Source organism: Shewanella frigidimarina (assembly GCF_003797125.1).
In the GTDB taxonomy this organism is placed as follows: Bacteria; Pseudomonadota; Gammaproteobacteria; order Enterobacterales; family Shewanellaceae; genus Shewanella; species Shewanella frigidimarina.
Genome location: NZ_RKKE01000001.1, coordinates 692,056 through 749,726, shown reverse-complemented (window position 1 = coordinate 749,726; position 57,671 = coordinate 692,056). Strand labels below are relative to the sequence as shown.

The window sequence follows — 57,671 nt, the reverse complement described above, 5'->3', positions numbered from 1 at the left end:
GACTCTTTAGGTCTCCAGCAGCAAGCGCTTCCATGCCTTGGTTGAGTGAGGCTAACCCTTTCTTAAAACGAATGAGCGTCATAAAAGACCATGCGGTAACCATAATCGCTAATATTAATAGCACCACTCCCACAAGGAATAATAACGTTTGTTGTTTTTGTTTCGCTTGTTTAATCGATAATTGATGAAGATTAAACATTTCTTCGGTCATTTCTTCAATAACCATGCTGTATTTTGCTTTAAATAATCGTTCTGCTGTGAGGGTTGATGACACATCTACTTGTTTACTGTGGAAGCTATTTTGAGTATTAATAAGTGCTCTAATATTGGTATTCAGTCTATTCAGGTTTCCAATAATGAGTTTTTGTTGTGTACCCCATTGAATGTCTTCTGAAAGGTTTTTAGCCAGCTCAGCTTGGCGTATATTTAACTCAGATAACCCCTGGTCATCTGTATACTCTTGGTAAAGCCACAGTTGACTACGTAAACTATCAATGCTGATTTGTAACTTCATTGAGTAATTGAGTTGGCGGTATATTTGTTGTTGATAATAGTGAACTTGTATCAATGACAAGCCGACAATCAATGTAAGCAGTGAACACAGTATAGCGGTGAGTTTTAGGCGCTTAGATAACATCATAAATTACCACCCAGCCTCTAAACTGATGAACTTTTCAAACAATTTCCGATCAAGAATCTGCCTGAAATCAACACGATTTTCTTCAGAGACTAATTTATTATCAATTGCCCATTGGCTTTGAGTTTGGATGTTAGAAAAGAGTGCATTACTGAGTGATAAACGAAAACTATAGTCATTCCAAGAATAACTAAGTTGGGATGGATCGATGTCCAACACTCGGCTAATTTTCGTCTGAGCAAGATCTGGGTGTGTATGAATATAATCTGTTGCGTCATTAATTGATTTGAGTAGCGCTAACTTTTCTGTAATTGATAGCCTTGTCTCTTTAAGTTCGATTAAGTTGAACGATAAGTGATATAGGCCGCGACTGCTGATGACGTTGGTATGTGCGTGAACTTTTTGCGTTAACAAATAACTTAAGGGTTCCCAAGCTGAAATAATATCAACCTCATTATTTAATAACGCCGGAATAAGCTGCTCAGCAGGTAAGTATATTCGCTCGATTGGTTGGTGAGTTTTGTTATACATAATCAATAAACTATCTAAGAAAAACTCGCTGGCACTGCCTTTTACAATCCCTATACGTGCGTGGGCTAGATTATCCAGTTGTTGATACTTTTGTGGTGTTAAGCTAAGTAGTTTGAGATCATTATCTGATTCGACAAAACTGGCTAGTACGGAAAAGTTTGTCTGTTTAAAGCTATTAAACATGACCACCGTTTCTGATGCAGTGGCGAGGTCAACTTGTTTATTCTTAAGGGCGTCAAAGCATTTCACTCCGCTGTCGAATCTCACTAGCTCAACATTAAGCCCATTCGCTCTAAAGTAACCTTGTTGTTGTGCAATAAAAAAAGGTGCTGAAAGTGGTGTGCCAGATACCGCAATTTTAATGGGGTCTTTTAGGGCTGAAGCGGTAAGTGATTTGCTTGTGCCAAGGTCACAACTGGCAATGCCGATTAGCATGAAAGCCAAGATAAACATGTTCAACACTTTGATCATAAAGATACTTCAATAAGGAGTTAATAAGGTTAAGTGTAGCGAATGTATTTTTTTTTGATGTGAAATTTTAGCGAGTAAAAGAATTTTTTAATAATATCAATCAATAGCGTTAGTACTAAGGTATGAGTGATGACGTTAATTTATGTATAATGAGCAATAGAAAAATCAAGCTTATATTTTTTTTGTTATTTAATTTCAATATCTTATATTTTATTTGATCAGTCCGTGTCACTTTCGAATATCCAATATGCGTGGATATATCTCTGTTAATATATTTTCTGCTTGTTGAAACCTTAATTGGTTAATCGATTGTGTTAATAATTCAATATGTTGTGGCGCAATGAGGTTAAGTGTTTTAGCTATTTGAGCAAATGTATTAATGGCATTCATATTATAGTGATTAACTTCTTCCATTAGCGTGTCATATATCATAATAAATTCGTTATTCACTGCTAATATCGGCATGTCTTTTTGGCTATTTGATGCTTGTAAGTCATTCTCTAACAAGGGAATTAGCATTATCGCCAGATTTTTATTCGTAGTTAATGCATCTAATAATACTTCATGAAAATGATTAAATTCTGCAAGTGAGCTATGTGCTAGCTTGGCTTCATGACTTTGTGCACAGAGGACTAATTCGGTAAAACCTAAGGTAGCAGCTGAACTTTTTAGTGTATGAAGCATTAACGCAAAATCAATTGGGATGAATGGTGAAGCCATGGTTTGTTGGATGTATAGGGTCAAGTCATTAATAAATAACTGAACAGCGTTAAAATAGAGAGACTTATTGCCACTAAAATGAGTAAGAGCTTGTTGATAATCAAGCTGATGCTGTATACAAAATAGTGTTATGCGTCGTTCACTAATATTCATGTTATTTCAAATGCATCGTGTGAGTGCGCCTGCTAGCTCTGAACTGATAACACCGCTAAGTTGCTTATTCTTTACCTTAACATTTGCTATCCGTTAATTACCTAATAATTGTTGACCACTACAAATAACTATTGCAGCGTCAAATACGCTGCAACGTACAAGATGATTGCTTCTTTTACAATGCTATCACTCATTATAGAGGTCACTCCCCCTTTTAATATATGAGTACTGTTTGGCCGACTCTGTCGGCAGATACATTGCGATGTGAGTAAGATACTTACTGCTCTACTCGTTTAGCTTGAAAGTGGATCCGTACTCATTTTGTACTTATTTTACTTCAGCGCATTCATCTATTTACATGATTAAGCATATTTTGTATCGACTAAGTTAGCATAATGTATTTATATTAGGTGTAGTGTCTATTCAATCAAAGTAAAAGGTGACGTTGGTAGCTCTTGTCATCGATACACACGAATAAAAAGTAAGCTACTATAAAATGGATGTTAGTTACATATGACTTTAAAGCTAAATTGATGCTATGTAACTAAAAAATAAAGGAGTTATTTTAATATGCTGTTATCCGGTTACACTAATACTATTTATAACATCCTGATTATTGATGATAATGTTCAAAATATTTTAGTGTTAGAAGATATTTTATCTCCTCTCGGCAATGTCTATTTTTCAGAGTCTGGCTCTAATGCGCTTGCGTTGGTGGATAAAATTAAGCCCGATGTTATTTTACTTGATATTGAAATGCCTGACATGGATGGTTGGGAAGTATGCCGTGCACTTAAAGCCAATCCATTATTTAGTGATGTTCCGATTATTTTTATTACTGGCCACACCGAGCCTGAATTTGAAAGGCTTGCACTAGAAAGTGGTGGAGTCGATTTTATTACTAAGCCTTTTAACGGGCCTATTTGTTGTTTACGAGTACATACACAACTCAAGCTTAGGCAACAAAATCGGTTAATTATTAAAGCTAAAGAAGAGCTACAACAATTAGTTAATCAGGTTCCTATGCTGGTTACTTATTGGGATGATCAAGGCCAAAATTTATTTAGTAATGATAATTCTGGTTTGTGGTTTGATACCTTAGTCGGTGATATTAATGGCATGCACATTTCGACTATTTTTCCCAAACAACTCAGTGATGCTATTTTAAACCATCACCGCCACATTACCTCAGATGCATCAAAGTACATTGTCACAGTCCCTCAAAGTGTTGGTTTGAGTTTTTATGAAGTCTTTCAGTCCAAAATGAAATCAAGTGCCGGAGTCGATGGTTATTTAGTAACTGTTATTGACGTATCTGAAGTAAAGCATGCTAAGCAGGCGTTGTACTCTGAAAAAGAACGTCTACGAGTGACACTTAATTCTATTGGTGACGCTGTTATTGCGACCGATACAAAAGGGCTTATTACTTTTATGAATCCTATTGCGGAGCGCATGACGGGTTGGCGATTAAAAGATGCGTTACATCAGAAGATTGAAAATGTAATGCATTTGAAGGATTCTGATACTAAGCAGCCATTATTGAATCCGTTATATTTAGCGTTACGAGAGCAACGAATCGTAGCTATGGCACTAAACAGTCAATTAACATCGCGTGGGGGGCATGTATTTGCTGTGGAAGATTCAGCTGCCCCGATCCGTAATGAGAATGGTGAAGTGATAGGCGCCATCATGGTGTTTCATGATGTGAGTGAAGCGATGGCGATGGCGATGAAAATGAGCCATTTAGCCAACCATGATCAATTAACTGATTTGCCAAACAGGATATTACTCCAGGACAGACTGAGCGTAGCGTGCTCGACGGCAAGATCTTATGGCACCAAAGCCGCAGCATTATTAATTGATATAGACCATTTTAAGTATCTTAATGATTCTTTAGGCCATCAATATGGTGATGAACTTATTTGTTTGATGGCGAGACGAATCCGCACATTAATACCTGCCTCATATACATTGGCGAGATTAGGTGGTGACGAATTTGTGATTTTAATGAGCGATACTCGCTCTGTTGAGGCCTCTTCGCAATTAGCATCCTCTTTAGTTGAAGCGATGCATGAGCCTTTTATTCTGGATAATCAAAAATTTAATGTGTCAGTTAGTATTGGCGTTAGTGTATTCCCAAATGATGCTGTAGATGCAGAAGAGTTAATGAGGCATGCCGATGTTGCAATGTACCGTGCTAAGCAGGAAGGTCGAAATCGCTTTTGCTTTTTCTCGCATGATTTAGAAAGTTCTATTATGGAGCGCCATCATTTAGAGACTCATTTGAGAAAAGCATTAATTAATGATGAACTTTTTGTGCATTATCAGCCTAAATTTGATTTACAGACTAACGCTATCGTTGGTGCAGAAGCGCTAGCTAGACTCAACAGTGATGAGGGAGAACCCATTTCCCCTATAGAATTTATTCCATTAGCGGAAGAGTCTGGTTTGATTCTTATATTAGGCAAGCAAGTGCTTAATAAGGCCTGTGCAGAGGCTAAACGCTGTTTGGATTTGGGCCATACTATTCCTATTTCGGTTAATGTGGCCGCGGCACAATTTGCCGATCCTAATTTAGCAGATGTAATCAAGCAAGCGCTATTGAGTCATAATCTACCGGCACATTTACTTGAATTGGAAATTACCGAAACAGCGTTAATGCTTGATGCAGCGGAAATGCAAAACAAGTTGAGTGAGTTAATATCATTAGGGATTAAGGTCTCTATTGACGATTTTGGTACCGGTTATTCTAGCTTGGCTTATTTGAAAAAATTTAACGTTGATATCATGAAGATTGATATGTCGTTTGTGAAAGACATGCTTAACAATAAGCACGATTATGAGATTGTTAAGACGATTATTTCATTGGGCAAATCGATGGGGTTAGTGCTAATTGCTGAAGGCGTTGAAACGGAAGAGCAGCGCCAGGCATTAATTGAATTGGAATGTTTTATGGGCCAAGGTTATTTGTTTAGTCGCCCACTCAGCACCGTTGATTTTGAAGCCTTTATATCACAAAATAATGTGCTAGAAGTGTAACTTACATTAATGAATAAACGGTGATTGGTTTAGTTTGAGCCGCTTTTGAGTTAATAGAAATGAAAAAGCCCCATTGCATCCTTTGCGTTGGGGCTTTTGTTTGCATTGTCTGTGGTTATATTTATGCCACTGGGGTATCCAACACTCCAATGCTATCAACCTGTACCAATTGATGCTCCAGAGTGTTGTCAAGCTCGTGATTATTATTGTTTTGAGCTTGTCAGCCAGAGGCCGGAATAAAAATGACGTTATTAGATTATAGAGTCTGGGGACCCAATAACGCCTGAACTGTTGTGTTAGCAGTCGTCCTTAACGGCTAACGGTAGAGCGATAAAGCGGCAAGGATGCAAGATGTTTTGCGCTTGTTTTTATTAGAATGTTTGTTGCTGTGCGTTATCAACTTGCTGGGGGACGAGTTGTTAACACAGTCAAACATCCTTGCCAAAACGTTTTTGATACTTAGCTCCACTAATGGTGACAGTAGCGCCGTTAATGGCGAAAGCTAAAATACCTAATAAAAATGACGTTATTGGATTAATAGAGTCTGGGGACCCAATAACGCCTGAACTGTTGTGTTAGCAGTCGGCCTTAACGGCTAACGGTAGAGCGATAAAGCGGCAAGGATGCAAGATATTTTGCGCTTATTTTTATTAGAATGTCTGTTGCTGTGTTATCAACTTGCTGGGGGACGAGTTGTTAATACGATCAAACATCCTTGCCAAAAAAGGTTTATGTTACTAACTTGCCATTGCTTGTAATTGTTGACTTAACTGGGCAATCTTTTGTTGTAAATAGGCTATTTCAGATACGATCGCGCCTTTGTTTTCTGTTTGGCGACTATCATTACTTCTGACCCATTGATAAACAGTTTTAGCCGACACACCATATTGTTTTGCTACGTCGGATAATAATCGATTATGGTTTTTGACTTCATTAATCACTTGTCTCTGTAAGTCGACTGGATATTGTCTCGCATTTGACATATTCATCAAATAATTTCCTTCTGATTTATCTATGTTTACCTGAGCGAGTTTCAACTTCATCCCACTGACTGCAACCGAGATGTGCTAAGAAAAAAATGTTTTGACGGCATTGTGCAATGACATTATTTACCATGACATTTATCGATATAATGCTACGTTTTACGGTTATTTTATTCATCACTATCTCCTATAGTTACAATGGGTTGCTTAAAAAATAAACTACTACTTAGTGGGTATATATTCTTATATGGAAAGCTTGTGCCAACTTTGGTAAATATTTTTAGTTGTTATTTATCAGTTGTTTATATGTTTTATGTGGTTTTGTTATTTTTAAGGTTTCAGCCAAATTGGTGCAATTGCACTAATTTGGTGAGCGTGCTCTGCCGACAACCCATTACGATTGTCATTGTCGTTGCGCAGTATGGATGACAAATATGGCAAAAAAAGGTCACCTTAATGACAAGATGAATACAAGGTTATCGTTGAGTGAGTTGTTGCCAGTTGATGATTGGAGAAACGTTAACAAAGTGGGGCTGAGAATATGGCCGTAAAGATTATCAGAGAGCTAAGCACTCGGTGAATGAGTTTATGTGTGAAAAAAGCCTTATGCGTATAGAAGCGTCGTCGACGTCCGTAAAATTGCGCTAGGCTGCGCAATTTACGGATGACATGATACGTAAGAGTTAAATCAATGAACTAGTTCATTAAAAATAGTGTGGCTAGGCCTAAAAATGCAAATAAGCCAACGACATCGGTTACTGTGGTTAACACCATGCCACCTGCGAGCGCTGGGTCTATATTTAATTTTTTTAACATTATTGGGATGGTGGCGCCAGCAAAGCCTGCTACCGTCATATTAATCAGCATGGCACTACCAATTAGCCCTCCTAATGCGATGTCATCTTTCCAAAGCCATACCGCAAAAAATACCAAAACAGACCACATTATGCCGTTCAATAATCCGATGCCTAGTTCCTTGCCGATTAACCAACGCGAGTTACTTTGGCCAATATGCCCAAGTGCAATACCACGGATCACTAGTGCTAAAGTTTGATTGCCTGCAACTCCACCCATACTTGGTACTATGGTCATTAAAATCGCGATGGTGGCAAATTGCTCCAAGGTGCCTTCAAACATATTACTCACAGACGAGGCTAGTAATGCAGCAAATAAATTGATGGTCAGCCATAGAGAGCGTCTTAGAGTACTTTTGAGCACTGGGCCAAAGGTATCTTCATCATCATCCATACCAGCCATTCCCATCATTGAATGTTCGGCATCTTCGCGGATCACATCAATAACATCATCGATAGTAATTCGGCCAAGTAATTTTGCTTGGCTGTCGACGACTGGGGCAGATATCCAATCCATTCGTTCAAATTTTTGAGCCACATCTTTGTCAGACATCTCTACAGGAATACTTTCTAATTCTGTGTCCATAATACTGCGGATGGTTACGCTTGGATCGCATGTGAGTAAATCGGCTAATCTTACCCCGCCTAAAACATGATCTTGGTGGTCAACGACATATAACGTATCCGTTGTATCGGGTAAATGTCCTCGTTGTCGTAAATAGCGTAATACCACTTCGATATTGACATCTGGTCGTAGGGTGACGGTATCGGTATTCATGATACTGCCGGCAGTATCATCCGGGTAACGCAATGCTTGCTCTACTCTATCTCTGTCTTGGCTTCGCATTGATTTGAGTACTTTCTTGTAAACATCATCGGGTAAACTACGAAGAATATAGGCGAGATCATCTGTATCCATGCCTATTGTGGCCTGGGCAAGCTTCTCTGGGGTCATGCTGCTAATTAGGGAGTCTTTAAGTTCTTCGCCTAACTCATCAAGAATTTCACCAGCATATTGTTGATCAATAAGTTGCCATAACACCTGACGATTTTTGGGCGGTGATGATTCGAGAATAAGGGCGACATCGTTAGGTGACATGGTATGTAGCATGTTACGGGCGTGAACAAACAGGCCGCTGTCTAGCGCTTGAACCAGTTGATTGAGACGTTGTTCTGTTATCTCATTGTCTAGGTACTCTTTACCCATATATCTACTTCCTATTCGTCATACTTATATTAATCAGTATGTAATTATTCTGGGTTTCTCAGGTTGTACAGTTCAAGGCGTATAAATGCAGAAATAGCTGTCTTTACGTAAGACGATGAAATGCAGAAAGATAATACTTAAATACTTCTGCGGTGAAATTCTACAGCAGCCAATGCTGCTTTACATACTATAGACGTACCACTTCACGGAAGCAGAATGACACTGGATCCGTTGCTAGAAGCGGCTCTGTCTTTATCATGTTAAACGCTAAACTCGCGCAGAATGGAATGATACTAATGAGATTGGCATCAACTGCATGAGGTAAACCTAAGGGCTAATATTTTTGAGGGACTGATGTCTATTGGTGATCATCAATGTCGTGACAGTTTGGTTAGTATGGCCTAGCCATATAGAGACCGCATGCAATAAGGATAACGGTTATTTAAAACATGAGTAACTGCAGCTATTCACAAATTACAGGCTATTTATAAATTTAATTTGATTAAAAATTAACAAGATTCATCAAATTTAGCATTAATGAGATCACACACTGCGTTTAATGCCACTTCAGCATCAGGGCCTTGAGCAGTAACAGTAATCATTTTACCAATACCACTTTCAAGCATTAATAACCCCAGCACACTTGCAGCGCTGGCATTTTTTTCACCTTGAGTTAAGGTGATGTTAGCATCAAAATCCGCAGCTAATACTGCGAGTTTTGTTGCTGCACGGGCATGTAATCCCAATTTATTTGAAATGGTCACTTGGCGTTCAAGTTTGATCATTGACGCGATCCTATGCTCACTTAGTTATTAGTATCACTGATATTTAACTCTCTGTGGCGAGCATTAACCGTGTGTTTACTACCTTGTCTAAACCGTTTAGCTAATTGATCTGCAATATATACCGAACGGTGCTGACCACCAGTACAACCAATCGCGATGGTAAGGTAACTGCGATTGTTACGTTCTAGATGTGGCATCCAAGTTTCAAATAGATTTTCAATTTGCCAAATAAACTTATTCACTAATGGCTGACGCCCTAAAAACTCTTGTACGGGTTCGTCTAAACCCGTAAATGGACGCAGCTCAATTTCCCAGTGCGGGTTAGGTAAAAAGCGTACATCAAACATAAAGTCAGCTTCTGTCGGCATTCCGTGTTTAAAACCAAAAGATTCAAAGTTAATCACTAACTCTTTATCAACACTGCCTAATAATATTTGCCTAACTTGGTCGCTTAATTCGTAGATATTTAGTGCAGAAGTGTCGATGTAGTGATCAACAATTTTTGCGATCGGCTCGAGTAAACGGCCTTCTAATTTGATCGCTTCTTGCAGTGAAATATGATTTTTAGATAATGGGTGCAATCGACGTGTTTCGCTGTAACGTTTAAGCAATACTTTGTCATTGGAATTTAAAAAGAAGCTGATAATTTCAGTGTCATTCTCAAGTAGTGCCAATTGGTCTTGAAGCACTTTACCTTGTTCTGCAATGTTACGAACATCAACACTAATCGCAACCAAATCATTGCTGCCCTTAAGCTGGGCTAATAATGTGCCAATAAGTGGTAAAGGCAAATTATCAACACAATAATATCCTAGGTCTTCTAATACTCTCAGGGCAACGGATTTTCCTGAGCCTGAACGTCCCGATACTATGACAAGTTTCATGCAGTAATAACCTGATAAAGTTCTGTTGCGTCGTGAGTTTTGCGAAGCTGTTTCAATATTTGCTTATCGCTTAACTTTTGGGCCATGCTTGATAACGTGCCTAAATGTTGTTGGCACTGGTCGGCAGGTACTAACAAAGCAAATAAAAGATCCACGGGCTGCTTATCTATTGCATCAAAGGCAATGGCTTCTTCACATTTAATAAATATCGCGATAGGGTGATCGATGGTCGTTAATCGACCATGAGGTATCGCAATGCCATTTCCTATACCTGTGCTACCCATTTTCTCTCTCGCTAACAGGCTTTCAAAAACCTCTTGCGAAGACAGGGTTGGGTACTGGGCAGCGACTAAATTGCTGATGAGTTCCAGTACTTTTTTCTTACTGCCCGGTGTGGCACAGGTAGTGCATTCCGGCTGCAGAATGGTACAAAGTTCCATCGTTAGTGTTTTGTATTCTTCTCTTTGTGTTTAATTACCTGACGGTCGAGTTTATCGATCAGGGCGTCTATTGCAGCATACATATCAGTATTTTCTGACATTGCAAAAATCTCTGCGCCATTAACGTTGATTTTAGCTTCTGCTTTTTGTTGTAATTTTTCTACATTGAGCACAACGTGTACATTATGGATCTGATCGAAGTGCCGTTCAAGCTTTGAAAATTTACCTTGGACGTATTCACGTAAAGATTCTGTGATTTCGACATGATGTCCAGTCAGACTTATTTGCATAAAAAATCCTCCATTGCCTAGTAGGTTATAAACTCTTACGTTGGTTTGAGGGCGGGATCAGCATTGCTTCACGGTATTTTGCAATCGTACGACGCGCAACGTTTATGCCCTGTTCTGCCAGAAGCTGAGCCATTTTACTGTCGCTCAGTGGTTTTTTCTGGTTTTCTGCGGCAACCAGCTTTTTGATAAAAGCACGAATGGCTGTAGATGAGCATTCCCCGCCATCGTCAGTACTGACATGGCTAGAGAAGAAGTATTTTAGTTCAAACAACCCTCGTGGGGTGTGCATATATTTTTGTGTGGTGACTCGTGAAATGGTCGATTCGTGCATCTCTACTGCTTCCGCAATATCATTGAGCACCATAGGCTTCATGGCTTCTTCGCCATATTCAAAAAAGCCTTGCTGAAATTGTACAATGCAATTTGCCACTTTAAGTAAAGTATCGTTGCGACTTTCAATACTTTTAATAAACCATTTAGCCTCTTGCAGATGGCCTCGAATAAATTGACTATCCGACGGGTTTTTACTGCCTCTAGCCATGGCAGCGTATTGCTGATTAACACCAATTTTAGGCATGTTGTCTGGGTTTAACTCTACAACCCAGCGGCCATTTTTCTTTAATACAGTGACATCGGGAATAACGTATTCATCATCCATTGGGGTAATTAATAAACCAGGACGAGGATTGAGTGTCTGAATTAGAGTGATTGCGTCACGTAATTCATTTTCTTTTAGTTTTGTTTTACGCATCAATAATCTGAAATCACGGCCAGCAATTAAATCTAAATAGCCTTTAATTAACAAACGAGCATTATCGATATGTGGTGTGTCGTTAGAGAATTGTGCTAATTGAATAAATAGACATTCACTTAAATCACGTGCAGCAACACCAACAGGGTCAAAGTGTTGAACGCGTTTTAATACCGCTTCAACTTCATCAAGTTCCACATTTTCATCACCCATGGCTTCAAGAATATCTTCGGTACTTTGGGTTAAATAACCGCGTTCATCTATGGCATCAATAATGGCGGTGGCAATGGCGAGATCAGTGTCTGAAAATGGGGTAAGATTTTTTTGCCATTCTAAATGTTCGTACAAACCTTCGGTCGTTTCACCTTGAAAGGGCATGTCGTCATCGCGCATGCTCGCACTGCCTGAACCTGACATTGGTGAGGCTGTGTACACTTCGTCCCATGTGGTATCCATGGCTAAATCATCCATGGTTTCTTTGGTCATGGATTCTGCAATGTCGACAGTGGAAGTGTCTTTTTCGACATTAACAATGCTGTTGTCACTAAAGTCGGTATCCGCTTGGTCGCGATTTTCCTTTAAGGAGTCTTTTGCTTCAGAAAACTCATCTTCTATTTCAAGCAATGGATTTGAATCTAATGCTTGTTGGATTTCCTGCTGTAGCTCCAATGACGATAATTGCAGTAAGCGAATGGCTTGCTGCAATTGTGGGGTCATGGTTAAGTGTTGACCCATTTTAAGTTGGAGTGACGCTTTCATTTACCGCTTATCCCTAGATGATTTTCAATAAAAATGACAATCTCGAAACTGTAATGGATTGCCATATACATCAATGACATTTAACGTTGTTTAGGTATCGTTCAATGAAATGAGTTAGCTAGACTAAAGGCCAGTAAAGTAACTATAGCTTGAATTGTTCACCTAAGTACACAGCACGAACTTGTTGATTACTTAATATCTCATCAGGTGTGCCTTCGGCGATTAAATTACCCTGGCTAACGATATAGGCCCGCTCACAAACGTCTAGCGTTTCACGTACGTTATGGTCGGTAATTAATACCCCTAAACCGCGATTTTTAAGTTGTTGGATGATTTTTTTAATGTCGATGACCGAAATAGGATCAACACCAGCAAAAGGCTCATCAAGCAAAATAAATTTTGGATTAGCAGCTAAAGCGCGCGCAATTTCAACTCGACGACGTTCGCCACCCGATAACGACATGCCTTGGCTGTCGCGTATGTGAGTAATGTGGAATTCTTCGAGTAGATGCTCAAGTTGCTCAATACGTTGGTCTGTACTGAGCTCTTTGCGAGTTTGCAGTACGGCCATTATGTTGTCGTAAACGGTAAGCTTGCGGAAAATACTGGCTTCTTGTGGTAAGTAACCTATACCTTTGCGGGCGCGCAAATGCATTGGATCGGCAGTAAGGTCGTCATCGTCAATTAATATCCGACCTTTATCGCTTTTTACTAAGCCGACAACCATATAAAAGGTGGTTGTTTTACCTGCACCATTAGGGCCTAAAAGACCGACAATTTGGCCGGTTTTAACCGTTAAGCTCACATCTTTAACAACCTGACGAGCTTTATAGCTTTTTGCTAGATTTTCAGCGGTTAAGGTAATTTGGGTCATGGTTTGATCTGCTTGTTAACAGGGATTTCAGGGAGCTTTTGCTTTGGCGCCGACTCGTCTTGGAAATTCTCTGGTTGAATGATGGTGATTACCCGATCTTGTCCTGTACCAGTACTTTCGGCAATCAGCTCTTGAGCACTGATGTTGTACTTGATTTTATTACCGGTAACCTGGCTACCAGACTGATCCAATTTGGCGTTGCCAGTCAATGTGAGTGTAGTGGTGGCAAGGTCATAGCTAATTTCGTTAGCACTTGCGGTACCAATTTTACCGTCATCTAATTCTTGTGAAAATGTAGCAGGGGTGCCAGTAGCAATTAATCTCTTGCTGGTGCTGTTTTCAGGGGTAAACGCCCGTAACTGATCTGCATTGATATTAATCGTGCCTTGGACAATTGTCACCGGACCATTAAAAACAATTTGATTGTTCTTAATGTCGGCAGACTGACTGGCGGAAGCGATTTTCAATTCTTGTTTCAGATCACCTTGTTTCGCTGTGGCTGGCAAACTCAATATGCAAAGTATGCTACTTAGTAACACAACATTGGCGCGAGTGTGGAGACGATTAATGTGGCTCATATGTTCCTTCTACCTGGCTAAGTAGCGATAATTTTTGCGAATTCAAGTCGGCATGCAAGCCTAAACCTTGAATAATAAACCCTTTACCTTTGATGTACACCATCTCTTGTGAGGTGCCTATCATAGTGGTTAAATCCACCGTAATGGCTTGGGTACTCAGTGACTGTAGAGGTTCTTCTATATCAATGGCATCAATAATAACATTATTTTCTAATGTGACTTTGCTGGTATTTTTATTCAATTGCCCACGGTCTGCACTTAATTGCCATTGTGCTTTACCATTTTCAGGGAAAATGAGGTAGATAGGTTTGGTAAAGTGAGTGATGTCGCTTGAAGCGTAATGCTCCATGTGCTCCGCGCTGACTCGACTTTCGACAAAACCTAGTTGATTGAATTCTGTCGTGCGTAGGTTATCTGCAACAAAATCTGGTCGCTCAATACCGCGTATTTGCACCGCATCCATTTCACTGCGTTTTATTTGTGCTTGCCAGTACAATATAAAAGCAAGCCCAAAAAAAGCAATAATACCTAGCGAAACTCTACTCATATACTCATACCATGAGCACTGGCAAACTTATCTTGGCTTAAGAGTAATAAATCGGTGAGTTCACGCAGTGCGCCATGGCCACCGTTAAGAGTGGTTGTCATATGGCACTGTTGTTTGACAAACGGATGACCATCACCGACACAAACAGCTAGCCCTACGGCTTTCATTACGGGTAGGTCTACCATGTCATCGCCAATGTAAGCCACTTCATCTGGAGTCACATTATAAAGAGACAATAATTGCTCAAAAGGCTCAAATTTATTATCAATACCTTGATAAATATGTGTGACACCTAATGCTGTCATGCGGTTCTCAACAATCTTAGATTTACGTCCTGTTATAACGGCAACATGAACACCACTGGTAAGCAAAGAACGAACACCATAACCGTCACGAGTGTGGAACGCTTTGAGTTCTTCACCTGCATTACTGAGGTAAATACGTCCATCTGAAAATACCCCATCGACATCACAGATTAACAGTTTGATTTTTTGAGCTCGCTGCCATATGTCATTACTGACAGGGCCGTAAAATCCTTGGTGAAACGAAGTTGATTCTGACATGATTAAATGACTCCAGCTTTAACCATATCGAGCATGTTTAATGCTCCGATCGGTTGATGTTTTTCATTAACGACTATCAGTCCGTTGATGCTCTTTTCATCCATGATTTGCAGTGCTTGTGCTGCTAAAATACCAGCAGGGCTGGTAACACAGTTTTTAGTCATTACGTGAGCAATAGAAGTGGTTCGAAGGTTCACGTCTGCATCAATAACCCGGCGTAAATCGCCATCGGTAAAAATGCCTACGAGTTTACTCGCATGGTCGACTACCGCCGTCATGCCAAGACCTTTTTTAGATATTTCATAAAGTGCGTCAGTAATACAAATATCATCATTGACGATCGGTAAATCATCGCCTTGATGCATGACATCATCGACTTTTAGTAATAATTTTCTTCCAAGAGAGCCACCTGGGTGTGATAAGGCAAAGTCATCACGAGTAAAACCTTTTGCTTGTAATAAAGCAATGGCTAATGCATCGCCCATAGCCAATGTAGCTGTAGTGCTGGAGGTGGGGGCTAATCCTAATGGACATGCTTCTTCTTGCACTTGAATGCATAAATGGATTTTGGATAAACGTGCCATATTAGAGTCTGGTTTGCCAGTTACAGCAATCACAGGTACACCCATGCGTTGGATAACAGGCATTAACGTTAGTATTTCGCTTGACTCACCAGAGTTGGAAATGGCGAGTACAATGTCATTTTTGGCTAATGCGCCCAAATCGCCATGACTGGCTTCTCCTGGATGAACAAAAAATGCCGGTGTGCCAGTACTGGCAAAGGTCGCGGATATTTTGTTACCAATATGGCCAGATTTGCCCATTCCCATGACAATCACTTTACCTTTGCACTGCATGATCAATTGACATGCTTGGTCAAATTCAACCGAGTCTACATATTGATATAAATTATCTAAGGCAGCTTTTTCTATATCAATGACTTTACGGCCCCATTGACGAAATTGAGTGTGATTTACCATACGACTCTCTCTGTTAGCTTAATACTTTACCTTTATGCTCCAATCTAATGCGACTGAAATACAACAATTTGGTACGCAATAAAGGTGATTAATAATAGTGCGCCATGCCAGCGAGTAAGTTGTTGCTTAGCGCCACTGGATAATACTAAAACGGCTAATGCTGCACTGGTGCCTAATACCATATAGAAATCTCTTCCACTGGCTGAAGCATCTATTTCACCAGGAGAAATCAATCCTGGTAGTGCCAGTACCGCAAGAATGTTAAATAAGTTAGACCCAACAATATTACCAATGACGAGGTCGTGTTCTTTTTTTATGACTCCAGCAATACAGGCCGCTAATTCAGGTAAGCTGGTTCCTACTGCGATAATGGTTAAGCCAATCACAAGATCTGACAACCCATAAAACTTTGCAATACCCACCGCGCCATCAACCATCCAACTTGCTGATAGGGGGAGCAATATAATACCGACAACTAGCCAAATGATAGCATGAAAGGTTGGCACATTTTTAGGGATCTCAGATTCAAGTTCATCATCTAAGCTGTCTGGGGTTTTATCATGAGTAGCTTGCCAAATAAAATATCCCATCAACAGCAAAAGTAATGCTATGAGCATGATACCTTCTGCTTGTGTCAACACATTATCATGCAAGGTGTAACCAGCAAATACCGTCGCAGCTAACATGATAGGTATTTCGCGTTTTAAGGTCTTCGAATCTAAGCTAATGGCACCTAGTAAGGCGGTTAATCCTAAAATTAAAGTAATGTTGGCAATGTTTGAGCCCAATACGTTTCCAATAGCGGTATCACGCATGCCATCCATTGATGCGGTGGCGGCAACAAACATTTCAGGTGCAGAGCTGCCCATCGCAACGATGGTGAGTCCAATTAACATTGGAGGTAACCCTAAGTTACGGGCAAATGCAGCCGCTCCGTAAACAAATCTATCCGCACTCCAAACTAAAACAGCAAGGCCAACAACTAACATTAGGATATTAACTAGCATGTGATTCCGATAGTAGTAATTTATTAACGTGCATTTTCGCTGGATTTTTATCAAATTGAAAGCATTGCACAGTAATTGTCCACGTAATGATGGGTGATGATATGGATATAGTTGTCGCTTAATCGACAATTACAGTACAATTTGCCTTCAACTTAAAGCAAGGAAGGCTGTTATCTCCTCAACGCCAATGTCTGATATGAGCAAATCAAGTAATAAACCTTTGGTAGAAGTTAACCATTTAGCGTTTAGCCATGGTTCACGCGTGATTTATGAAGATATTTCTTTATCGATCCCAAAAGGTAAAGTAACAGCAATCATGGGGCCCAGTGGTATCGGTAAAACCACCTTGTTGAAATTGATTGGCGGACAGTTAACCCCCAGCAGTGGGCAAGTCCTATTTGATGGCCATGATATACACAAGCTTAAACGCAAAGATCTATTTGAATTGCGTAAGCGCATGAGTATGCTATTTCAAAGTGGTGCAATGTTTACCGACCTTAATGTTTTCGATAATGTTGCGTTTGCATTAAGAGAACATTCTGGATTGCCTGAAGATATTATTCGCACCATTGTATTGATGAAGCTTCAAGCTGTCGGACTTCGTGGCGCTGCATATATGATGCCTAACGAGTTATCTGGTGGTATGCAACGTCGCGCTGCATTGGCACGAGCGATTGCACTAGAACCAGAGATGGTACTGTACGATGAGCCCTTTGCCGGACAAGATCCTATTTCAATGGGCATGCTCGTAAAACTTATTCGTGAGTTGTCGGATTCATTAAAACTCACTTCAGTAGTGGTTTCTCACGATGTAGATGAAGTATTAGGTATTGCAGATTATGTCTACGTAATAGCAGACAAAAAAGTGATTGCACATGGTACTCCAGAGCAATTACGTCAATCTGACAATCCACAATTGGTTCAGTTTATTCAAGGTGCACCAGATGGCCCTGTGCCATTTCATTATCCTGCTGAGGATTATCAAGAGGAGCTACTTCGTGGGTGCAATTGATTATATTGCCGACATTGGCAAATATGCACTGAAAATAGTGTTGGGTTATGGTCGAGCTGGCATTATGTTATGGCGCGCGATCGTACATGTTCCTCGCATTAAAAAAGGCACTCCATTACTGATTAAACAGGTTTATGTGCTGGGTGTCCGTTCGATGGTCATCATTTTAGTGTCGGGTTTGTTTATTGGTATGGTATTGGCTCTACAGGGATATAATATTCTGGTTGAGTTTGGTACTGAAGAAAGTTTAGGGCCTATGGTGGCGTTAAGCTTGTTACGTGAACTTGGGCCAGTTGTCGCAGCGTTATTATTTGCTGGGCGAGCAGGCTCAGCGTTAACCGCCGAAATTGGTTTAATGAAATCGACCGAACAATTGTCGAGTTTAGAAATGATGGCAATAGACCCGCTAAGGCAAATCATTGCGCCGCGCTTTTGGGCGGGTGTGATTAGTATGCCATTACTGGCGTTGATGTTTAGCTTAGTGGGTATTTTGGGTGGACATTTAGTCGGTGTTGAATGGAAAGGCATTGATAGCGGTGCATTTTGGTCTATTCTTCGTGCGTCAGTTGAATGGCGAGAAGATATAGTTAACTGTTTGATCAAAAGTGTTATTTTTGGTGTGGTGGTGACATGGATTGCCTTGTATCGAGGTTACGAAGTCCAACCCAACCCAGAAGGCATCAGTCGCGCAACAACTTCAACGGTTGTACAGGCTAGTTTAGCGGTTTTAGCACTGGACTTTTTGCTTACGGCAATCATGTTCGGAAATTAAGATTTTTTCATTGTTTAGATTAATTTAAGTGGTTTAAGAGTATGTTGACACGGAAAATAGAGTTAATGGTAGGCGTGTTTTTGTTGTCAGGTTTATTGGCATTTTGTGTATTGGTATTCAATGTTGCAAATGTCGAATTAAAATCTAGCGCCCAGACTTATGAGTTGGTAGCCGAGTTTAACAATGTCGGCGGTTTAAAGGTGCGTTCACCAGTAAAAGTGGGCGGTGTTGTTGTCGGACGTGTGACTGATATTACCCTTGATACTCATAAACTAGTGCCTATTGTGACGTTAACAATGGATAAGCGCTTTGATCAATTTCCTGAAACCAGTAGTTTGGCCATTTTGACTTCAGGCTTGCTTGGCGAGCAGTTTATTGGTTTAACACCTGGGTTTATGGACGATGACATTTCGATGCTTGCCAATGGTGATAAAGTGCATGATACGCGCGGCGCATTGATTTTAGAAGATTTAATTGGTCAGCTGTTATACAGCATGTCATCTAAAGATAAATAGGAACGCTATTATGAAAACGTTTTTTAGTTGTGTTATAGCTTTATGCCTAGTTGGCAGCGCCGTTATCAGCCAAGGTGCTTCGGCTGCTAATGATGAGGTGAACACGAGTGATCCTTATGAGATGATCAAACAAGTCGCCAATATGACCTTTGATCGGTTTAAATCAGATAAAGAATTAATTAATGCCGATTTAGGTCACTTAAAAGTGATTGTACGTGAAGAGCTTATGCCTTACGTCGATTATAAATATGCTGCATATAAAGTTATGGGCCAGTATTTAAGTGATACAACCGTTGATCAACGTAATCGTTTTGTTGAGGCTTTTGAAGGCTATTTAGTTGCCACTTATGCTCAAGCATTAACAGAATATACCGATCAAAAAGTCGCATTTGATCCACCGAGTGATTTTAGCGATGAAAAAATAGTTGAAGTGAACGTGCAGATTATCGAAAAAGGTCGTCCACCGATTAAAATTCAATTTAAAGCGCGTCGTTTGAAAGACAACACTTGGAAAGCATTTGATTTAGTGGCGGAAGGCGTGAGCTTACTCGCCTCTAAACAGTCTGAAATTTCTAATTTAATCCGTCAGCAAGGTATTGAAGCGGTGATTACAATGTTGAATGATAAAACTCAACAGACTATTGATCGCCAACCAGCAAAAGAAGCTGCAGCTGCGTGATTACCTTCAATCAACAAGATCAACGTTGCATTGTCAGCGGTCGATTAACACAAGATGAAGTAAAACAATTGTGGCCTAAACTCCATGAATTGTTTACTGCATCGACTCAAGTGGTAGACTTATCAGCATTGGAATACGTCGACAGTGCAGGTGTTGCATTGTTATTAGCGTTTATCAAACTACATGCTTCAAGTAGCCAAGAAACAAGTGAGTCACGTCAATTGGTTAATCCAAGTGAGCAGCTCAAGAAAATGATTGAGCTTTATGATTTAGACGCTTTTTTTCAGCCAAATATAGTTTCAAATAGTAAAGGTAATTGATTTCATGGAATGTAAGGTTATTGAACAGATTTTAACAGAGGCGTTGTCGCTCACTGAAGCACATGTGACCTCTGATGGCAGCCATTATAAAGTAGTTGCCGTGGGTGAATGCTTTGAAGGCATGAGCCGTGTCAAACAACAGCAAGCGATTTATACCCCTTTAGCTGAGCAAATTGCCAGTGGTGAATTGCATGCGTTAACGATTAAAACTTTTACGCCTACCCAGTGGAAGCGTGAAAAACTTTTCAATATGTAACAACTGAGACTCACAGTGGATAAATTAACTATTAAAGCCAGCAACCCTTTAGCTGGCGAAGTCGTGATCTCTGGTGCAAAAAACGCAGCATTGCCAATTTTAATGGCTGGTGTATTAGCTGAAACAGATTTTATTGTCTCAAATGTGCCTAGCTTACGTGACGTGATCACTAGCTGTGAACTCCTTCGCTGTTTAGGCGCAGAGGTTGAAGACTTGGGCGGTAGCCGCATTCGTATTTCAACCACCAATTTAAATGAATACTGCGCCCCTTATGACTTAGTCAAAACAATGCGTGCTTCTATTCTTATTTTAGGTCCATTGCTTGCCCGTTATGGAACTGCAGATGTTTCTTTGCCTGGCGGCTGTGCTATTGGCGCACGTCCGGTGAATCTGCATTTACATGGCTTAGAGTTAATGGGAGCTAAGATTGAAGTCAAAGAAGGCTACATTAAAGCGCGCGTAGATGGCCGTTTAAAAGGCGCCCATATCTTTATGGATATGGTCAGTGTCGGCGCCACTGAAAACTTGCTTATGGCCGCAGCGTTAGCGGATGGCACCACAGTGATTGAAAATGCTGCCCGTGAGCCTGAAGTCACTGATTTAGCACATTGCTTAATAGCTATGGGTGCAAAGATCACCGGTATTGGTACAGCAACCTTAAAGATTGAAGGGGTTGAACGTTTATCGGGTTGCGAATATCGCGTTATGCCTGATCGGATCGAGACTGGTTCATTCCTCGTTGCTGCTGCTGTAACTCGTGGCAAAATTCGCTGTGTATCAGCAGACCCTAGTGCATTAGAAGCGGTATTATCAAAGCTTGAAGATGCGGGTGCTGAGATCACTACCGGCGAAGATTGGATTGAGCTTGATATGAAAGGTCAACGTCCAAAATCAGTTAATATTAAAACGGCACCATATCCTGCATTTCCAACCGATATGCAAGCGCAATTCTGTGTGTTGAATGCTCTAGCTGAAGGTACTGGCCGTGTTACTGAGACGATTTTCGAGAATCGTTTCATGCACGTTCCTGAACTCATTCGTATGGGTGCGGACATTGAACAGGAAGGCAATACTTGTATTATTCATGGTATTGATCGTTTAAATGGCGCGCAAGTGATGGCGACAGATTTACGTGCATCTGCCAGCTTAGTCATTGCAGGCTTAATGGCTGAGGGAACGACAACTGTGGATCGTATCTACCATTTAGATCGTGGTTACGAGCACATTGAAGCTAAGTTCCAAGGCTTAGGTGCTGAAGTCGTACGAGTTAAATAGCTGGTGTGAAATAACATAACTCAAATGCAGTAGTCATAAACATTACTGCTGACGCATAAAAAAAGCCATTCATTTGAATGGCTTTTTTGTCTGTGAATATTTGCGTTTACTACTCTGCTGCAGGGACTTTTTCTGAAATAATCACCGGTAATGTTTGCTTTTTACCTTCACGAATAATGGTCATATTGACTTTAGTCCCCGGCGTGGTTTCTGCAATTCTGTCCATTAACATTTCAACACCAGGAACATCTTCGTCATTATATTGAGTAATAACATCTCTAGGTGATAAGCGTGCACGTGCAGCCGGTCCATCAGGATCAATACCCGTAACCAACACACCTTTTAAATCAGGCAAGTTGAGTATCTGAGCCATTACAGGGTTTAACGGCTCACCCGAAATACCTAATGCGCCACGAATAACCCGGCCATGCTTAACCAATTTATCCATAATACTGTGGGCTAATTTAATTGGAATCGCGAAACTAATCCCATTGCCACCATTATCACCACCCACTTGGAATGCGGCAGTATTAATGCCAATTAATTCACCACTGGTGTCGATTAATGCGCCGCCAGAATTGCCTGCATTAATGGCGGCATCAGTTTGTAGAAAGTCTAAGTAACCTGAACTTAAGCCGTTACGTCCTGTTGCACTGATAATCCCTTGGGTAATGGTTTGGCCAATATTATAAGGATTGCCAATGGCCAATACCACATCACCTACTTGGGCGAGCTTATTAAGATTAATCGGCACGATAGGTAAATTGTCACCTTCAATCTTGAGCACTGCTAAATCAGTTTCGGGATCTGAACCAACCACTTCAGCAGTAAATTTGCGCCCATCTTGCAGTGCAATCACAATCTCATCAGCTTTTTTTATCACATGGTAATTGGTTAACACATAACCTTCTTTACTCATTATGACTCCTGAGCCGAGGCCTTGAAGTGAGCTTGAATTGAGTGGATTATGTTGATCAATGCTAAGGCTATAAATATTCGCAACGGCAGGGGCTGCACGGCGGACCGCTTTAGCAAAAGATAATTCTGAGCCATTATTGCTTACATTCGTTAAGCTATGGTTGAGCGAGGAGTTTTGTGTCAAAGAGGTTATGGCTAAGAAAACAGCTGCCATGACTAGACCAAATACCACAGCTTTAGTTATATAGATGCAAGTGTCTTTTAGGTTCATGGCGTGAATAATTGTTAAAAAAAATGGCTGTTATATTAACATAGCTCAAAAAATTAAGCATCGACCAAACGTTTGCCGATGCTTAATTCCTTAACTGATATCACACTCAATAATCGAATGATTGTCATCGAGTGTGATCTAGTGGGGTGACGATACTAGCGTAAAATAAGATATAGCAAGTTGTTATCACGTAATATTTTTAGCGCGACAGAGCTTTGATTGTCTTTTAGCATTTCTTTTAATGCTTTCAGGCTGGTCACTTTGTTGCGATTAAGTCCCACTATTAAGTCGCCTTTCTGTAAACCACTCATTGCAGCTGGCGAGCCTTGAGCAATCTCAGTGATCTGGATGCCTTTCTTGCTGTCTTCTAAGGTTGCGCCTTGTAACATAGGGTGTACGTTACCCGCTTCTGCTTCGACTTTATCCGCTTCACCTAAAGTTGCTTTAATGGTCTTTTTATCACCGTCACGAATAATCCCAAATTCTACTTCAGCACCTGCGCCCATAGTGGCAACTTTTGCACGAAGTTCTTGGAAGGTTTTAATGCTACGGCCATTCAGGCTGGTAATAATATCACCCGCTTTTAGTCCGGCTTTGTCAGCTGCGCTCTTTGGCATGACTTCATTCACAAAGCCACCATGTTGAGTGTCTAAACCAAACGCTTTAGCGAGTTCATTATCAAGGTCTCGTCCTGATACTCCGAGCACGCCACGTCTTACTTCACCGTGTTCAATAATTTGCTCTACAAGGTTATTCACCATATTGGCAGGGATTGCGAAACCAATACCGACGTTACCACCATTAGGGGCGACAATGGCGGTATTAATTCCGATGAGTTCACCTTTTAAGTTAACTAATGCACCGCCCGAGTTACCACTATTTATAGCTGCATCGGTTTGGATAAAGTTTTCCAGCATTTCAATGCCTAAACCACTTCGGCCTAGCGCGCTGACTATCCCTGACGTGACGGTTTGTCCAAGACCAAATGGGTTACCAATGGCCACTGCAAAATCACCGACGCGAATTTCATCAGAATCAGTTTGTTTAATAGCTATTAAGTTTTTTGCTTCAATTTGAAGTAGGGCAATATCAGATTCTTTATCTGCACCGATTAGTTTTGCTTTAACTTCACGGCCATCATGTAAACCAATTTGGATATCGTCTGCACCATTGATTACATGGTTATTGGTAATGATGTAGCCTTTGTCTGCATCAATAATAACGCCTGAACCTAAACCTCTAAAAGGGCGTTCTTGAACTTGTTCTTGTGGTGCATTAGGACCAAAGAAGTAGCGAAACACATCCGGTACTCGTTGTTTTGAAACTTGGGTGCCCGATACTGCTACCGACACAACCGCTGGCGTTGTCCGTTCTAACATTGGCGCTAAGCTAGGAATGGCTTGCCCGTCGACGGCTTGTGGAATTGCAGCGAATGATAGCGCGGGTGTCATGGCTAACGATGCAGTTAATAACGCAGCAGAAAGTAAGCTTAATTTGGTTTTCATCTATGGATAGCTCCTGTATGCATTCAAGTTTGATAACATAAAATATGTGGCTTGATGGCATGATTTCAAAGTTAAATATCGTTAATCATTTTTGTTAGTGTGTTGCCGTGAGTTTGTTTGGTGATGTCCTAAAATGGTGAGCATGTCAGCACAATGATAAGCAAACAATAAGCAAATTTACGTTAATCAATCAGAGTAGTGGTCATCGTGTTAGTTCCATTTTTATTAACAAAGGTTAATTTGATCCGTTGAAGCCATTACTCGTATTGATTGTTTAATGTTATTATTCGCAGCAATTATTTGATGTAAGAGAGTCGTAATCGTGTCGCAGTTAACCCCTTGGCAGCATTATCAGCAAGACCTTACCCGAGATGATTTTTCACATGATGCCGCACAAGAACAAGCGGTTAAGTCACTACAACGAGTCTATGATGAATTAATTGTCGCGGCTAAACCTGCATCTAGCGTGAGTAAATTATTTAGCGCAATAGGAATCAAGTCGACACCTACACCAGTAAAAGGTTTGTATTTATGGGGTGGCGTTGGCCGAGGTAAAACCTATCTGATGGACACCTTTTTTGATGCATTGCCAACAGATCGAAAATTACGTGCTCATTTCCACCGCTTTATGCACCAAATTCATCATGACTTAGGTGAACTCAAAGGTGTGCAAGATCCTCTGCTTACTATTGCAAAAAAGATGGCTTCGCAATATCAAATTATCTGTTTCGATGAGTTTTTTGTGTCGGATATCACCGATGCCATGCTGCTAGGAACGTTATTTCAAGCATTATTTAAAGAAGGGGTTGCCCTCGTCGCTACCTCAAATATCATTCCTGATGAATTATACAAAAATGGCTTACAACGGGTGCGCTTTTTACCTGCCATTGCCCTGATTAACCAACACTGTGAAATCTTAAATGTTGATTCTGGAATTGATTACCGTCTGCGTACTTTAGAGCAGGCAGAGATTTATCATTATCCACTTGATGAACAAGCTGACATCAATTTATTACATTACTTTGACCAGTTGGCGCCGGAATCTGAAAAACTTACTACTCCTATAGACGTTGATGGACGTGCAATTCGAATTCGTCAGCAGTCGCAAGGAGTGCTGTTAATCAACTTCCGCGATTTATGTGATGGGCCTCGCTCACAGCGTGACTATATGGAAATGGCTTGCCTCTATCATACTGTGCTGGTGAGTGGTTTAGAGCAAATGGGCTCCCAGCAAACGGGTGATGATATTGCCAGACGCTTCTTGGCTATGGTTGATGAATTCTACGAAAGAAATGTCAAATTGATTATTTCAGCCCAAGTCGAATTGGAACATATTTATACCGATGGCCAGTTAAATTTTGAATTCAGACGCTGTCGTTCAAGGCTGATTGAAATGCAATCAAGAGAGTATCTGGCGCTGGAACATTTGCCTTAAACTTGTAAACGATACTTTTTGAAAAGTCGGGCATTTTTTGATCATCGCTCATTGAGTGATTTATTTGAAATATTATCAAAAAGCAGGTGATCTTTGCTGTGGCTTTGCGTATAATCTGCGACCTGCCCGCGTTAATCCGCCAATTTGGGCGGAAGTTGTAAGCCAATATTCATGTTCGAAGGGGCAAGAATCGGTAATTTTGTGTTGATTGCAACCTGCAGTCGGCATGTGAGACAGAAAATTAACTTTGGGTTTTTGTAATAATGAAGACTTTTACTGCTACACCAGAAACTGTAACTCGTGACTGGTTTGTTGTTGACGCTGAAGGCAAAACTTTAGGCCGTATCGCAACTGAAATCGCAACTCGCTTACGTGGCAAGCATAAGCCAGAATACACTCCACACGTTGACACTGGTGATTATATCATCGTTATCAATGCTGAAAAAGTGACTGTAACTGGTAATAAAGCTGCTGGTAAGATTTACTACTCTCATTCAGGCTTCATTGGTGGCATTAAGCAAATCAGCTTTGAGAAGCTTCAAGCTCATAAGCCTGAAATGATCATCGAGAAAGCAGTTAAGGGTATGTTACCAAAAGGTCCTTTGGGCCGTGCCATGTTCCGTAAGCTTAAAGTTTACGCTGGCACAGAACATAACCACGCTGCACAACAACCACAAGTTCTTGATATCTAAACGGGAGGAGTAAGCAAATGTCTGCAACTCAGTACTACGGCACTGGCCGTCGCAAAACATCTACAGCTCGCGTTTTCGCTAAAGCAGGTAGTGGCAATATCGTTGTAAACCAACGTCCTTTGGATGTATATTTTGGTCGTGAAACTGCTCGTATGGTTGTTCGTCAACCATTAGAGTTAGTTGAAATGACTGATAAATTAGACATCTATGTAACTGTAAAGGGCGGTGGTACTACTGGCCAAGCTGGTGCAATTCGTCACGGTATTACCCGTGCATTATTGCAACTAGATGAAGCTTTACGTCCTACTCTACGTAGCGCTGGTTTTGTTACCCGTGATGCACGTAAAGTTGAACGTAAGAAAGTTGGTCTACGTAAAGCACGTCGTAAGCCACAGTTCTCTAAGCGTTAATTCGTTTTTTGGATTCAAAAAACCCAGCATTTGCTGGGTTTTTTATTGCCTAAAATTTATCGTGTAAAATGTGCTTTGTGTGCGTTAATGATGTTGTATAGCATCAATGTGAATAGGCCAGAAACATCGGCTGAAAGGTACATAACCTGATGTGATGGTCTCCTCCCACTACGGCATCGATGTGCCATGATTGAAGTGGTTACAAACAATCAAAATGGGAGAAGACCAAAATGAAGATTACAACAATAGGGTTAGACATAGCAAAACGATTCTTTCATATGGTTTGTTGCAATGAACAAGGTCGGTTAATTAATAAAAAAATGTTAACACGAGCTCAAGTATTAGCGTTTTTCCAAAAACAACCAACATGTTTAGTTGCTCTTGAGGCTTGTGCAACATCGCATTATTGGGCTCGAGAAATACAAAAGTGTGGTCATAAAGTAAAGCTTATTCCACCTCAACATGTAAAAGCCTTTTTAATTGGCAATAAAAATGATTATAACGATGCTTTCGCCATTTCTGTTGTAGCAAACCAGCTACATATTAAAAGTGTAGGTATAAAGTCGATAGCACAACAAGATAATCAAGAACAACATAAAGCCAGAGAACTAACCGTAAAACAAAGAACTGCACTTTGTAACCAAATCAGAGGGCTGATTGCTGAATACGGCATTATTTTAAACCAAGGTGTGAGTCGCATACGGAAAACCATCCCATTAATACTGGATGATGAAACCACACAATTATCAGAGGCGTTCAAAACAATACTGAGGCAGCTACAAGCACAACTTAATGCATTAGATACGTGTATTGAAACCTATAGCCAATTAATTGTTGAAACAGTCAAAAATAATGCCATTTGCCAGAGGATACAAACCATACCGGGATTTGGACCGATGGTGTCCAGTGCCTATTTTAATGAAGTCGGTAATGGTGCTAATTATAGGCGAGGCCGTGATGTATCTGCTTCATTGGGTATTGTTCCTAAACAGCACAGCAGTGGAGGTAAAGATATTTTACTTGGGATAAGTAAGCGAGGTAATAGTTACCTAAGGTGTTTGTTAATACAAGGTGCTAAAGCGGTTGTATCCAGAGCAGGCACCAAGAATGACAAGTTGAGCCAATGGATAAATAAGCTTGTGCAAACTCGAGGGCATAACCGCGCATGTGTCGCTTATGCTAACAAAATGGCGAGAATGGCTTGGGCTATAACCGTGTCAGGCGAAGATTATTCAACGATAGAAAAATAAGTACCAATAAAAAGTAAACCGCTCTTCAACGAATTGCGTGGGTAAAATGAAACGATGACATAACAGGTAAAACCTGCATATTGAAAACCTGGCGAGTTCAGTGGTAGTCAATACCGATAACCTGATAAGGACAATATGTGCGGAATACATCGAGGCCAGAAGTCTTGAACTTCCTATAAAGGCCGTATATATGACAGCAATCCTGTCCCTGTTATCGATGAGTGATACCTTGCAATACGGGAGGAGACCATATATGAACTTGAGATGCTCTTGCTAACTGCGTTATTCTTTACACAAGCAGGCTTGTAATAGGTCAGCTATTGGTGCGTCAATTCGTCTTGTTAGTAAGATAAATAACAAGTTTGATAGTGGTTAATGACTAAACTTTGATCTTTATAATTATATTCTCACCTTTTAACACTAGTTGAGGTTACATAATTAATGGAATTGGTATCAGTTAAAAAGAGGCTAAAACATGAATTTACCATTGTTAATGACCGCATTTGGCTTAGTTTTAATTATTGAAGGGCTTGGTCCGTTACTTTTTCCTAACAAGTGGCAAAAATATTTATTAGAGCTTTCTACACAAAAGCAAAATGTTCTCAGACGCTTAGGTGGATGTTTAGTTACTGCAGGAATTGTTTTATTGATTATTTTTCAATAAAACACTTGCCTATAACCCCCTAAAATCTGTTAAAATTCTATTTTATACCACAAGACGTTGCAGCTAATAATGGGCAAAAATGTAGTCGTACTCGGCACTCAATGGGGTGACGAAGGCAAAGGTAAGATTGTCGACCTTTTAACAGAACAGGCAAAATACGTAGTTCGTTACCAAGGCGGCCATAATGCCGGTCATACTTTGGTAATTGATGGTGAAAAAACCGTTCTTCATCTTATTCCGTCAGGCATTTTACGTGATAACGTAAAATGTATTATCGGTAATGGTGTGGTTGTTGCTCCTGATGCGTTGATGAAAGAAATCAACATGCTAAAAGGACGCGGCGTACCTGTCGAAGAGCGTTTATTAATTTCTGAAGCATGTCCGCTTATCCTTCCATTCCATTGTGCATTGGATATTGCTCGCGAGAAAGCTCGCGGTAATCAAGCCATTGGTACAACGGGTCGTGGTATTGGTCCTGCATATGAAGACAAAGTATCTCGTCGCGGTTTACGCATCGGTGATTTGTTTAATGCAGAACTTTTTGCGACTAAGTTACAAGAAGTGATGAAATATCATAACTTCATGCTAACTGAGTACTACAAAGTTGAAGCCGTTGATTACCAGCAAACACTTGATGATGCATTAGCGATTGCTGATTATCTAAAAAGCATGTGTACTGATGTTAGTGAAATGCTTGATGTTGCGCGTAAAGCGGGTGAGCCAATTTTGTTTGAAGGCGCTCAAGGCACATTATTGGATATCGACCACGGTACTTATCCATTTGTGACTTCATCAAACACGACAGCTGGTGGTGTTGCGACTGGTTCAGGTTTTGGTCCTCGTCATTTAGACTATGTTTTAGGCATCATGAAAGCTTATACGACTCGCGTCGGTGCTGGTCCATTCCCAACAGAATTAGCCAATGAAATTGGTGATTATATTGGTGAGAAAGGCCAAGAGTTTGGTGCAACAACTGGTCGTAAGCGTCGTCCTGGTTGGTTGGATGCTGTGGCAATGCGCCGCGCAGTTCAAATCAACAGTGTTAGTGGTTTTTGTTTAACTAAATTAGACGTTTTAGACGGCCTAAAAGAAGTTAAAATTTGTGTTGGCTATCAATATGCTGATGGAACAGTTTCAAAGGTTACGCCTTTGGCTGCAGAAGGATATGATTTAGTTACCCCAATATATGAAACCATGCCTGGTTGGAGTGAAACCACTTTTGGTGCCACAACAATCGAGCAATTGCCTCCAGCGGCAATAAATTATATCAAGCGTCTCGAAGAGTTATTAGAAACGCCTATTGATATTATCTCTACTGGGCCGGACAGAAATGAAACCATGATTCTGGTTAATCCGTTCAAGTAAACTAAACAGGCCGCGATAAGCGGCCTTTTTAATGGGCGCAATTAACGGTAGTAACAGTTTCTATTCAAGAAATACGCTATACTGCCGATGGATAAGTCATGAAAGTGTCATCGAGAATCCTTATGTTGCGTATCTGTTTATTATTGTTGAGTGTGGTTTCGATCAATGTATTTGCGGTGACAGAAGCCGTCGATATCTATAGCGATCAACAATTGATTTCGCTCATCCGCTCAAATCAATATTTACAACGCGTAAAAGCAGACGACTGTCAGCTGGTTCAAGACATTGAAGCCCGTGCAGAAGTATTACAGCAACCCATGTATCAGTTTTTATGGGGCGAAATGCTTAATAACGGTGTTTGTGTCAAGGCTCATCCTTCTCGCGGCATAGCGCTACTAAAAACCTCAGCTGAGCAAGGTAGTGCTGAAGCGATGGTAAAATTGGCAGATTATTATTATCGCGGTAAACTAGTGATTAAAGATCCCAATCGTGCAGTGCAATACGTGTTGCCTGCTGCAGCGAACGGTGATTTAACCGCAATAATGACACTGGTTCGTTTATTTGGTGAAGGCTATGGAAGTCCTGCCGATTATGAACTTGGCTATCATTGGTTATATAACAGTATATTTGATGACGACGCCCAACAGAAAAAGGCATCGTCTTTATTGCAGATGCTCGCTGCAAAAATGCCCGCCAGTACTGTGGCCAGGGCACAGCAGCCTCAGCTGTACAAACGTTAAAGGCTCCAAAATATGGAGCGAATTATTTGGAAATTGAATGATCAACGATCCTCATTTTGAGAGAGAACAAGACAAGTACGACAATCCTATTCCTAGCCGTGAGTATATTTTAGAATACTTGCGCGCCCAAAAGTCTCCTGTTACCCGCGATAAAATAGCTGAAGCATTATCCATTACAGATGAAGTGCCATTAGAGGCCCTACGTCGTCGTTTACGTGCAATGGAACGTGATGGCCAGCTAGTCTTTACCCGCGGTCAAAGTTATGGCTTACCTGAACGAATGGATTTATTGTCTGGTACCGTTTTAGGCCATCGCGATGGATTCGGCTTTTTTAAGCCAGATGAAGGCGGTGATGACTTATTTATTAATAATCGCGACATGCTGATGTATTTCCATGGCGATAAAGTGCTTGCTCAAAAAGCGGGTACCGATCGTCGTGGTCGTCGCGAAGCACGAATAGTCCGCTTAGTTCATGAGCGAACGGCTGCATTAGTTGGCCGTTACCATGTCGATGGCGGCATGGGTTTTGTGATTGCTGACGACAGACGCATCACCCAAGAAATATTAATCGCCAGCGAAGATACACTAGGCGCGCGTGCCGGTGATGTTGTTGTGGTTGAGTTAACTCGTCGCCCTGGTCGTTTTGTTAAAGCCGCAGCGAAAGTGACCGAAGTCTTAGGTAAGACAATGGCACCGGGTATGGAAATTGAAATTGCATTACGTAATTATGATTTACCACATACTTGGTCAGCGATTATTGAGAAAAAACTCAAACGTATTCCTGACGAAGTTACCGAAGAAGATAAATTAGGTCGCGTAGATTTACGTCATTTACCGTTAGTCACTATTGATGGCGAAGATGCCCGTGATTTTGATGACGCGGTGTATGCTGAGGCAAAACCAAGTGGTGGCTGGCGTTTATGGGTAGCAATTGCTGATGTGAGTCATTATGTACGCACTGATTCAGCCTTAGATACTGAAGCGCGCTCACGTGGTAACTCGGTATATTTCCCATCGCAAGTTATCCCAATGTTGCCTGAGAAAATATCTAATGGTTTATGTTCATTAAAGCCAAAAGTCGACCGTTTATGTATGGTCGCTGAAATGACCATTTCTGCAGCGGGTAAGTTATCGGGTACTAAGTTCTACCCTGCGGTAATGCACTCTCATGCACGTTTTACCTATACCCAAGTCGCCGACATGCTAGAAGGTGGCGCAATTGCTCCTGAGCATGAAGCACTATTCCCACATTTATTGTGTTTGCAGTCGTTATATCTGATCTTAGATGAGCGCCGAGCAGAGCGTGGGGCAATTGCTTTTGAAACATTAGAAACCCAGTTCATTTTTAATGAGCAACGTAAAATTGATAAAATTGTCCCAAGAGGCCGCAATCAAGCACATAAAATCATTGAAGAATGTATGATTTTAGCCAATGTGGCGTCGGCGAAATTTGTTAAAAAACACAAAGGTGAAGTGCTATATCGCGTTCACGAAGCACCATCAGAGCAAAAACTGGCTAATTTTAAAGAGTTTCTTGCTGAGCGCGGCTTAAGCATGGATGGCGGATTAGAGCCGACTCCGACTGACTATCAAAATCTGATGTTAAAAATTGCTGACCGTCCTGACTTTGAGTTAATTCAGGTGATGTTATTGCGCTCAATGCGCCAGGCCGTTTACAGCCCAGACAACGAAGGTCACTTTGGTTTGGCATTAGAAGCTTATTCGCATTTTACGTCGCCAATTCGTCGTTATCCTGATTTAGTTTTACATCGAGTGATCAAATATTTACTCGCTAAAGAGCTGGGTAATGCCAACGATAAATGGACTCAAGATGGTGGTTATCTCTATCAGATTGAAGAGTTAGATGCATTAGGTGAAGAATGTTCTACCACTGAGCGTCGTGCAGACGAAGCAACCCGTGATGTGAGTGATTGGTTGAAATGTGAATATATGCAAGATCACGTCGGCGACACCTTCGACGCGGTTATTGCCTCAGTCACTAGCTTTGGTTTATTTGTCAGATTAAACGAATTATTTATTGATGGGCTAGTACATATTTCAAGTCTTGCCAGTGACTATTATCAATTCGATCCAATGCGTCAGCGGTTAATTGGTGAAAATTCTCGCCAAGTATATCAAGTCGGCGATCCTGTGACGGTTAAAGTTGCGGCGGTGAATCTTGATGATCGTCAAATTGATTTATTGATGGTGGGTGACAACACTAAAGGTGCGGGTAAAACTGCGCGTAAAGGTAGCAAGCCTACAACCGCACGCCAACGAGTCAATGCTGAAGGCGCTAAGTCAGCACGAGGTAAGTCATCTGTAAAGTCTGACAAACCTAAATCTGACAAGCCTAAAGCCAGCAAGCGTCGTTCAAGCGGAAAAGCTTCATCTCCAGCGGCAAAACCTGCGGTGGTAAAAAAACCTTCTGCAGTTGCACAAAAAGCGGATGCAGCAAAACCAGATTCTAGCGTTAAGAAAAACCCTGCCAAGCGCAGCAAGAGAAAGTAATTAAATGAAAAAACAAGATACCATTTTTGGCATTCACGCCGTTCAAGCTTTGTTAGATAACAGCCCTGAACGTGTCATTGAACTTTGGCTGTTACAAGGCCGTGATGACGAACGCCTAACCCCATTAATTAATCTAGCGTCAACCTTTGGTACAACACTACAACGTGCTGCACGTAAAGTGTTAGATGACAAAGCGGGTAGCTCACAGCACCAAGGTATTGTGGCTCGCGTTAAGGCTGTTAAGCCTTTGACTGAAAAAGATTTAGATGAGTTACTTGATAAAACAGCAGTGCCTTTTTTATTGATTTTAGACGGTGTAACTGACCCACATAATCTTGGTGCATGTTTGCGTAATGCTGATGCGGCCGGGGTGCATGCGGTTATCGTACCAAAAGATAACTCAGTAGGGTTAACTTCAACCGTAAGCAAAGTTGCTTGTGGCGCAGCAGAAACCATACCGTTATTCCAAGTGACTAACCTTGCTCGTACCATGCGTCACTTGCAAGATAAAGGTGTTTGGATTGTAGGTACTGCAGGCGAAGCCGAGGGTAATGTATACCAAGCAGACCTTAAAGGGCCGCTAGCCATTGCTATGGGCGCAGAAGATAAAGGTTTGCGTCGCTTATCGCGCGAAGGTTGTGATTCACTTGTATCGATTCCAATGTCTGGAAGCGTGTCGAGTCTCAACGTGTCTGTTGCCACTGGTGTTTGCTTATTTGAAGCGGTTAGACAGCGTTTAGGTTAATCACCATAGATTAGCTTTGCTGCTAGCTGTATAACAAAATAATACGATCAAAAAACGGCGATATTAATCGCCGTTTTTTATTATCTAAAGCTCAAGATATTGAGTGTTTTACAAACTGCTTTAACCTTTTTATTAATTCAAAGCGGCTAATGCGTTCAGTTTAAATAAGTGCACTTTATATATATGCAGCTTAGATAATCAATTAACGTCTACCGATCTCATTATCGACATCTTCGTCATCCAATTCTTCATGCCCCAAATTATCATCGTTTACTACGCTAGCATAAGCAGTATTATAACCTGCTTGCTCATCGGCATCTTCAAGCTCATCGTCGGTTGGATCTGGCACGCTATCAAATGCATCCTCGGAAGGATTGATCATTTGCTCGTTGACCATTTCAATATCCACACGTGGATCGAATGATGCTGCTAACGGTGAGCTGACTAAATCACCACCGGCCATAATGTAATCTCCAGTGGCTGTTTGCTCGGCTTTTTGGCGCAAATTAATCCACAGTAGTCTTACTAATAAGGTAAACGAACAGATTGCCATAAATCCATATAGCATTTGGTCACCCAAGACCTGCATTAAACCAGAAGCGACTAAGGGGCCAATACTTGCTCCAATACCAAAGGTCACTAATATGGTAGCCGACAGTCCTACTCGTTCGTGTTGATCTACCCGCGAGTTCGCTAAGGCCGTTGCTAATGGGTATAAGGTGAACGCCAAAATACCAAATAAACTGGTTAATATTAATGAATACACAGAGTGGAATGGAACGACCGTAATAATTAATACGATAACGCCCAATAATGTGCAGTTAATGCGAATTAATAAGCTGCGAGAAATAATGTCAGATAATTTACCCATTGGCCATTGGGCTAACAGCCCAGCAAAAATGGTACAAGACATGTAGAGTGCAACATGTTCAGGGTCAATGCCTTTGGCTGTGGCATAAGATGGCGCTAAACCATAAAAACAACCAACAATCATGCTTCCTAACGCTATTGTCGTTAAGGCTTGAGGTGCGCGTTTCCAATACAGACCCATTTGTAATGGCGCCGGAGTCAACGGTTCTGGGTGGATTCTGCGAGTGATTGAAATAGGCACAATGCATAATGCAAAGCATATGGCGATTAACAGCAGTGGTTCTATGCCTAAATCGGGATATAAGCTAATGGCTCCCTGGCCAGCCATTAACCCTAAGTAAGATACAATCATGTAACTAGCAAACACGGTACCACGTTGACTATTTTCGGCCTGCTCATTGAGCCAGCTTTCTAACACCATATATTGGCACATCATTCCCATACCAACGGCAAGGCGCAATACTAACCATATGGTTAAGTTGTCGATTAAGGCGTGACCCAGTGCAGATGCTGTGACGATTCCAGCACAAGCAACAAAAGCTCGAATATGGCCCACTTGAGCGATAAGTTTATGGCCAACTTTGGAACCGCACACAAGACCAATATAGTAGGCAGACATCATGCCACCAATCCATATTTGTGGCACTTGCATAGTAGTCAGGCTTAAGCCCAAGTAGGTTGTTAGTAAACCTGCGGCAAGTACCATTAAAAAGGTGGTGCTATATAAGGATGCAAAACTGCGTAGCGGGCTGTCCATAACTGCGCCTTTATTGATTCAGTAGGGCTACATTAGCCCTACTGATTGATTGTCTTGTTACGCTTCATTTGCGATCAATAATTATTGAAACGTGTACAACAAGTTGAATGTGGTGACGGTGTCGGTGTTTTTACTTTCATCAGGAACCACTTCAGTGTACTTGATGTTCATACCGATTTTAAATGCCCAATCTTGAATAAATGTATTTTTATAACTCATATCAAGGGTTAACGTGTTGTTATCTAAACCTGTTTCAGCTGTTACGTCGGCATTGAAGCTAGTGTACTCTTGCAGTTTTACCGTATATTTAGCCGCTGAACGTAAAATTACATCACGGTTTTCATCAGGGTTTGGCTCTGCAATACTGGCTTGCGGTTGGTCATAACGATAACCTGGGCCAGCTTCAAGGCTCAATTTGGTTTTATAGTTTTTAATTAGGTCAAAACCATAACCAGTAGAAATAGTTGAAATTCGGGTATAAGAACCAAACTCGTTCCAGGTAAATTCACCACGACCAAACACATAACCACGTTCTAATTTATAGTTAGACTGTAAAAACAATTCGTACTTTTCCGCAGTAGACTCAGTTCCATCAGCAGCATAATAAGCCTTTAATGTCGCTTCTTGTTTGGTGCTCGGCGAGTCGTAAGTTAAATAAGTACGGCCGTTGAAGTTTTTAGTTTCGTTGTTACCGCTGTTTAACTGTAAACCGGCTTCAACTTCAGCATTAAAACTACTAGGCGGTTCTTGATAATCCGGTGGTACTAATGCCCATGCCGGAGCAGACAATAAAAAGAGGCAGCATGTTGTGACTATGTTTTTCATGGTTATCATTAGAGTGTTTTATTCTTGACGGCGTAAACGCGGTATTTTGGACTGCCGCCATCATACCTGTATTCAAGATTGCTGAAAAGAGTGAGTTAGTGCTTGAGTTTATTGCGCGCTTTATGTATCATCGCGCGCTCAAATCAGTCACTTTAATTCGTTCCTTGCCTCCACATTGGTCTGACTGAGCCAGAAAAGAGGCTACTTAACCGTAAGGAGCAATAAATGCGTCATTATGAAATCGTATTTATGGTTCACCCAGATCAAAGTGAACAAGTCCCAGGTATGATTGAGCGTTACACCGGTGTTATCACCGCTGCTAATGGTACAGTCCACCGTTTAGAAGATTGGGGCCGTCGTCAATTGGCTTACCCGATCCAAGACCTACATAAAGCTCACTATGTTCTTTTGAACGTAGAAGCATCTGCAGAGTCTATCGAAGAACTAGAAACAGCTTTCCGTTTCAACGACGCTGTTCTGCGTAACATGGTAATGCGCACTAAAGCTGCCGTTACTGAAGCTTCTCCTATGGCAAAAGCAAGAGACGAGCGTGATTCACGTCGTTCACCTTCTGATGACCGTAATGTAGAAGAAAGCGCTGAAGAAAACGCTGAATAATTTTTTGTGAATAATCACTTAATGTTGTCTGGAACGATAACTCGTTCAAGGCGATTAGATAGTCCTAGCGGTATAGCCCATGTGGTTATAACGGTAGAACATAAATCACAACGACAAGAAGTAGAAATGTTGAGAAACGTCTACTGTTTGATTCAAGTGGTATTAAGTGGTCCGCGCTTTGATAGCGTTGCAAATAAATTACAAGCAGGTGTGCAAGTTGATGTTGAAGGGTTTCTTTCACTACAACAAGGGCGAAATGGACAAAACCGTTTAGTCTTGCATGCTGAAAATGTCGAATTGAAAACTTAGGAGACTGTCAAAATGGCACGTTATTTCCGTCGTCGCAAGTTCTGCCGCTTCACCTCTGAAGGTGTTGTCGAGATTGATTACAAAGATATCGTTACTTTAAAGAACTACATCACTGAAAGCGGCAAGATTGTTCCTAGCCGTATCACTGGTACCAGTGCTAGATATCAACGCCAACTAGCTCGCGCTATCAAGCGTGCTCGTTATCTTTCTCTACTGCCATATACTGATTTACATCAGTAATATTGCAGTATTAATTATTCCTAACAGAATATTGAGGATTTGATAATGAACGTTATTTTGCTAGATAAAGTTGCAAACTTAGGTAGCTTAGGCGACCAAGTTTCTGTTAAAGCTGGTTATGCTCGTAACTTCCTTTTACCTTATGGTAAAGCAGTTGTAGCAAACGCAGCAAACACTGAAGTATTTGAAGCTCGTCGTGCTGAATTAGAAGCTAAATTAGCTGCTGAATTAGCTACTGCGACAGCTCGTGCTGATAAATTAACTGCATTAGAAGCTGTTGTTATTGCTTCTAAAGCAGGTGATGAAGGTAAATTATTCGGATCAATTGGCAACCGTGATATCGCTGATGCAGTTACTGCAGCTGGCGTAGCACTTGCTAAATCTGAAGTTCGTTTACCTTTAGGTGCTTTACGCACTACTGGTAGCTTCGAAATTGAAGTTCAAGTACACGCTGAAGTTAAAGCTGTAGTTAAGATTGCTATTGTAGCAGAAGCTTAATTACTGTTTAGCTCCATAAAAACACCGCCTCAGGGCGGTTTTTTTTTATGTCTGCAATTTAATCCCTATCTTTATTGACACGATCTGTTTTAAGCCGTGCAGCTAATCGTTTGGGATCTTTCAATGCCAGAGAATATTCCAGTGAACCTCTATTTGATGGTCACTGGAATATTGTTTACCAGAGTTAGTTTGGCTCTTTTTCAGCCGCTGCTTTAGGGGTTACTACTACAGCCGCTTTGGCCGGTGCATCTGCTGTAACTTCGGACGCTGCTTTAGGTATTACTACAACAGCTGCTTTGGTCGGTACTTTCGTTGCAACTTCTGCCGTTGCTTCAGGTGCGACAACCGTTACTGCTTCAGTCGTCGCTTTGGCTGGTGCCTCAGTTACCACTTCAGGTGCGACAACCGTTACTGCTTCAGTCGTCGCTTTGGCTGGTGCCTCAGTTACCACTTCAGGTGCGACTACTGTTACTGCCTCAGTCGTTGCTTCGGTAGGAATTTCAGTCGCTACCTCAATTGCAACATCGGGCGCTACTTCAATTACCGCTTTGGCTTGTGCCTCAGTTACCACTTCAGGTGCGACTACTGTTACTGCCTCAGTCGTTGCTTTGGTAGGAATTTCAGTTACAGCTTCAGTTGCTACCTTTGCTTCTCCTTTAGTCTTGCTCACTAAGGTTAACTCTTTTATCAAATTATCAGCGTGATCAACTTTATCCATCATCCACAAAATGTAGCGAATATCGACATGTACGGCACGGGTAATCGTCGGGTTAAAAAACCAATCTTTAGTGATAGCTTCGTAAGTTGAGTCGAAGTTAAGACCAACTAACTCACCTTTACCATTTAATACCGGTGAACCTGAGTTACCACCAGTAGTGTCAGCACTTGATAAAAAGTTAACCGGTACAGAGTTAAAATCGGCAGGCTTGTCTAAACAAGACATAAATTGACAACTGCTTTGCTGCTTATATACCGATGTGACGCGATGTTTACCTAAGTCATCAGCTTTAATCGCCGTCAACAGTTTCGCTGGAGCATTATAAGGTGCTTCGCCAGTATTTTTGGCTAGGATGCCTGCTAAGCGAGTAAATGGTTGCTTGTATAATGCATCTTTAGATTGATAGCCATCAACCATGCCGTAAGTAATACGTAACGTGCGGTTAGCATCTGGGTATACAGGCCAGTTATTTGATTTGTAATAATCAATAATCGCCTTCATGTATTCAGGTCGAACAGATGACAGCTTGCCTGCAAGTAGCTTTTCGCTCTTTTCCAATGCCATGTTAGTGTCATGAATAGCCACCGCTAAACGAATAAACGGGTCATCACTAATTTCAAAATCTTCAGCTCTTTTACTCATCCACGCCAGACGTTTAGCTTGGTCGGTGAGTTCTGTTAATGCATACAAACCTTCCACTTTTGATTCTAGCTGTTCAAAATTGTCTGAGCTGCTTAAGGCATTATCAAACACTTCAGTTTTTAACGGTTGTCTTACATAGGCTTGTAAGTCTTGTAGCCATAAAATTTTATCGACCACGGGATCGAAGCTGCTATCGATACGTTTAAGTGCCGCTTTAAACATTTTCATATCGCGAAGCTGAAACCCTGACTCACGTTGGTCATTAGGTTTCTTTCTTTCTTTAGCTAAACGGTACAGTTTGCTGGCAGCCTGAAGCATTTCGCTTGATTGAGCATTTTTAAAGAAATAATTGGTTTGCATCTGCTGATGTTTTTCAGCAAGTAGTGCTTCAAGATCGCTGATGAGATTTTGGTTCGCGCCAGGATCTTTTTTAAGCCAAGCGAGAAAGTCATTTTCGCGTTGCTGTTTAATACCGACAATATCAGTAGCGTTAAAGCCATCTAATAAGCCATTCAGTTTTTTCATCCGGTTAGCCATGGAAGCCATCGTGCCGGCATATTTAAGTGCGATATCTTTATCTACATCGCCCATCAAGGTAATAGTATCAATTTGCAACTGGTAGCGTTTTGCGTAGGTTGGATATATCCAATCACTGGCAAACTGTAACTCGCTGGTTAAGTTGTAACGGCTGGTAGAGCCAGGGTAACCGGCCACAAAAATACCATCGCCAGCTTTTACACCGTCTGCGTTTACTTTTAAATAGCTTTTAGGCTGGTATGGCACATTGCCTTTTTTAAACGTTGCAGGCTTACCGTCTTTACCCACATAGGCGCGTAAAAAGGTAAAATCGCCTGAATGACGAGGGTATTCATAATTGTCGATATCGCCGCCAAAGCCGCCAACACTTTTGGGTGGTGCATACACTAAGCGTACATCTCTAATGATTAACTGTTTAGTTAAATAATATTCTAAGCCGTGGTGAAAACTGTTAACCGAGCAACGGTAGTTGTCATCTGTTTCGCAAACTTTAATTAATGCTTTTTTATTTGCTTGGATATCTTCAAAGCGTACCAAAGGTTCGGTGCTTAAGTTAGCCATAACGCTATCGGTCACGTTGGTAACTTCTTGGGTAATGTATAAGCGTTCGTTTGGCCCTGCAGAAGGTTCTTCCGCTTGGGTGTTTGCTAAAAAGCCATCAGTGAGGTAATTATGTTCTTTTTTGCTGTTATATTGTATGCCGCGATAAGCACAATGATGGTTTGTGACAACTAGGCCTTGGGGGGATACAAAACTGGCGGTACAATACCCCAAACTGACGACAGCATTCATTGGGTACTGTCCTAAATCGGCCAGTTGTGATGCGGGAATATCAATACCACGTTGCAGGAGTTTGTCGGCAATGGATGGCATTTGATACGGCTGCCATTGGCCTTCATCGGCAAAGGCTAAACCAGATGTCAGCACAAGTGCTGCAACGAATGCGGTACGCATGTATTTTCCTTAAATAATTATTTTATGTCCGTTAAACGGAGCTGTTATTCTAGTTGGTAATGACGGCAAATTAAGCTAGACCACGGTGTTATACCATATTTTATAAAGTCGTTGGAAATTGGGAGTGTTAATGTCACAGCAAGGTGCTTTTAAAGCAAGAAACAGGCAAAGAGATGTAGAAGTTAATGCATTAAAGTTGCCTCCTCATTCAATAGAAGCAGAACAATCCGTTTTAGGTGGATTGATGCTAGATGCTGAAGCGTGGGATCGTGTTTCTGAAGCGGTTGTGCCAGAAGATTTTTATTCTCGTTCTCATCGAATGATTTTCACGGCTATGCAACGTTTAATGGAATCGGGCCAACCGCTGGATTTAATTACCGTATCCGAACAGCTCGAAATTGAAGATCAATTAGACGATGCTGGCGGCTTTGCTTACTTAGGCGAAATTGCCAAAAATACCCCCAGCGCCGGTAATATTTTATCTTATGCAGACATTGTGCGTGAACGTGCCGTAGTACGTGACATGATTGCCGTTGCCCACGAAATTGCCGATGCGGGTTATAACCCAGAAGGCCGTGATTCAAGTGCATTATTAGACTTGGCTGAAACCAAAGTCTTTAAAATCGCAGAAATGCGTACCAATGCCAATGAAGGCCCGGAAAACATTAAAAGCATTCTTGAAAAAACTGTCGATAGGATTGAGCAGCTTTATAACAATCCCCATAACGGTGTTACAGGTGTTTCAAGTGGTTTTAATGATTTAGATAAAATGACCGCAGGTTTTCAGTCTGGCGACTTAATTATTGTAGCCGCGCGTCCTTCTATGGGTAAAACCACCTTCGCGATGAACTTGTGTGAACAAGCCGCCATGAATGAAGACAAGCCAGTGCTTATTTTCAGTCTCGAGATGCCGTCAGAACAGATTATGATGCGTATGTTGGCCTCACTTGGCCGTGTAGACCAAACCAAAATTCGTACAGGTCAATTAGACGATGAAGATTGGGCGCGTGTGTCTTCAACCATGGGTATTATGCTTGAACAAGGTAAAATGTACATCGATGATGGCTCAGGGTTAACCCCAACCGAAGTGCGTAGTCGTGCCAGACGTATTGCGCGTGAGCATGGCGGGTTATCAATGATCATGATCGATTATCTGCAATTAATGCAAGTGCCGTCGTTAAAAGATAATCGTACCTTAGAAATTTCAGAAATCTCTCGTTCATTAAAAGCCTTAGCCAAAGAATTAGAAGTACCTGTTATTGCACTGTCACAGCTTAACCGCTCGCTAGAGCAACGAGCCGATAAACGCCCAATTAACTCTGACTTGCGTGAATCGGGTGCGATTGAGCAGGATGCCGATTTGATTATGTTCATTTATCGCGACGAAGTGTATAACGACAGCTCTGAAGATAAAGGCACCGCAGAAATCATCATAGGTAAACAGCGTAACGGACCTATTGGACGTATTCGCTTGGTATTCCAAGGTCAATTCTCTCGCTTTGATAATTATGCTGGGCCGCAATTTGAAGAAGATTAATCATTGATTAGATTGTATTTGTGTTTTTAGTATCGTTATTTATGATATTAGCTTATCTCTGTTAGTGAGGTCGCATTTATGGCACTAAACCTCCTAACAGACAGTAAGACGCGCCATGTTTTTTATTGTTTAATTAAGGCAATCTATTGAAACCTTTTCCTCGTGCAGAAATCAGTCGTTACGCATTGCAAAGTAACTTGGCACAACTGCGCCTTATTGCGCCCAATAGTAAAATTATGGCAGTGGTTAAAGCCAATGGTTATGGCCATGGATTATTAAATGTTGCTGAATGTGTTGGCTTATTAAATTATGTAGAAAGCGTCTGCAAGTATCATGGCGGCGCAGATGGTTTTGGATTAGCAAGGCTTGAAGAAGCGTTGCAACTCAGAGAAGGCGGTGTAAAAGGTAAGCTTTTATTATTAGAAGGTTTCTTCCGTCAGTCTGATTTACCCACACTGGTTAGCCACAATATTGATACTGTGGTTCATCATGAATCGCAATTGCAAATGCTTGAAACTATCGCGCTAGATAAGCCTGTCACCGTATGGATAAAAATTGATACTGGTATGCATCGTATTGGCTTTAGTCTTGAACAATTCAACAGTATTTATCAGCGCTTGCTGGCTTGTCCGCAAGTGGCTAAACCGATTCATTTAATGACCCACTTTGCATGCGCCGACGAACCCGATAATCCTCTCACTCAAACGCAAATGAATGCCTTTGAGCAACAGGTTAGCGGCTTAGAAGGCGATCGCACCTTAGCAAATTCTGCAGGTACCTTATTTTGGCCAACAAGCCAAGCCGACTGGGTAAGACCCGGCATTGCGCTTTATGGTGTATCTCCAGTTGTGGGTGATCGAGGCGTTAATCATCGATTAATTCCAGCGATGGAGTTAGTCTCCAATTTAATCGCGGTGCGCGAGCATAAAGCCGGTGATAGTGTCGGTTATGGTGCATCTTGGACCGCTAAAAAAGACACTCGTTTAGGGGTTGTTGCCATTGGTTATGGTGATGGTTACCCACGTAATGCGCCAGAAGGCACACCGGTGTGGATTAACGGCCGCAGAGTACCGATAGTCGGTCGAGTGTCTATGGATATGTTAACCGTAGATTTAGGTGCTGATGCACAAGATAACGTCGGCGATAGCGTTCAACTGTGGGGCAAAGCACTTGCAGTAGAAGAAGTGGCCGAGCACATTGGCACCATAGCTTATGAGTTAGTCACTAAGCTTACGCCGCGCGTGGTAGTTGAATTGCTCGATTGAGCATGAGATTGATATAAACAATGCCCAATACGTAGATAACGTGTTGGGCATTGTTGTTTTAGATGCTTTTTTTAGGTGCTGTAGTTTTGAGGCTCTGTTGTTTTTAAGAATTAGGTGCCAGTGTTAGATTCAGTTTTTCACTTTGGCGTTAACTTCTAATGTTCGATTAAGAGTCTTCAAAACAAATTTCAATAAAAGCGTTACCGAATTCGTGGCTAAAAGGCATCATGATTTTTTTACCACGCGCTTTATGAGAAATAGTATGGTTTTTACCAGATACAACAGCCGGTGTCGCCATATCAAAGTCGTAACCTTTTTCACTGAGTAAGTTTTTAGCTCCACCAGTAACCATGTTGGTTATTTCACCCACTAAATCAGTGACTTCATCGTTAATCATGCCAGGGTTTTCGCCTAGCATTTTATGCATAATTTCGAGGATTAACGCTTTTTCGAAAGTAATAGAAAGCGAACCGCGGGTTTTAGGTCCTACCATACCAATCAAGCCTGATACGTCACCTTTTGCAAGGTCATGGTTTTTTAATTGTGGTTTACCTGGCTTAAGATCCATGGTTGCCATGGTTGAGATAACATTGATTAAAGACACAAGAAATGGGTTGATGAATTCAACGTTCATAGGCAAAGCAATCCTTCTACATTTAAAAGAGTGGCATAGTATAGAGAGAGGGCATAAAGAGTGCGCAACGTTACACGGCCCTGTCATTATAGTAGCTGACTAACACAAATACTGACTATATCAGCAAAGTGAAATACAGGTTTAAGCTTAGAGCACAAAAAAGAAATTGATAGTGACATTAATGGTAAAAATATTTCTATACCGTTATTTAGTGTAACAAAAGTCTAGAATGAGCAGTTAATTTACTATGGTCGGTTTAAAGCTACAAGGGCTGAGCTGAGCATCAATTGTTTAAGCCGCCGACTAAAGTTGTTTCTAGCTTGGAGCTAATATTGATTTCCCATGCACTTTAAGCAATTAGCGCGACAATGAAGACTGCACGTTTTGAATATCAAACGATGATAAATTCGGTTAATACCACATCAAAGCGAGGCTCACTAGTTGATAAGCACAGCAACTGATACGCTCGAGTGCATCTTTTTCATCATGCTGATGTTTGATAGTTCATTATGTTAAGTTGTTGACTGTAATTGTAGTGATTCAGCTTGGGATTTCTATTGGCTAATCATGTTTTTAAGGCTGTGTTGGCTTCTTGAAAAGTTAAGATGATTTAATCGCCTTACATCAATAAGATAGTAAATGTAGGATAAATCAATAACGCAATCACTAAACGTTATGTAGAACAAGGATCAAACAAGTGTCGAAATCTGTAGTAATCACAATAAATGATCAATTTTCACGAGTTGAGTTTCTGAAAGATAGAACGCCAGAAACCACTAATGAACAAGCGAAAAATGCTTTTGCGCTATTATCTGAATATCGAGACGGTGGAATATACATCGCTCATTATTCTGGTTTTAGTGAGTGGGAAAAGCATCCAAAAGGTGACGAGTTTGTTCAGGTTTTAGGTGGAGAAACAACATTGATTCTTTTAGTTGAAAACGTAGAACAACGCAACCTTTTATCGACGGGGAAAATGCTGGTTATCCCCAAAGATGTTTGGCATCGTTTTGAATCACCAGAAGGTGTTAAAGTCATGACAATAACGCCGCAACCAACAGAACATAGTATCGAGCAGCCAAACGGTATATAACAAATGAAAATAGGCTGCGTGAAGCCGTATTAAGTATCCAGTATCGTGAGTTGTCCGATTTGGTTAAGCAAAAATGCTGTTGTGCAAAGTGCCGTTGTGAAAAGTGGTAAGAAGATAAACCTTCGTTGACTCTGCTTTTTGCTCCTTAAACTATTGTTGTTTAGATTTCATGAATTTTAATATTAATTTTATTTTGATGAAAAAACCTACCGTTGTACAATAAAAATAACTAAATAAGAGGTGTTCTATGGATGGAAAATCATTAATCGTTATTTTAATAATGGTGTCAGCTTCAGCTTCTGCAGAAGTATATAAGTGTGCGGATGGTAAGTATCAAGCAGACCCGTGCGACGACCAAAGTGAACCGTTAGATTTAAGTAATGTAGGTAGTGTGGTTGCACCATCAAGAGGTTACCCTGAAAACCTAACGAACGAGACAATAGATGCAAGGCAACAGGATAGTGCTGTTAATCCGCGTGATAAAAAAGCTGAAATCGCTCAATACTTACGTAAACAAAAAATTGAACGTGAAATTAGAAACCTCGAAAAAGAACGGAAAAAAGCGTTCAAAGATCGTGATGACAAAATTGAACAATTGCGTACAACTGGTAAGCGAGCTAACAATAATTTAGCGGGTGCAACTTGGCAGCAAAGTCTAGCGCAAGAAATGACTGCAGTTATGCAACAGGGCAGTACCGAAGTCGAATCTATTGACCGTCAAATATCTGCGCTTAGGTCTGAATTAAAACAACTGTAAACCAAATAAACTAATCAATAACCGTGGCTGCCAATAGCGAGTCTTTCTTTACGCGAATTAAGTAATGCTACTTACGTGTATTATCAGCTTTATCATGTTCATGAATGCTATAAGACGCCATAATTTTGGTTCCCCACTTCCATTTGCCCAATGCATTATGGCTCCCTATGGGGGTCCCCTAGTAACTAAAAATGTCTTTAAATGTGTGAAAAAATTGAAAAAGTGAGAAGCGTTAATTCAGTGAATACAACGTCAAAGCTAGCCATACCAACAAATACACTCTATCGCACCGTGATCTTTCCCTAAATCAGTAGACACTTGCTTCTCGATGATGGGTTAATGATATAATTAGCCATTACTTAGGGCAGCCCAGTTGTTTTAGCCTAATTTACGACTTCCTTACTGGCTCCTTGTGCAACAACGATTACCCAAAATGCAGCTAAAAAGGTGCATCAATACCGCAAATTATGAGTATAAAAAATTCAGTGAATACAACGCCAAAGCTAGTCATACCAACAGATACGCTTGATCGCACCTTTTCCATTGCGCCGATGCTGGATTGGACAGATCGCCACTATCGTTACTTTGCACGCCTTATGTCGAGTAAAGCCTTGTTGTATACCGAGATGATCACCACGGGTGCTATATTGCAAGGTAAGGGCGACTATTTAGCTTATAACGAGCAAGAGCATCCTGTGGCGTTACAGTTGGGTGGCTCTAATGCTGTTGATTTAGCGGCGTGTGCCAAATTGGCTGCTGAGCGCGGTTATGATGAAGTGAACCTCAATGTAGGGTGTCCGTCTGATAGAGTGCAGAATGGTCGTTTTGGTGCATGTTTAATGGCTGAACCTGCGTTAGTTGCGCAATGTGTTGATGCGATGAAGCAGGTAACTGATATTCCGATCACGGTAAAAACCCGTATTGGGATTGACGAGCAAGACAGTTATCAGTTTTTAACGGATTTTATTGAAACCGTGAGCGCCCAGGGCTGTAGTGCATTTACGATTCATGCGCGTAAAGCGTGGTTACAAGGGTTAAGTCCGAAAGAAAATCGTGAGATCCCGCCGTTAGATTATGATCGGGTTTACCAGTTAAAGAGTGATTATCAGCACTTGAACATTAGCATTAACGGTGGCATTAAAACCCTTGAGGAATCTAAGCTGCATTTAGCCCTGCTAGATGGCGTGATGGTGGGGCGTGAAGCTTATCAAAACCCTTATATATTGGCGCAAGTGGATCAGCAGTTGTGTGGACTCGATACAGCGGTTATTACTCGTCAGCAAGTCATTGAGCAAATGTTGCCGTATATTGAAGCTCATTTAGCCCAAGGTGGTCGTTTAAATCACATTACCCGCCATATGATTGGTTTATTCCAAGGATTGCCGGGTTCGCGTGGCTGGCGTCGTCATTTGAGTGAGAATGCTCATAAGCTTAATGCTGATATTGGGGTGGTGCTCAAAGCTACTGAGTTTGTCGATGCAGAAGCATTGGCCAGTGACGAATCTACTTTGATATAATTCTTTCTAATAATAGGTTATATACAGAGGTTATATTCAGATGATTATGCCGCGAGGTCTTTCAATAGGATACGTTGTGAAATAAACGCCCAGACGGTCATGTTGAAACCGCTGTTAGCCTATAAAAAGCGCCTTTTATTAGGCGTTTTTTGATTTTCACTCCCTTGTAAAATCAGCTCAAGAATCCATAAAGCCTGCTAGTCAGTAGTGGCTAATACAATTACCTATGATAAGACCTAGTCACTTTTTCTGATATTTTCTTAATTATTGACTCACCCATTATCTCAATTATTAACTCTTTCAGCGTGACGATTAGACCTCACATCTCACTCACCAACCATTAATCTCGCCGCTAATTCAACCGCTAATTCAACCACTAATCCAGTCACTTATTTAAGCTCTTATTGTGCTGTAGCATCTCAGTGTTGCGCTGATATTGGGTTATTTATGACGACTTTTAGCCTTTCTCAATTACTTATGAAAATCACTGGTCATTTTCACTAACTATATGGTTAATTTTACTACCTGTTGGTTTTTTGAACGTGTTTTTAGTTCAACTATATAAACTATAATTAATTTATTGGCTTACAAATTAAGTGGTTATGGTTGTTTTTAAAAGTTGGCACGCAGCTTGTAATACCTATTGTGTAATCAACTAGACGGGTGTTTAGTTGCTATTAACCAACACAAGAAAGGATGCCATTATGTCTACATTAACTTCAACCAACGTGATTCGCCGTAGTGTTCAACTATCAATTGCAGCAGCATTATTGGTTACCGCCAGTGTTTCGGCACAAGCAGATGAAATTTCAATCTCTAATACAGTCGCTGCGTTAGAACAGAATATGACGCAAGCGAGCCAAGAGATGATTTCAAATGTAAAGCAAGAGTTAATGCTGTCGTTGCAAACCCAAATTGCTGAACAAGTTTTTGAAATTAATTCAGCTTTAGAGTTTGCTAGCTTTGAACAACCACAAGTGAGTACCGCTGTAGCTGCCGAGAATAAGTAATGGATTGGGCGATGAATATAGGCTTGGTGCTGCCATTAATGTCGTTATTGTTATTGCCAGTTATCAGTTTTGCATTGTGTGCGATGTTAGTCAGCTGGCTGTTTTGGCCAAGCATTAATGACCAAGCTTAATCTTAACTCATTGCTTTTAGAATAAACCTTATTAAGCACGAGAGGATAATATGAACCGTTTAATCAATAGATTACAAGATGAAACTCGAATTGTATGTGGCGTATCTGCGAAGTTAGCGAAACAATATGGCTGGTCATTGCTTTGGACTCGTATTGTGACGGTAGGATTAGTGCTAACCAATCCAAGTATTAGTTTACTTGCGTACTTTGTGATTGCTGTGGTGATGAGCCAAAAAACATCACGATTTTAAGGCTTGCCCAGTAATGGGTAAGCGGGGGAAGTTTGATTACCCCGCAGACAGGTTACATTGAAATATGTGGTTATTTTTTTAAGAAAGCTTGGAAGCGTTGTTTTGCTTCGTCACTTTGTAAGCGCTCAGCAAACTCAACTAATTCTAATTTCATCTGAGCTTTAACTTCTGCCTGGTTATGACGTAAAAGCCGTTTTGATGCTTGCATAGATAATGGTGGCAGAGCAGCCAATTTTTTTGCTTGCGCTAGACTGAAACTAATGAGCTCGTCTTGGGCAACTACGCTGTTAATAATAGTTAATTTTTCAGCCGTCTCTGCATCAAAGGCTTCGCCTAGTAAAATCAGTTCAGCCGCTTTTTGTTGGCCAACAATTAAGGGTAACAATATGCTTGAGGCTGCTTCTGGTACTAGCGCTAAATTGACAAATGGCATTTGGAATTTAGCCTTATTGTCGGCGTACACTAAGTCACAATGCAATAGTAAAGTTGTTCCTATTCCCACTGCTGCTCCGGTTACTGCTGCAACCACAGGCTTTTTAAGATCTAATAAACAAAACAAGAATTTAACGGTTGGATGATTATCATCTAACGCACCACTTTGCAGAAAATCGACGATATCATTGCCAGAGGTAAAACAGTTTTCGGTACCATGGAACAGAAAGGCACGAATATCATTGTCGGCTTCACCTTGGATCAGGTATTCTGTGAATTGCTGATACATTTCTAGATTAAAGGCATTGCGCTTTTCTGGACGATTAAAACTGATGATACGCACGCCTTGATCATCTCTTACCTGAATATGACTCATTCGTAGCTTCCTGTTGTGAACGCGAGTGGGATTACATGGAGTTTAAGACATTGAAAGCAATATTCAAACATCTGTTTAACTTTTTAGTGTTATCATCATTATCATTCGCAGCCACTGCTAACGTAGTCTTGGTCGATGGACATGTTAGAGCTATGCCTGCGAGTGTGCCCAATACCGCCGCTTATTTTACGTTAGAAAATCATAACAACAGCGATGTTAAGTTAGTTGAAGTGAAGACGAGTGTGGCAAAAGTAGCGCAGTTGCATACAATTTTAGAAGAAGATGGCATGGTTAAAATGCGTCAAGTCGAAGGGTTTACCATACCGTCTCACGGTTCGTTAACGCTTCAACCTACTGGCGACCATGTGATGTTGTTATCGTTAACTGCGCCATTGGTTATTGATGACAAAGTGCCTTTAGAATTAATTTTTGAAGATGGTCAGCATCTTATGATTGAGCTTACTGTGCTTAAACAAGCCGCGGCTCAACATGATGAACATGCAGAACATCATCACCATCATTAAGGAGCAATATTGATGCAAGTAACAAGGAATAAAATTTTAGCCGTTTTTGGTGTGCTGGGTTTAGTACTTTACTTTGTTAGCGTGTGGTGGAGCGTTGAGCCGGATCCAATTAAGCCGGTATCGTCGCAAACTGATAACGGTAAGTTAATTGTGGGTTATGCCACAACAACTGCATTAATTGACACAATGGAAACCTTGCTGGATAAACCAGGTGGTTGGCTGTCTAATGATATTATGCCTCCGTCGGTAATGATGGATAACATGCCTGCATTTGAATTTGGTGCATTAGAACAAGTGCGTGATTTAGCACTGACTATGCGTAAAGAGTTTAGTCGTTCACAGTCACAGTCAACTGCCGATAATGATTTGTTAGCTGCGCATTCTAAGTTAAACATCGATAACACCAGTTGGTTAGTACCAAGTGCCGAAGGTGAATATCGTGATGCTATCAAATTATTGAAACTTTACCGTGCTAAAATCAACGACGCTGATAACAATAATGCTCAGTTTTATGCTCGTGCAGATAATCTCAATGAATGGCTTAAAGAAGTTCAGAAACGTTTAGGCAGTATGTCGCAACACTTATCTGCCAGTGTTGGCCAAGAACGATTAAATACTGATTTAGCAGGTGATTCGTCTGCGCGTCAATCTACACCTGGTTTATCAAGTAATGAAATTAAAACCAGCTGGTGGAAAATTGATGATGTATTTTATGAAAGCCGTGGTTCAGCTTGGGCATTATTGAATTTTATGCGGGCAATTGAAGTTGATTTTGCCGATGTGTTAGAAAAGAAAAACGCTGAGGTCAGTTTACGTCAAATTATTCGTGAACTTGAAGCAACTCAGCAAACAGTTTGGAGCCCTTTGGTTCTTAATGGAAATGGTTTTGGTTTAGTGGCTAATCACTCGTTGGTGATGGCTAATTATATTTCGCGTGCAAATGCCGCGGTAATTGATTTAACTAATTTACTCTCACAAGGATAATGATGAAAAAGACTCTTCTTGCCACAGCTGTAGTGGGCCTTTTAAGTGTGTCATCGGCTCATGCGGCAACTGTATTGGGTTTTAAAGTAGGCGCTGATTATTGGCAGGCAGACACCACAAATGCATTTAATGATGATAGTGGTGTTGCTCACAGCTTTAATGATGATTCTTCACAGGGTAGCTTGTGGATTGCTGTTGAGCATCCATTGCCGTTTGTGCCTAATGTTAAAATTCGTGAAAACCGTCTTGAGTCGAGCACGAGTCTTGCTAATGCCGACTTTAACTTTAACGGTCACAATTTTACTGGCGCAACATCGGTGACGAATGACTTAAGCAATACTGACTTTGTATTGTATTACGAAATTCTTGATAACGATTTAGTGTCAGTTGATTTAGGTGCGGCATACAAGTTAATGAGTGGCTCATTACGTGTTGCTGATGCGGGTCACCCAGAAGAAGTAGATATTGATAGTGGTATCGTGATGGGATACGCCAGTGCACAAGTTGGCATGATTGGCTTAGGCTTGTTTGGCTTTGCTGATGTGATGATCGGCATCGATGAATCTAATGTATATGACTACGGTGCAGGTTTAGGATGGCAGTTTGACGGATTAGCTGTCGATACTTCTATCCGTGTTGGTTACCGCGAGTTTAATTTTGATGTAAGCAACTTCTCTGGTGTTTCTCAAAATACTGACTTTAGTGGTGCATTTGCTGGTGTTGAATTAGTTTTCTAATTCGGTATCGAGCTTAACGATTATGTGAATAATTGTAATGCCAATAAAAAACCGCCAATTGGCGGTTTTTTTGTGGGAACTTATTTTTGTTTAAGCCTAGTGCTTAGTGCTTAGTGCTTATTGAGCAATGAGTCCGCTGTTAATCGAGATAACATCATCTTCGTTCAACGTACCAGCAGCCTGTTTAAGCGCTAATATAGAGTTAATATAACCATAACGAGCTTCAGATAATTGACGCTTTGAATCATACAAGTCACGTGTACGGTTTAGCACATCAACAATCGTACGCGTACCCACTTCAAAACCAGCTTGGGTTGCTTTTAGCGCACTTTCAGATGAAATAACTGATTGCTCATACGCTTTGATTGAACTGATAGACGCATTAACGTTGTTAAAGTTATTACGCACGTTTTTGGTTACGCTACGATGAGTTTGTTCTAGTTTCTCGCTAGCTTCCACATATCTGAATTGAGCTTGCTTCACTTGAGAAGTGACTTTAAAGCCTTCAAAAAGTGGAATGCTTAACGTGATGCCAACATTGGTGTTGTCATAATCTGGACCAGGAGTTTGATCAACGCCTTTGTTATAACCTGCATTGAAGTTCAATGAAGGCATGTGGCCAGCTTTGTACAATTTAATGGTTTCATTGGCGATATCTTTAGCGATACGTTGAGTCATTAAATCGATGCTATTGGTTTCGGCCATTTTCAACCAGTCAGCAGATGATGCTGGGGCAGGTGTGCCAGCTGAAAAACGGTTAGTATCAAGAATATTTATTGATTTATGATCTATACCGGTAATTTCACGTAATGCTTCATAGCTATTGTCTAAGGTGTTTTGAGCCAAAATTTCTAATGCTGATGCTAAGTCATATTGCGCTTGAGCTTCATGTACATCAGTAATTGCGGTTAAGCCTACTGCAAAACGTTGCTTAGTTTGTTCAAGCTGACGTTCAATGGCGGCTTTTTCTGCACCTTGGAACTCGTAGTTATCTTTAGCTGTTAATACGTCAAAGTATGCTTTAGTAACGCGAGTGATTAACGCTTGTAATGATGAAGCATAAGTTGAGTCGGCCTGAGACGCTGCCATTTCAGCAAGATCTAAACCTACCCATGCACTATGATCGTAAATAACTTGAGTTAAGCTAACACCACCAGTTAAACCGTCGGTGTCTTGTGCAGGATCGTTCCACGCTTTGGCATAACCAACGTTTGCACTGATGGTTGGCAATAACGGCGCACGGTTTTCTTCAATACTCTCGTATAACGCATCACGTTGTGCTTTTGCTTGTAAAACGATAGGGTCGCTAGTGAGTGCTTGCTGATAAATTTGAAGTAAATCGTCAGCTTGTACTGCTGGTGCTGCCATAGCAAATGCTAATGCTGCGTATAATGAACCAATTTTGAATTTCATTTGCTGCCCTTTTTAGACAATTCCTCGGTAAATTGAGGTGTTGATTAACTTATAAATTTGGTCATGCTCTTGGTTAAGTTAATGATTTATCATCATTCAATCTTAACGCGGCAATCAGTGTTAACTTACTTGTTCAATGAATATGCACAATAATTTACAGATGATAGTGTCGTTCAATGTCGACAATTCATTGGCCATTATATATTGCTGACAATATAGCAATGATGACACGTCGATTACTACATATTGTGCACTACTTAATAGTAGTGATTTTTTCATTTTCAAGTCAAATTTGAAGTGTAACAGATTTTATTTTAATTAGACCCGTTTTTGCTTTTTCAAGCCCAAATGCTTAGTTCTTAATTATGTTAATTTAAACTGTTAAAATGACCCGCTAGTTTACGTTTTGATAGACAAGGATAAATATGTCTGAGCAACCGGAGATAACAACCTTTGACGTAGAGTCAGGTTTTAGTTTGATATCTAAAAAAGTTTTGTATAAAGGTTTCTTCCAATTGGACGAATACACCTTTAAGCATAAGTTGTTTAAAGGCGGTTGGAGTGGTGAGGTTACGCGTGAGGTTTTTGAGCGAGGTCATGCGGTCGTCGTGCTGCCTTATGACCCGGTTCGAGATGAAATTGTATTAATCGAACAAATTAGGGTGCCAGCATTAGCAACTACTAAATCAATCTGGCTTCTTGAGTTAGTGGCAGGTATGATTGAGCCCGGCGAATTTCCAGAACAAGTTGCAGAGCGAGAATTGGCCGAAGAAGCGGGATTAAGTTTACTCGGTTTAACACCAATAAACAGTTACCTAGTCAGCCCTGGCGGCACTTCTGAACGTTTTCATTTGTTTTGGGGACATGTTGATACGACCAACGCGGGTGGAATACACGGACTTGAACATGAACATGAAGATATTCGTGTGCATGTAGTCAGCCGTGAACAAGCCTATGAGTGGATTAATAATGGTCGCATTGATAATGCATCGACGGTATTAGGCATTCAATGGTTGATGCTAAACTATCAACAGATTCGTGACGCACTTTAGTTTATTGAACATGGTGATAAGCAAGATAGGAATGATTGAGTGGCAGAGTTTAACCTGAAAAAAAAGCAAAAATATCAACCGAATATCAGCGCATTTTTAGCGGTATGTGGTCGAAATTATGCGCATATTTTAAAATGGTTACCCGATCAAATTACGGTCAATGTGCCTTGGCAGGTTGAAGGTGAGTTTGGTAAGTTGTCGATCAATCTTCTTGAGAATACTAAATATACTCAGTTAATCGAAATATCGCGCCCTATACCAAATGGACATTTTTTTAAATCTCCAAACGCAATTGTTCGTGTCTATCATGATGCTCAATTAGCAGAAGTGTTAACTAGCCAACAGATTTATCGCTTAAAGCCAGTGTATGATTACCCGAATATACATATGCATCATAGCGATGAAAAATTTCAGGTGAATGCATTCCTTGAGGAGCTGTTGAAGATTGGGTCTCTGAGAGTGACTTGCCAATCGTAGCTTTTTTCTTCTTTTTACCATGTTAGGAATATTTTGTGCTTAAAGACGCAGTGCATTATTCTGTTGCTGAAAATGAGCCTGTGCGATTAGTACAAGTGACGGATCCGCATCTTTTTGCTGATCCCGAAGGTCAATTGCTTGGTGTTAATACGGCACAAAGTCTTCAAGCCGTATTGAATACGTTCATTGCAACTCAATATCCCGCCAATATTTTATTGGCAACGGGAGATATTAGCCAAGATTATTCACCTGAGTCTTATCAGCACTTTGTGCAGAAGATTGAGATGTTAGATCTGCCTTGTCATTATTTACCCGGAAACCACGATGACCCCCGCTTAATGAGCCTGCGTATGCAAGGTGAAAAAGTGTTTGGTCAACAACGGATAATTATTGGTAACTGGCTGATATTAATGCTCGACTCAACTGTTCGTGGTAAGCCCGGTGGCTATATGGGCGAGCAGCAGTTTGCCTTGATTGAAGCTGCAATTAAGGCGACACCAGATAAACATGTGTTATTAGTGATGCACCATAATCCTATTTTAATGCAGTGTGCTTGGTTAGATCAGCATTGCATGATGAATGGTGAAGACTTTTTGCAACGAACAAGTCGCTACCCGCAAGTGAAAGGCGTTCTTTGGGGGCATGTACACCAACAAGTAGATAATATTCATCGTGGACCGCATGGTCCTATTCCATTAATGGCGACACCCTCGACGTGTATTCAGTTTAAACCATTATCATCCTATTTTGCCTTAGATCATCGTCAACCGGGTTATCGTTTGCTGGAGTTGGCAGGCGATGGTAGCATTCGTACTAATGTGTATCGCGTGCCTGGAAATCGATTTGCACCAGATAATGAGGCCAGCGGATACTAGTTTAGCGCGTCATCTTATGTTACTAAGGGACGTTTAATGTTGATTAACCGTCTCGCGAGGGAATATGCTGCTTTATATACATGGTTTTAATAGTTCTCCTCAGTCGGATAAAGCCGTTCAAACCGCACATTATATTCAGCAACATTATCCACAAGTCGATTTTTACCAACCACAACTACCTTCATCACCTTCAGTAGCAATGGCTTTATTGTGCAACATCGCTGAGCAAGCGAAACAGCAAGGGCAGACATTGCGTTTTATTGGCTCGTCATTAGGTGGCTATTTTGCCAGTTATTTAACCGAAACGTATGGTGGTAGAGCAGTTTTGATTAATCCGGCGGTAAAACCGTTCGAATTATTTGAAGAGTTTATCGGGCCTCAATATAATCCCTATACCAACGAGCATTATCAAGTTCTACCGCAGCATCAAGATGATGTTGCGTTGTATAATACTCATGTGATCCGGCACCCGGATCGTTTCCTAGTGCTGTTGCAAACTGGTGACGAAGTGTTAGATTATCGACAAGCATTACATAAGTACCATAGCTGTGAATTACATTTAGAGCCTAATGGCGACCACAGTTTTGTCGGTTATGAACAACAATTAGACAAAATATGTAAATTTATTCAGTTGTAACCTTCTACCGTTACAAACAACGATCAATTTGAGCTAACTTTGGCTCTATTTAACTCCAAATGTGTGGATTATGAGCAACCAATATACTTCTGACGCTATTGAGGTCCTTAATGGACTTGACCCGGTAAAACGCCGTCCAGGTATGTATACCGACACCTCTAGACCTAATCACCTTGGGCAAGAAGTCATTGATAACAGTGTTGATGAAGCTCTGGCGGGACATGCGACTAAAATTGAAGTTGTACTCCATACCGATAACTCCCTTGAAGTGACCGATGATGGCCGTGGTATGCCGGTGGATATTCACGCTGAAGAAGGCATTCCTGGGGTTGAACTTATTCTGACTAAATTGCACGCTGGTGGTAAGTTTTCAAATAAAAACTACCAGTTCTCGGGCGGTTTACACGGGGTTGGTATTTCTGTTGTTAACGCCTTATCCACCCGAGTTGAAATCAGTGTCCGTCGTGATGCGCAAATATACGAAATGGCCTTTGAGAATGGTTTCAAGGTTGAAGAGTTGGTGGTAACCGGTACTTGTGGACGACGTAATACCGGTACTAGAGTGCATTTCTGGCCCGATGTAAGTTATTTTGATTCACCTAATTTCTCGGT

At 41.0% G+C, this 57,671-nt stretch carries 61 protein-coding genes (2 of these 61 only partly in view); 36 read left to right on the top strand and 25 right to left on the bottom strand.

Annotated elements, in window-relative coordinates; translation table 11 throughout:
* The 3 genes from EGC86_RS03355 to EGC86_RS03345 all read right to left on the bottom strand — a co-directional run.
* A protein-coding gene (locus EGC86_RS03355; RefSeq protein WP_123776606.1) for a diguanylate cyclase domain-containing protein crosses the window boundary here: on the bottom strand, positions 1-640 show its 5' end (the start). It extends 689 nt beyond the left edge of the window; the window shows 640 of its 1,329 coding nt (coding positions 1-640); it begins with the start codon at positions 638-640; its stop codon lies off the left edge, out of view.
* A 3-nt stretch (positions 641-643) separates the two neighbouring features.
* The gene (locus EGC86_RS03350; RefSeq protein WP_165872326.1) at positions 644-1,621 is read right to left on the bottom strand and encodes an ABC transporter substrate-binding protein; all 978 of its coding nucleotides are present in this window, start codon (positions 1,619-1,621) and stop codon (positions 644-646) included.
* A 246-nt stretch (positions 1,622-1,867) separates the two neighbouring features.
* Complete coding sequence (locus EGC86_RS03345; RefSeq protein ID WP_123776604.1) at positions 1,868-2,512, bottom strand: Hpt domain-containing protein; 645 nt, start codon at positions 2,510-2,512, stop codon at positions 1,868-1,870.
* A gap of 570 nt (positions 2,513-3,082) precedes the next feature.
* Between EGC86_RS03345 and EGC86_RS03340 the strand changes: the two genes are divergently transcribed.
* Entirely contained in the window at positions 3,083-5,551 is a 2,469-nt protein-coding gene (locus EGC86_RS03340; protein WP_123776603.1) for an EAL domain-containing protein, read from the top strand.
* A gap of 737 nt (positions 5,552-6,288) precedes the next feature.
* Here EGC86_RS03340 and EGC86_RS03335 read toward each other — a convergent pair.
* The 14 genes from EGC86_RS03335 to EGC86_RS03275 all read right to left on the bottom strand — a co-directional run bounded on the left by EGC86_RS03335 (position 6,289) and on the right by EGC86_RS03275 (position 17,053).
* The gene (locus tag EGC86_RS03335) at positions 6,289-6,540 is read right to left on the bottom strand and encodes a transposase (RefSeq protein WP_011638820.1); all 252 of its coding nucleotides are present in this window, start codon (positions 6,538-6,540) and stop codon (positions 6,289-6,291) included.
* Positions 6,541-6,559: 19 nt separating this feature from the next.
* Entirely contained in the window at positions 6,560-6,712 is a 153-nt protein-coding gene (locus EGC86_RS20845) for a hypothetical protein (RefSeq protein WP_165871047.1), read from the bottom strand.
* 518 nt (positions 6,713-7,230) lie between these two features.
* Entirely contained in the window at positions 7,231-8,595 is a 1,365-nt protein-coding gene (gene mgtE, locus EGC86_RS03330) for a magnesium transporter (RefSeq protein ID WP_123776602.1), read from the bottom strand.
* A 509-nt stretch (positions 8,596-9,104) separates the two neighbouring features.
* Entirely contained in the window at positions 9,105-9,380 is a 276-nt protein-coding gene (locus EGC86_RS03325) for an HPr family phosphocarrier protein (RefSeq protein WP_011638818.1), read from the bottom strand.
* A gap of 20 nt (positions 9,381-9,400) precedes the next feature.
* The gene (rapZ, locus tag EGC86_RS03320; protein WP_011638817.1) at positions 9,401-10,264 is read right to left on the bottom strand and encodes an RNase adapter RapZ; all 864 of its coding nucleotides are present in this window, start codon (positions 10,262-10,264) and stop codon (positions 9,401-9,403) included.
* A complete protein-coding gene (ptsN, locus tag EGC86_RS03315; protein WP_011638816.1) occupies positions 10,261-10,704 on the bottom strand; it encodes a PTS IIA-like nitrogen regulatory protein PtsN in 444 nt (147 codons plus the stop codon). Before ptsN ends, rapZ begins: the two co-directional genes overlap by 4 nt.
* Before the next feature lie 2 nt (positions 10,705-10,706).
* Entirely contained in the window at positions 10,707-10,994 is a 288-nt protein-coding gene (gene hpf, locus EGC86_RS03310) for a ribosome hibernation promoting factor (RefSeq protein WP_011638815.1), read from the bottom strand.
* Between the two features lie 25 nt (positions 10,995-11,019).
* Positions 11,020-12,504, bottom strand: a complete 1,485-nt coding sequence (locus EGC86_RS03305; RefSeq protein WP_123776601.1) for an RNA polymerase factor sigma-54 — start codon at positions 12,502-12,504, stop codon at positions 11,020-11,022.
* Positions 12,505-12,646: 142 nt separating this feature from the next.
* The gene (gene lptB, locus EGC86_RS03300) at positions 12,647-13,378 is read right to left on the bottom strand and encodes an LPS export ABC transporter ATP-binding protein (protein WP_011638813.1); all 732 of its coding nucleotides are present in this window, start codon (positions 13,376-13,378) and stop codon (positions 12,647-12,649) included.
* A complete protein-coding gene (gene lptA, locus EGC86_RS03295) occupies positions 13,375-13,956 on the bottom strand; it encodes a lipopolysaccharide transport periplasmic protein LptA (RefSeq protein WP_123776600.1) in 582 nt (193 codons plus the stop codon). Before lptA ends, lptB begins: the two co-directional genes overlap by 4 nt.
* Positions 13,943-14,503, bottom strand: coding sequence for an LPS export ABC transporter periplasmic protein LptC (gene lptC, locus EGC86_RS03290; protein WP_011638811.1), 561 nt, complete (start codon positions 14,501-14,503; stop codon positions 13,943-13,945). The genes lptA and lptC overlap by 14 nt, the downstream gene beginning before the upstream one ends.
* Positions 14,500-15,066: a 3-deoxy-manno-octulosonate-8-phosphatase KdsC gene (gene kdsC, locus EGC86_RS03285; protein WP_011638810.1), complete on the bottom strand. Its 567-nt coding sequence runs from the start codon at positions 15,064-15,066 to the stop codon at positions 14,500-14,502. The genes lptC and kdsC overlap by 4 nt, the downstream gene beginning before the upstream one ends.
* A 2-nt stretch (positions 15,067-15,068) precedes the next feature.
* Positions 15,069-16,046, bottom strand: coding sequence for a KpsF/GutQ family sugar-phosphate isomerase (locus EGC86_RS03280; protein ID WP_011638809.1), 978 nt, complete (start codon positions 16,044-16,046; stop codon positions 15,069-15,071).
* Positions 16,047-16,090: 44 nt separating this feature from the next.
* Positions 16,091-17,053: a calcium/sodium antiporter gene (locus tag EGC86_RS03275; RefSeq protein WP_123776599.1), complete on the bottom strand. Its 963-nt coding sequence runs from the start codon at positions 17,051-17,053 to the stop codon at positions 16,091-16,093.
* Between the two features lie 187 nt (positions 17,054-17,240).
* On the opposite strand from EGC86_RS03275, the gene EGC86_RS03270 reads away from it, so the two are divergent.
* From EGC86_RS03270 to murA, 7 genes are read left to right on the top strand one after another with little or no spacing between them, the layout of a single operon-like run.
* The gene (locus EGC86_RS03270; protein WP_011638807.1) at positions 17,241-18,065 is read left to right on the top strand and encodes an ATP-binding cassette domain-containing protein; all 825 of its coding nucleotides are present in this window, start codon (positions 17,241-17,243) and stop codon (positions 18,063-18,065) included.
* The gene (mlaE, locus tag EGC86_RS03265) at positions 18,052-18,837 is read left to right on the top strand and encodes a lipid asymmetry maintenance ABC transporter permease subunit MlaE (RefSeq protein WP_011638806.1); all 786 of its coding nucleotides are present in this window, start codon (positions 18,052-18,054) and stop codon (positions 18,835-18,837) included. Before EGC86_RS03270 ends, mlaE begins: the two co-directional genes overlap by 14 nt.
* Before the next feature lie 41 nt (positions 18,838-18,878).
* Positions 18,879-19,352, top strand: coding sequence for an outer membrane lipid asymmetry maintenance protein MlaD (gene mlaD, locus EGC86_RS03260; protein WP_011638805.1), 474 nt, complete (start codon positions 18,879-18,881; stop codon positions 19,350-19,352).
* A 10-nt stretch (positions 19,353-19,362) separates the two neighbouring features.
* Positions 19,363-20,031: an MlaC/ttg2D family ABC transporter substrate-binding protein gene (locus tag EGC86_RS03255; RefSeq protein ID WP_220491815.1), complete on the top strand. Its 669-nt coding sequence runs from the start codon at positions 19,363-19,365 to the stop codon at positions 20,029-20,031.
* A complete protein-coding gene (locus EGC86_RS03250) occupies positions 20,028-20,351 on the top strand; it encodes an STAS domain-containing protein (RefSeq protein WP_123776598.1) in 324 nt (107 codons plus the stop codon). The genes EGC86_RS03255 and EGC86_RS03250 overlap by 4 nt, the downstream gene beginning before the upstream one ends.
* A gap of 4 nt (positions 20,352-20,355) precedes the next feature.
* Entirely contained in the window at positions 20,356-20,607 is a 252-nt protein-coding gene (locus EGC86_RS03245; protein WP_011638802.1) for a BolA family protein, read from the top strand.
* 15 nt (positions 20,608-20,622) lie between these two features.
* Positions 20,623-21,882, top strand: coding sequence for a UDP-N-acetylglucosamine 1-carboxyvinyltransferase (murA, locus tag EGC86_RS03240; RefSeq protein ID WP_123776597.1), 1,260 nt, complete (start codon positions 20,623-20,625; stop codon positions 21,880-21,882).
* 109 nt (positions 21,883-21,991) lie between these two features.
* On the opposite strand, the gene degS is transcribed toward murA, so the two are convergent.
* Entirely contained in the window at positions 21,992-23,071 is a 1,080-nt protein-coding gene (degS, locus tag EGC86_RS03235; protein WP_011638800.1) for an outer membrane-stress sensor serine endopeptidase DegS, read from the bottom strand.
* A gap of 155 nt (positions 23,072-23,226) precedes the next feature.
* Complete coding sequence (degQ, locus tag EGC86_RS03230) at positions 23,227-24,576, bottom strand: Do family serine endopeptidase DegQ (protein ID WP_123776596.1); 1,350 nt, start codon at positions 24,574-24,576, stop codon at positions 23,227-23,229.
* A gap of 322 nt (positions 24,577-24,898) precedes the next feature.
* Here degQ and zapE point away from each other — a divergent pair, with 322 nt between their 5' ends.
* The 9 genes from zapE to rlmB all read left to right on the top strand — a co-directional run bounded on the left by zapE (position 24,899) and on the right by rlmB (position 34,389).
* Entirely contained in the window at positions 24,899-26,011 is a 1,113-nt protein-coding gene (zapE, locus tag EGC86_RS03225) for a cell division protein ZapE (protein ID WP_123776595.1), read from the top strand.
* A 263-nt stretch (positions 26,012-26,274) separates the two neighbouring features.
* A complete protein-coding gene (gene rplM, locus EGC86_RS03220) occupies positions 26,275-26,703 on the top strand; it encodes a 50S ribosomal protein L13 (RefSeq protein ID WP_011638797.1) in 429 nt (142 codons plus the stop codon).
* 17 nt (positions 26,704-26,720) lie between these two features.
* Positions 26,721-27,113 carry a 30S ribosomal protein S9 gene (gene rpsI / locus EGC86_RS03215; protein ID WP_011494965.1) on the top strand — a complete coding sequence of 131 codons (393 nt, stop codon included), beginning with the start codon at positions 26,721-26,723 and terminating at the stop codon, positions 27,111-27,113.
* 230 nt (positions 27,114-27,343) lie between these two features.
* Positions 27,344-28,363 carry an IS110 family RNA-guided transposase gene (locus tag EGC86_RS03210; protein WP_123776594.1) on the top strand — a complete coding sequence of 340 codons (1,020 nt, stop codon included), beginning with the start codon at positions 27,344-27,346 and terminating at the stop codon, positions 28,361-28,363.
* Between the two features lie 475 nt (positions 28,364-28,838).
* Positions 28,839-29,027, top strand: a complete 189-nt coding sequence (locus tag EGC86_RS03205) for a DUF2065 domain-containing protein (RefSeq protein WP_011638796.1) — start codon at positions 28,839-28,841, stop codon at positions 29,025-29,027.
* Between the two features lie 69 nt (positions 29,028-29,096).
* Complete coding sequence (locus EGC86_RS03200; protein ID WP_011638795.1) at positions 29,097-30,392, top strand: adenylosuccinate synthase; 1,296 nt, start codon at positions 29,097-29,099, stop codon at positions 30,390-30,392.
* Positions 30,393-30,514: 122 nt separating this feature from the next.
* Complete coding sequence (locus tag EGC86_RS03195; RefSeq protein ID WP_165872349.1) at positions 30,515-31,132, top strand: tetratricopeptide repeat protein; 618 nt, start codon at positions 30,515-30,517, stop codon at positions 31,130-31,132.
* Between the two features lie 37 nt (positions 31,133-31,169).
* The gene (gene rnr / locus EGC86_RS03190; RefSeq protein WP_123776592.1) at positions 31,170-33,644 is read left to right on the top strand and encodes a ribonuclease R; all 2,475 of its coding nucleotides are present in this window, start codon (positions 31,170-31,172) and stop codon (positions 33,642-33,644) included.
* Positions 33,645-33,648: 4 nt separating this feature from the next.
* Complete coding sequence (gene rlmB, locus EGC86_RS03185) at positions 33,649-34,389, top strand: 23S rRNA (guanosine(2251)-2'-O)-methyltransferase RlmB (RefSeq protein ID WP_011638792.1); 741 nt, start codon at positions 33,649-33,651, stop codon at positions 34,387-34,389.
* A 202-nt stretch (positions 34,390-34,591) separates the two neighbouring features.
* On the opposite strand, the gene EGC86_RS03180 is transcribed toward rlmB, so the two are convergent.
* Together EGC86_RS03180 and EGC86_RS03175 are read right to left on the bottom strand one after the other, a co-directional pair.
* Positions 34,592-36,016 carry an MFS transporter gene (locus EGC86_RS03180; protein ID WP_123776591.1) on the bottom strand — a complete coding sequence of 475 codons (1,425 nt, stop codon included), beginning with the start codon at positions 36,014-36,016 and terminating at the stop codon, positions 34,592-34,594.
* Positions 36,017-36,097: 81 nt separating this feature from the next.
* The gene (locus EGC86_RS03175; protein WP_011638790.1) at positions 36,098-36,850 is read right to left on the bottom strand and encodes a DUF481 domain-containing protein; all 753 of its coding nucleotides are present in this window, start codon (positions 36,848-36,850) and stop codon (positions 36,098-36,100) included.
* Positions 36,851-37,066: 216 nt separating this feature from the next.
* Between EGC86_RS03175 and rpsF the strand changes: the two genes are divergently transcribed.
* From rpsF to rplI, 4 genes are read left to right on the top strand one after another with little or no spacing between them, the layout of a single operon-like run.
* Complete coding sequence (gene rpsF / locus EGC86_RS03170; protein WP_011638789.1) at positions 37,067-37,459, top strand: 30S ribosomal protein S6; 393 nt, start codon at positions 37,067-37,069, stop codon at positions 37,457-37,459.
* Positions 37,460-37,480: 21 nt separating this feature from the next.
* Entirely contained in the window at positions 37,481-37,768 is a 288-nt protein-coding gene (priB, locus tag EGC86_RS03165) for a primosomal replication protein N (RefSeq protein ID WP_011638788.1), read from the top strand.
* A gap of 12 nt (positions 37,769-37,780) precedes the next feature.
* Positions 37,781-38,008, top strand: a complete 228-nt coding sequence (rpsR, locus tag EGC86_RS03160) for a 30S ribosomal protein S18 (RefSeq protein WP_011638787.1) — start codon at positions 37,781-37,783, stop codon at positions 38,006-38,008.
* A 45-nt stretch (positions 38,009-38,053) separates the two neighbouring features.
* A complete protein-coding gene (gene rplI, locus EGC86_RS03155; RefSeq protein ID WP_011638786.1) occupies positions 38,054-38,506 on the top strand; it encodes a 50S ribosomal protein L9 in 453 nt (150 codons plus the stop codon).
* 184 nt (positions 38,507-38,690) lie between these two features.
* On the opposite strand, the gene EGC86_RS03150 is transcribed toward rplI, so the two are convergent.
* A complete protein-coding gene (locus tag EGC86_RS03150; RefSeq protein WP_123776590.1) occupies positions 38,691-41,357 on the bottom strand; it encodes a S46 family peptidase in 2,667 nt (888 codons plus the stop codon).
* 130 nt (positions 41,358-41,487) lie between these two features.
* Here EGC86_RS03150 and dnaB point away from each other — a divergent pair, with 130 nt between their 5' ends.
* Positions 41,488-42,894: a replicative DNA helicase gene (gene dnaB, locus EGC86_RS03145; protein WP_101085206.1), complete on the top strand. Its 1,407-nt coding sequence runs from the start codon at positions 41,488-41,490 to the stop codon at positions 42,892-42,894.
* A 146-nt stretch (positions 42,895-43,040) separates the two neighbouring features.
* A complete protein-coding gene (gene alr, locus EGC86_RS03140) occupies positions 43,041-44,159 on the top strand; it encodes an alanine racemase (RefSeq protein WP_011638783.1) in 1,119 nt (372 codons plus the stop codon).
* A gap of 166 nt (positions 44,160-44,325) precedes the next feature.
* Here alr and EGC86_RS03135 read toward each other — a convergent pair whose 3' ends face one another.
* Positions 44,326-44,793: a chemotaxis protein CheX gene (locus tag EGC86_RS03135; protein WP_123776589.1), complete on the bottom strand. Its 468-nt coding sequence runs from the start codon at positions 44,791-44,793 to the stop codon at positions 44,326-44,328.
* Between the two features lie 697 nt (positions 44,794-45,490).
* Between EGC86_RS03135 and EGC86_RS03130 the strand changes: the two genes are divergently transcribed.
* The 5 genes from EGC86_RS03130 to EGC86_RS03110 all read left to right on the top strand — a co-directional run bounded on the left by EGC86_RS03130 (position 45,491) and on the right by EGC86_RS03110 (position 49,552).
* A complete protein-coding gene (locus EGC86_RS03130; RefSeq protein ID WP_123776588.1) occupies positions 45,491-45,886 on the top strand; it encodes a cupin domain-containing protein in 396 nt (131 codons plus the stop codon).
* Positions 45,887-46,133: 247 nt separating this feature from the next.
* The gene (locus EGC86_RS03125; protein WP_102037682.1) at positions 46,134-46,643 is read left to right on the top strand and encodes a hypothetical protein; all 510 of its coding nucleotides are present in this window, start codon (positions 46,134-46,136) and stop codon (positions 46,641-46,643) included.
* A 467-nt stretch (positions 46,644-47,110) separates the two neighbouring features.
* Complete coding sequence (gene dusA, locus EGC86_RS03120; protein ID WP_123776587.1) at positions 47,111-48,160, top strand: tRNA dihydrouridine(20/20a) synthase DusA; 1,050 nt, start codon at positions 47,111-47,113, stop codon at positions 48,158-48,160.
* A gap of 704 nt (positions 48,161-48,864) precedes the next feature.
* Entirely contained in the window at positions 48,865-49,170 is a 306-nt protein-coding gene (locus EGC86_RS03115; RefSeq protein ID WP_059744650.1) for a hypothetical protein, read from the top strand.
* Between the two features lie 181 nt (positions 49,171-49,351).
* Positions 49,352-49,552, top strand: a complete 201-nt coding sequence (locus EGC86_RS03110; protein ID WP_011638776.1) for a PspC domain-containing protein — start codon at positions 49,352-49,354, stop codon at positions 49,550-49,552.
* 70 nt (positions 49,553-49,622) lie between these two features.
* On the opposite strand, the gene EGC86_RS03105 is transcribed toward EGC86_RS03110, so the two are convergent.
* The gene (locus EGC86_RS03105) at positions 49,623-50,360 is read right to left on the bottom strand and encodes an enoyl-CoA hydratase-related protein (RefSeq protein WP_123776586.1); all 738 of its coding nucleotides are present in this window, start codon (positions 50,358-50,360) and stop codon (positions 49,623-49,625) included.
* A 35-nt stretch (positions 50,361-50,395) separates the two neighbouring features.
* On the opposite strand from EGC86_RS03105, the gene EGC86_RS03100 reads away from it, so the two are divergent.
* From EGC86_RS03100 to EGC86_RS03090, 3 genes are read left to right on the top strand one after another with little or no spacing between them, the layout of a single operon-like run.
* The gene (locus tag EGC86_RS03100) at positions 50,396-50,884 is read left to right on the top strand and encodes a copper chaperone PCu(A)C (protein WP_011638774.1); all 489 of its coding nucleotides are present in this window, start codon (positions 50,396-50,398) and stop codon (positions 50,882-50,884) included.
* A gap of 12 nt (positions 50,885-50,896) precedes the next feature.
* A complete protein-coding gene (locus EGC86_RS03095; protein WP_123776585.1) occupies positions 50,897-51,868 on the top strand; it encodes a DUF2333 family protein in 972 nt (323 codons plus the stop codon).
* Between the two features lie 2 nt (positions 51,869-51,870).
* Positions 51,871-52,605, top strand: coding sequence for a TIGR04219 family outer membrane beta-barrel protein (locus EGC86_RS03090; RefSeq protein WP_123776584.1), 735 nt, complete (start codon positions 51,871-51,873; stop codon positions 52,603-52,605).
* A 117-nt stretch (positions 52,606-52,722) separates the two neighbouring features.
* Here EGC86_RS03090 and tolC read toward each other — a convergent pair whose 3' ends face one another.
* Positions 52,723-54,018, bottom strand: a complete 1,296-nt coding sequence (gene tolC / locus EGC86_RS03085; RefSeq protein ID WP_123776583.1) for an outer membrane channel protein TolC — start codon at positions 54,016-54,018, stop codon at positions 52,723-52,725.
* 425 nt (positions 54,019-54,443) lie between these two features.
* Here tolC and nudF point away from each other — a divergent pair, with 425 nt between their 5' ends.
* The 5 genes from nudF to parE form a co-directional block, all read left to right on the top strand.
* Complete coding sequence (gene nudF, locus EGC86_RS03080) at positions 54,444-55,070, top strand: ADP-ribose diphosphatase (RefSeq protein WP_011638770.1); 627 nt, start codon at positions 54,444-54,446, stop codon at positions 55,068-55,070.
* 39 nt (positions 55,071-55,109) lie between these two features.
* Entirely contained in the window at positions 55,110-55,547 is a 438-nt protein-coding gene (locus EGC86_RS03075) for a DUF1249 domain-containing protein (RefSeq protein ID WP_123776582.1), read from the top strand.
* Positions 55,548-55,582: 35 nt separating this feature from the next.
* Entirely contained in the window at positions 55,583-56,422 is an 840-nt protein-coding gene (gene cpdA, locus EGC86_RS03070) for a 3',5'-cyclic-AMP phosphodiesterase (protein WP_011638768.1), read from the top strand.
* A gap of 64 nt (positions 56,423-56,486) precedes the next feature.
* Positions 56,487-57,059 (top strand): YqiA/YcfP family alpha/beta fold hydrolase, encoded by a 573-nt coding sequence (locus tag EGC86_RS03065; protein ID WP_011638767.1) that lies wholly within the window; start codon positions 56,487-56,489, stop codon positions 57,057-57,059.
* A gap of 70 nt (positions 57,060-57,129) precedes the next feature.
* Positions 57,130-57,671, top strand: the 5' portion of a protein-coding gene (parE, locus tag EGC86_RS03060; protein WP_059744637.1) for a DNA topoisomerase IV subunit B. The gene runs 1,345 nt beyond the window's last position; the window shows 542 of its 1,887 coding nt (coding positions 1-542); its start codon is at positions 57,130-57,132; the stop codon falls past the right edge of the window.

What these genes read in the sequence shown, in the direction of transcription:
- EGC86_RS03340 (WP_123776603.1), top strand. Translation starts at nt 3,083, where the DNA reads ATGCTGTTATCCGGTTACACTAATACTATTTATAACATCCTGATTATT.
- dnaB (WP_101085206.1), top strand. Translation starts at nt 41,488, where the DNA reads ATGTCACAGCAAGGTGCTTTTAAAGCAAGAAACAGGCAAAGAGATGTA.
- priB (WP_011638788.1), top strand. Translation starts at nt 37,481, where the DNA reads ATGTTGTCTGGAACGATAACTCGTTCAAGGCGATTAGATAGTCCTAGC.
- rplI (WP_011638786.1), top strand. Translation starts at nt 38,054, where the DNA reads ATGAACGTTATTTTGCTAGATAAAGTTGCAAACTTAGGTAGCTTAGGC.
- EGC86_RS03245 (WP_011638802.1), top strand. Translation starts at nt 20,356, where the DNA reads ATGGAATGTAAGGTTATTGAACAGATTTTAACAGAGGCGTTGTCGCTC.
- lptA (WP_123776600.1), bottom strand. Translation starts at nt 13,956, where the DNA reads ATGAGCCACATTAATCGTCTCCACACTCGCGCCAATGTTGTGTTACTA.
- rlmB (WP_011638792.1), top strand. Translation starts at nt 33,649, where the DNA reads ATGAAAAAACAAGATACCATTTTTGGCATTCACGCCGTTCAAGCTTTG.
- EGC86_RS03175 (WP_011638790.1), bottom strand. Translation starts at nt 36,850, where the DNA reads ATGATAACCATGAAAAACATAGTCACAACATGCTGCCTCTTTTTATTG.
- EGC86_RS03305 (WP_123776601.1), bottom strand. Translation starts at nt 12,504, where the DNA reads ATGAAAGCGTCACTCCAACTTAAAATGGGTCAACACTTAACCATGACC.
- EGC86_RS03200 (WP_011638795.1), top strand. Translation starts at nt 29,097, where the DNA reads ATGGGCAAAAATGTAGTCGTACTCGGCACTCAATGGGGTGACGAAGGC.
- tolC (WP_123776583.1), bottom strand. Translation starts at nt 54,018, where the DNA reads ATGAAATTCAAAATTGGTTCATTATACGCAGCATTAGCATTTGCTATG.
- EGC86_RS03270 (WP_011638807.1), top strand. Translation starts at nt 17,241, where the DNA reads ATGTCTGATATGAGCAAATCAAGTAATAAACCTTTGGTAGAAGTTAAC.
- degS (WP_011638800.1), bottom strand. Translation starts at nt 23,071, where the DNA reads ATGAACCTAAAAGACACTTGCATCTATATAACTAAAGCTGTGGTATTT.
- EGC86_RS03335 (WP_011638820.1), bottom strand. Translation starts at nt 6,540, where the DNA reads ATGAATATGTCAAATGCGAGACAATATCCAGTCGACTTACAGAGACAA.
- hpf (WP_011638815.1), bottom strand. Translation starts at nt 10,994, where the DNA reads ATGCAAATAAGTCTGACTGGACATCATGTCGAAATCACAGAATCTTTA.
- ptsN (WP_011638816.1), bottom strand. Translation starts at nt 10,704, where the DNA reads ATGGAACTTTGTACCATTCTGCAGCCGGAATGCACTACCTGTGCCACA.
- rapZ (WP_011638817.1), bottom strand. Translation starts at nt 10,264, where the DNA reads ATGAAACTTGTCATAGTATCGGGACGTTCAGGCTCAGGAAAATCCGTT.
- EGC86_RS03275 (WP_123776599.1), bottom strand. Translation starts at nt 17,053, where the DNA reads ATGCTAGTTAATATCCTAATGTTAGTTGTTGGCCTTGCTGTTTTAGTT.
- EGC86_RS03255 (WP_220491815.1), top strand. Translation starts at nt 19,363, where the DNA reads ATGAAAACGTTTTTTAGTTGTGTTATAGCTTTATGCCTAGTTGGCAGC.
- EGC86_RS03325 (WP_011638818.1), bottom strand. Translation starts at nt 9,380, where the DNA reads ATGATCAAACTTGAACGCCAAGTGACCATTTCAAATAAATTGGGATTA.
- EGC86_RS03135 (WP_123776589.1), bottom strand. Translation starts at nt 44,793, where the DNA reads ATGAACGTTGAATTCATCAACCCATTTCTTGTGTCTTTAATCAATGTT.
- EGC86_RS03125 (WP_102037682.1), top strand. Translation starts at nt 46,134, where the DNA reads ATGGATGGAAAATCATTAATCGTTATTTTAATAATGGTGTCAGCTTCA.
- EGC86_RS03205 (WP_011638796.1), top strand. Translation starts at nt 28,839, where the DNA reads ATGAATTTACCATTGTTAATGACCGCATTTGGCTTAGTTTTAATTATT.
- EGC86_RS03280 (WP_011638809.1), bottom strand. Translation starts at nt 16,046, where the DNA reads ATGGTAAATCACACTCAATTTCGTCAATGGGGCCGTAAAGTCATTGAT.
- rplM (WP_011638797.1), top strand. Translation starts at nt 26,275, where the DNA reads ATGAAGACTTTTACTGCTACACCAGAAACTGTAACTCGTGACTGGTTT.
- EGC86_RS20845 (WP_165871047.1), bottom strand. Translation starts at nt 6,712, where the DNA reads ATGAATAAAATAACCGTAAAACGTAGCATTATATCGATAAATGTCATG.
- EGC86_RS03105 (WP_123776586.1), bottom strand. Translation starts at nt 50,360, where the DNA reads ATGAGTCATATTCAGGTAAGAGATGATCAAGGCGTGCGTATCATCAGT.
- EGC86_RS03345 (WP_123776604.1), bottom strand. Translation starts at nt 2,512, where the DNA reads ATGAATATTAGTGAACGACGCATAACACTATTTTGTATACAGCATCAG.
- mlaD (WP_011638805.1), top strand. Translation starts at nt 18,879, where the DNA reads ATGTTGACACGGAAAATAGAGTTAATGGTAGGCGTGTTTTTGTTGTCA.
- EGC86_RS03110 (WP_011638776.1), top strand. Translation starts at nt 49,352, where the DNA reads ATGAACCGTTTAATCAATAGATTACAAGATGAAACTCGAATTGTATGT.
- rpsR (WP_011638787.1), top strand. Translation starts at nt 37,781, where the DNA reads ATGGCACGTTATTTCCGTCGTCGCAAGTTCTGCCGCTTCACCTCTGAA.
- rpsI (WP_011494965.1), top strand. Translation starts at nt 26,721, where the DNA reads ATGTCTGCAACTCAGTACTACGGCACTGGCCGTCGCAAAACATCTACA.
- EGC86_RS03195 (WP_165872349.1), top strand. Translation starts at nt 30,515, where the DNA reads ATGTTGCGTATCTGTTTATTATTGTTGAGTGTGGTTTCGATCAATGTA.
- lptC (WP_011638811.1), bottom strand. Translation starts at nt 14,503, where the DNA reads ATGAGTAGAGTTTCGCTAGGTATTATTGCTTTTTTTGGGCTTGCTTTT.
- EGC86_RS03210 (WP_123776594.1), top strand. Translation starts at nt 27,344, where the DNA reads ATGAAGATTACAACAATAGGGTTAGACATAGCAAAACGATTCTTTCAT.
- nudF (WP_011638770.1), top strand. Translation starts at nt 54,444, where the DNA reads ATGTCTGAGCAACCGGAGATAACAACCTTTGACGTAGAGTCAGGTTTT.
- dusA (WP_123776587.1), top strand. Translation starts at nt 47,111, where the DNA reads ATGAGTATAAAAAATTCAGTGAATACAACGCCAAAGCTAGTCATACCA.
- EGC86_RS03150 (WP_123776590.1), bottom strand. Translation starts at nt 41,357, where the DNA reads ATGCGTACCGCATTCGTTGCAGCACTTGTGCTGACATCTGGTTTAGCC.
- degQ (WP_123776596.1), bottom strand. Translation starts at nt 24,576, where the DNA reads ATGAAAACCAAATTAAGCTTACTTTCTGCTGCGTTATTAACTGCATCG.
- mgtE (WP_123776602.1), bottom strand. Translation starts at nt 8,595, where the DNA reads ATGGGTAAAGAGTACCTAGACAATGAGATAACAGAACAACGTCTCAAT.
- EGC86_RS03065 (WP_011638767.1), top strand. Translation starts at nt 56,487, where the DNA reads ATGCTGCTTTATATACATGGTTTTAATAGTTCTCCTCAGTCGGATAAA.
- EGC86_RS03095 (WP_123776585.1), top strand. Translation starts at nt 50,897, where the DNA reads ATGCAAGTAACAAGGAATAAAATTTTAGCCGTTTTTGGTGTGCTGGGT.
- EGC86_RS03090 (WP_123776584.1), top strand. Translation starts at nt 51,871, where the DNA reads ATGAAAAAGACTCTTCTTGCCACAGCTGTAGTGGGCCTTTTAAGTGTG.
- kdsC (WP_011638810.1), bottom strand. Translation starts at nt 15,066, where the DNA reads ATGTCAGAATCAACTTCGTTTCACCAAGGATTTTACGGCCCTGTCAGT.
- EGC86_RS03350 (WP_165872326.1), bottom strand. Translation starts at nt 1,621, where the DNA reads ATGTTTATCTTGGCTTTCATGCTAATCGGCATTGCCAGTTGTGACCTT.
- EGC86_RS03180 (WP_123776591.1), bottom strand. Translation starts at nt 36,016, where the DNA reads ATGGACAGCCCGCTACGCAGTTTTGCATCCTTATATAGCACCACCTTT.
- EGC86_RS03115 (WP_059744650.1), top strand. Translation starts at nt 48,865, where the DNA reads ATGTCTACATTAACTTCAACCAACGTGATTCGCCGTAGTGTTCAACTA.
- rpsF (WP_011638789.1), top strand. Translation starts at nt 37,067, where the DNA reads ATGCGTCATTATGAAATCGTATTTATGGTTCACCCAGATCAAAGTGAA.
- lptB (WP_011638813.1), bottom strand. Translation starts at nt 13,378, where the DNA reads ATGACCCAAATTACCTTAACCGCTGAAAATCTAGCAAAAAGCTATAAA.
- EGC86_RS03100 (WP_011638774.1), top strand. Translation starts at nt 50,396, where the DNA reads ATGGAGTTTAAGACATTGAAAGCAATATTCAAACATCTGTTTAACTTT.
- rnr (WP_123776592.1), top strand. Translation starts at nt 31,170, where the DNA reads ATGATCAACGATCCTCATTTTGAGAGAGAACAAGACAAGTACGACAAT.